Origin of the sequence: Aerosakkonema sp. BLCC-F183, assembly GCF_041929145.1 — a bacterium.
Taxonomy (GTDB): domain Bacteria; phylum Cyanobacteriota; class Cyanobacteriia; order Cyanobacteriales; family Aerosakkonemataceae; genus Aerosakkonema.
In genome coordinates this window covers 1-57,671 of sequence record NZ_JBHFNU010000041.1, presented here as the reverse complement: position 1 = coordinate 57,671, position 57,671 = coordinate 1, and the positions used below count along the sequence as shown (strand labels likewise).

Genomic DNA, 57,671 nt, shown 5'->3' with positions numbered 1-57,671 from the left:
GAAAGTTTCCTGATAGAGACTTTGCCAAAAACGATTGCTCATTTGCCGACTGATCTCAGTCGGATCTACCATTGGGTGAGGCACCATATCGCTAGCAGGATAAACATATAAGCGATGTTTTTTGCGTTCGCCTCCGATATCTTTAAAAAATTGTTGGTTAGTCTCAATATCAGCCGCATCCTCATTTTCAGTGAGAACCAAAAAAGTGGGAACAGACTGTAAAGTTTGCGCCTTGCTGAGTACAAAACTGCCAAAGCAATCGACAGCAGTTAAACAACCTACAGGAAACTGCAACGCAGGGTCCCAGCCTGATTCGCTGATATCCAGTGGCCCAGCTAACATCACGTACTGGCGCTCTTGTACACCATAAATCTTGAGCAGAGGTGCGTAGGCGACAACTCCTTTAATGCGATCGGGTCGATCCGCAGCTAAGCCAAGGGCCACAGACCCACCCACCGACAATCCGATCGTATAGATTGGCCCAGGCATTGCTTCCAATTCCGCCAGACGATCGCGAGCATTTTGGAGATAATTCATATGGGAAGAAATGAAATAGCGATCGAAATCCGGGTCTTCATTCAACTCGATCGCCTTCACAATATTTAATAGCCGAGGTTCTAATTTCACCAACCTCGCCACCAAAGCCTTTTTTTCTAACTCGCCAAGGCGACCGTAATTGCTCGGATCTGCCATCATATTGGCAAAGAAGTTGAGCAAAACTGGGTCTTGTTGCACCTTTTCCCGTAGGGGGTTGGCAATTTCTGGCTTGAGATCCACTTGCGGCCAGTATTTATCCGGTATCCTAAAAGCATGACCCGCCAAAGTTGCCTGATAAACATTAAACCCATTGCGGAACAAGTAATCTGTCAAGCGCCACATCTGGTGAGGTTTGCTACTGAAGCCGTGGAACATCAGCACCGTACCCCGAATTGCTTCTCCCTCTGCGTGGAACTGGTGGTAAGGATAAGCACCAGAGCGATGTTCTGGATTAGCGTCAATGCTTTGAATATAAGCGTCAATCTTTTGTTTGGTTTGCGTAATTTGCTGAGCGCTGGGGGTAAAAGTTGTATCCATGAGCTTAATTTTAAGCAACTGTAGTGTTAGTTTTGAGCTTGACTCATCAGTAACCTCTTTCAGGATAAAACTAAGATGCTCAGGATGTCTGGTGAATTTAGCTGCAAATCTCAGTCACCCGATGCAAGGATTTTGGATTGGCTGGGCCTTGAAAGGGCGGTGCTTGAAATTTGGAAAAAATTAGATATGCCTGCGTCTTTGCAAACCACGAAGCGAAGTGTATTTGGATACCGTCAATGAGATGAGAGCGATCGCTTTTCCGTTATCGGGGAACTTTTCTGACTCGAAATTCGCCTGATTATTTGTCAAGTATTCACTGAAATAACTTATCAAAGCACGATCGTGAAAAGTAAATTTATCTTTCAAAAGGGTGTAGTTTGTGCAATCTCTATTAGTTTAGCAGTATCCGGCTTACTGGGATTACTTTTTATAAAAGAACATCAGCCTGTCATGGCTGATGTTACTAATACCAGTTTTACTAAACAAGCTAGAAGTATGAATAACAAGCTAGTTACGGCTAACACAAACTTTGGCTTCAAACTGTTTGGGCAAATTTTCCGCCAGAATAGCAGAGAAAATATTTTTGTCTCTCCTACCAGTGTGGCGATCGCGCTCTCCATGACCTACAATGGCGCTAGCGGTACAACCCAGCAAGCAATGGCGCAAACTCTCCAATTGCAAGGAATGAGTTTGAATGAAATTAACCAATCTCAATTAGCATTGATTAACATTTTGCAAAATCCCGACACCAAAGTGCAACTCAGCATTGCTAATTCTCTTTGGGCTAAAAAAGATGTGACTTTCAAGCCTGACTTCCTGCAAAAAAGCAAGGAATTTTACAAAGCACAAGTCACCAATTTAGACTTTGCCAATCCCAATTCTCCATCAATTATCAATGGTTGGGTTAACCAAAACACAAATGGAAAAATTCCGAAAATAATCGATCGCATTAATCCAGACGACATTTTATTTTTAATCAACGCCATCTACTTCAAGGGAAGTTGGACAAAAGAATTTCCCAAAAATGCTACCCAACAGCGCCCCTTTACCTTGCTCAACGGTACGCGCAAACAGCACCCGCTCATGTCTCAAACGGGTAGATTTGGCTACTACGAAAATCAATCGTTTCAAGCCATTAGTTTGCCTTACGGAACGAGACGTTTGAGTATGTATGTGTTTCTGCCAAAACAAAACGTCAACCAGCAATCTTTCTACAACAACTTAACTGCTGAAAATTGGGAACAATGGATGAATCAGTTTGTTTCCAGACAAGGTACAATTGTTTTGCCCAGGTTTAAGTTAGAGTATGAAGTCACTTTAAATCAAGCGCTGCAAGCTTTGGGTATGGGGATAGCTTTTCAAGACAGAGCTAATTTTTCTGCGATGACTGCTGTACCTGCAAAAATTAATCAAGTCAAGCATAAAACTTTTGTAGAAGTGAACGAAGAAGGAACTGAAGCCGCAGCAGTTACTTCTGTGGGAGTCACGGCAACATCTGTGCAAATACCGCAACAAGAACCGTTTAGAATGGTTGTCGATCGCCCGTTTTTCTGCGCCATCCGCGATAATCAAACAGGCACTATTTTGTTTATGGGGTCGATTGTGGAACCAAAATGAGTCAAAAGTCAAAAGTCAAAAGTTAAAAGTCAAAAGTCAAAAAAAAGAATGCGCTGAGGGAACTGCTTGACAACTGACAACTGACAACTGACAACTGACAACTGACAACTAACAACTGACAACTAACTGAAAAGAAGGAGCCTCTACAATATTCAATGCCCAGCCAATCCAAAATCCAAAATCCAAAATCCAAAATCCAAAATCGGGTGGCTAAGTTTCGCCAAATCGATAACCTTTTCCGTAGACGGTGTGAATTAACTGAGATTCGCCAGTAGCTTCAATTTTACGACGCAGGAGGCGAATTAAAGCTGCTAACACATTGCTGCTGGGTTGTTCGTCTTCACTCCAGAGATGTTGATGTATTTGGGTGTGGGTTAATAATTGACCGGGGTGGCGCATAAAATATGCGAGTAATTGACTTTCTTTTTCCGATAAATCGATCGTGCGTCCGTGACGATAAGCGACTTGGTTATCGCCATCAAGTTCCAAATCGCCTACTCGCAGACGTTGGATTGTTGAGGCTGATTCTAGGGTAGCCGATCGCCGCAGCAAAGCGCGAACCCGTGCGAGCAATTCTCGCAATTCAAAAGGTTTGACCAGATAGTCATCAGCACCAGCGTCCAATCCCTGCACGCGATCGTCTAAAGTGTCTTTGGCAGTAAGAAATAATACTGGTGTGGCAATACCTTGCGATCGCAATTGCTGACAAATTTCCAGTCCGCTCATTTGCGGTAACATCCAATCGAGAATCAGCAAATCGTAATTGCCAATAGCCGCTAACTGACTTCCAGAAACACCATCATAAGCTATATCGACGCTGTAACCTTCGCGGGTTAACACAGCTTTCAGGGGGTCGGCGAGCTCAACTTCATCATCAACCAAAAGAATTCGCATAAGCAGGGCATTGGAGATTGGGCATTGGGCTACAGTAAGCGTCAGAACTCAAATTATACTGGGCTTAGCAAGTGCAACAATAGGAAGGGAAAGGGAAGAGGAGGAATTTTGACTTTTGACTTTCCCTCTCTCCCCCCCGCTCCCCCGTTCTTTCCCCTAGACCCTATGCTTACCGTTGCATTACCTAAAGGCGCACTTCTCAGCGACAGCATCCGTCTGTTACAAGCAGTTGGACTGGATTTTAGTGCTTTTCTCGATCCCAAAATGCGTCAACTCCAGATTCACAACCCCACCGGGACGGCGAAAGCTTTGCTCGTCAGGGCGCAGGATGTGCCAGTTTATGTGGAATACGGACAAGCGCAACTGGGAATCGTCGGTTACGATGTGCTGCGAGAAAAACAACCGCAAGTAGCGCACTTAGCTGATTTGGAATTCGGTCGCTGTCGGATGTCGGTGGCGGTAAAATCTTCCAGTCCTTATCAGTCTGCATTGGAATTGCCTCCTCACGGTCGAGTTGCTTCCAAGTTCGTCCGTTGTGCCCGCGAATACTTTGACAATCTGGATTTACCCGTAGAGATCGTGCCTCTGTACGGTTCGGTGGAACTGGGGCCAATTACAGGAATGTCGGAAGCGATCGTGGACTTAGTATCGACTGGGCGCACCCTCAAAGAAAATGGCTTAGTGGAGATAGAAGTTCTGTTTGAAAGTACGGCGCGACTGATTGCCCATCCCCTCAGTTACCGGCTCAACACCGATAACCTTTACCATTGGGTAGAAGGACTAAGAGAAAAAACTCTATCTTTGGTTTGATTTTTACCAGAATTCTTGCCAACCTCGTGGAAGAAATAAAAGTATGGAGGTGAGTTTCCCATCTACAAACTTTACACGGGCAACCTAAAAGATTATGTACAAATGGAATGCTGAAGATTACCACAGAAATTCTTCCGAACAGCAAAGGTTGGCAAGGGAGTTTATCGCTAAAATCGCCCTCAAAGGGAATGAAAATATTCTCGATATTGGTTGCGGGGATGGTAAAATTACGGCAGAACTTGCTACCCTTGTCAAGGATGGTTCGGTTACGGGAATAGATGGTTCTGAAGAAATGATCGACTTCGCTCGGCAAAAATTTCCTCAGAGCCATTTTCCAAATCTTAGATTTGAGTATAAGAATGCAACAAACCTAAATTTGGAGAATCAATTTGACCTGATCGTTTCGTTTAATTGTCTGCATTGGATTAATGACCATATCCCAGTTCTGGAAGGGATCGAAAAAAGTTTGAAGCCGCATGGAAAGATACAGCTTTTGTTAGCTGGGAAAACGGATGACACCTGTATGCGAATGGTGGTAGATAAAGTAATCTGCCAAGGCAAATGGAAAAACTATTTCCAGGAACTAATTTCACCATTTGGTTTGTACAAAGCTCATGAATACAAGGAAATGCTGGAAAAGGTGGGCTTAAAATCAAATAGGGTAGAAGCAATAACGACAAATATGATTTTTGATGGCACAGAAGGATTTAAAGGATTGTTGCGGACAACATGGCTACCCCTGACGGAAAAGTTACCGGAAGATTTACGTGCAGACATTATTGATGAGCTAGCGGAGGCATACATTCAGTTCAACCCACCGAATGGGGATGGTTTTGTCTATATGCCTATGGTCAAATTAGAAGTGGAAGCAACAAAAGTAGAGACATCTATCTCATGACAAGCTCATCGCCGCTGAGAGAGGATTTGGCAAATAAGCGATCGCGTCCGAAAGAAAGTGACTGGAGATTGTTCCTGCGTCTAGTCCCCTATGCCCGCCAAAGCAGCCGTTTGCTGGCGCTGGCGATCGCATTATTGATACCGGTATCGATTTCTGGTGCTGTGCAACCGATTGTAATCGGACAAGCGATATCTTTAATCCGCCAAGAAAACACAACGTTTGCATTTTTGCAAAATCGCCCCTTTGCAGAGGCGTTTAATATCTTGGTCGTTTTATTGTTAGTAACTGTAACTGTCCGCATACTACTTGTCAGCACTCAATCCTATACTGTACAAAAAGTAGGTCAGCAAATCACCGCCGCCATTCGCAAAGATTTGTTCGAGCGCGTCACCTCTCTAGCACTGCGATTTTTCGATCGCACACCCGTAGGAAAATTGATCACACGCCTCACCAGCGATGTGGAAGCGCTGGGAGATGTTTTTTCCACAGGTGCGATCGGCATTGTCAGCGACTTGTTTTCGATTGTGGTAATTGCGGTTGCCATGTTTTTATTGCAATGGCAACTGGCTTTGATGCTAGTGTTAATGCTAGTGCCGGTATCGTTTGCGATCGTCTATTTCCAGCACCAATACCGCACAGCCAATTACAAAGCGAGGGAAGAACTTTCCGCCCTTAACGCCACCCTGCAAGAAAATATCCTTGGCATTAATATAGTCCAGTTATTCCGGCGGGAAAAGTTTAATGCCGAACTATTTCGGACTATCAACAAGCGGTATGTCACGGAAGTAGACAAAACCATCTTTCACGACTCCGCTATTTCTGCCACGCTGGAGTGGATTTCTCTAGTTGCGATCGCAGGCGTACTGGGGCTGGGCGGCTGGTTTGTCATGCAAAATAACTTTAGTTTTGGCATCTTATCCACCTTTATTTTGTACGCCCAGCGCCTCTTCGATCCCTTGCGCCAATTAGCCGAAAAATTCACCTCAATTCAAGCAGGTTTTACCGCCGTCGAACGCATCACCGACATCCTCAATGAACCTATCGAAATTCGCGATCCGGAACATCCCAAATCTTTACCGCCAGCACGGGGAGTAGAAGGGGGAGAAATTCGGTTTGAACACGTATTTTTTGGCTACAAAACTGATGAATACGTTCTCAAAGATTTAGATTTCACCATCCATCCGGGCGAAAAAGTTGCGCTAGTTGGCCCCACAGGTGCCGGTAAAAGTTCGATCATTCGTCTTTTGTGCCGTCTCTACGAAACGACACAGGGTCGCATCCTTCTCGATGGAGTAGATATCAGAGACTTACCTCAAATCGAACTGCGCCGTCACATGGGTGTTATCCTCCAAGATGGATTTCTGTTTGCCGGTGATGTGAAAAGCAACATCACGCTGGGAGAAACTTACTCCTTCGAGGCAATTCGCGCCGCCGCAGCACAAACTAACGTTGCCCAATTTATCGAACAGTTACCTCAAGGATACGACACCGAATTGCGGGAACGAGGTACAAATCTTTCTGGCGGTCAAAAACAACTCCTAGCCTTTGCCCGCGCTGCTATCCGCAATCCTCGCATCTTAGTGTTGGATGAAGCAACTGCCAGCTTGGATGTGGGGACAGAAGCATTAATTCAAGAAGCTTTGGAACATTTGCTGGTGGGACGTACTGCGATTATTATCGCGCACCGACTTTCTACTATTCGCAATGTCGATCGCATTTTGGTACTCAAGCGGGGACAACTTGTAGAATCCGGCAGTCATGAGGAATTACTGCGCCAAGGAGGACTTTATGCCAGTTTGTACAACTTGCAGATGTTAGGAACTTAATCAATTTTAGATTTTAGATTTTGGATTTTGGATTTGATATCAATCTGCAATCTGAAATCTAAAATTTTCAATTTTTCCCTACCCCAGTAGAGATTAACTTTGTAGGTTGGGTTGAGTGAAACGAAACCCAACGCAAAAGTTGGGTTTCGCTGCACATCACCTAAATACAAAATTTAACTTTAGTTTAATCTAATCTGGAAATAGCCGCTTCCAACTGAGTAGTATGATGGGTTTATTCCTAAAAGCGATACAGCCATGACTACTTACAAAATTGAGCTAGAAGGCGATGTACTAAAAATCGGCTTTGCAGACCCAGCCCAAAACGACCAAATTGTGCGCGATGCAGCGGCGCGGTTGGATGAAATGACAGCTTCCGGAGAACTAAAAGGGGGTGTGTTGCTGAAAATTAATGGCCCAGCTTCATTACCCGTTGCTTGCGTATTAACGCACAAGGTAGCGCATTTGTATGGTGCGATCGGCGTTTTCGATCCCAAGTTGGGCAAATACGTAATTTGTATTACCCATAACCCAGCTTACAAGTTAGGAGATTTGATTGATTGAACGGAAATAACAATAAGTTGCTTGACCAATTTTCCCTTATGTAGTATATTTTTTCTTCAAAAGTTAGAACAGCTACTTTTGGCGCAGGTTACTTATACGCAAGTGCAAGGAAAAATTAGTAACAGTTAATTCTCAAGAAATGAGAAACTTCAGTCATAATTTTCGATCGCAGTTAAATGCACGATCGCACAACAGCATTAGACAGATTTTTGTCGAATCGGAATTTCAATTACAAACTCCGTACCCTGTCCTGGCGCGGAAATACAATATATGTTTCCGAGATGTTTTTCTACCACAATTTGATAGCTAATCGATAATCCCAGACCAGTGCCTTTCCCGACAGGTTTGGTGGTAAAAAATGGGTCGAATAATTTACGATGTACTTCCTCTGTCATGCCGGGGCCATTATCTTTAATACGGATAGCTACCCGATCTTTATTGAATACTTCTGTGCGAATGTGAATGCAACTGGGATGTTGCTTAATTTCCTCTGGCGATCGCTTCTTATTCCACTCGTCCAAAGCATCGATCGCATTCGTAATGATATTCATAAATACCTGATTGAGTTGTCCCGCATAGCAATCAATATTAGGTAGATTGCCATATTCTTTAATAACTTGAATGCCTGCGTGTGTTCCTATCTCTTTAAAACGATTTTGCAAAATCAGGAGCGTACTATCTATACCTTCGTGAATATTGACATCCTTCATTTCCGCTTCATCAAGACGCGAGAAGTTCCGTAAACTAAGGACTATCTCGCGAATGCGGTCAGCCCCCATCTTCATAGATGCCAAGAGCTTCGGTAAGTCTTCCAGCAAAAAGTCAAGCTCAATTTCTTCAACAAGTTCTTGAATTTCTTCTACCGGATTGGGATAGTAATGCTTATACAGTTTTAGCAGTCGCAGTATATCTTCCACATATTCTGATGCTGGAGTAATATTGCCGTAAATAAAGCTGACGGGGTTGTTAATTTCATGAGCGACACCAGCAACTAACTGACCCAAACTCGACATTTTTTCAGTTTGGATAAGTTGAGCTTGAGTTTGTTGTAATTCGCGCAAAATTTGCTCTAAATCCTGAGTTCTTTGGCGCAATTCATCTGACGATCGTCGCAAAGCTTCTTCCGATTGTTTGCGCTCTGTAATATCGCGACTGATCGTTGCCAAAGCCTGCGGTTGTCCTGTGTGTGGGTTTTTCAGCACAAACAGATTGTAATCGACGGGAATCGATTCGCCAGTTTGAAAATGCTTGAATCTGTACTCTCCCTGCCAATAGCCTTTTTCCAGAACAGTTGGTATAATCCGCTGCTCAATTTCATTAATATCTTCCGGCATAAAGGTGTCAGTTATATTCATATTTGCCAATTCTGCAAAATTTGGCAATCCCAGCAACTTTAGGCCAGCTTGATTTATAAAAATAGGCTTTCCTTCCAGAGAAGCAATGCCAATTAAATCGCTGCTGTTTTCGATCAAAGTTATTAATTTTTGACGTTCTGAATCTGCTTGTTTGCGCTCCGTGATGTCGCGACCTTCCGGAATCAAAAGTACTACTTTTCCTGTCTCGTCAAACACAGGCTTGATCGAGAAGTCAACAATCATCACTTGATTTTCAGCATTCTGCGCCTCGGTTTCGTAACGCACGAATTTACCTTGTGCAGCTTCGCTAATAGCTGTTTGCAAACGGTTACGAATTTCTGGATTTTCAGGCCACCAGGGGGTTTCCCAGAACAAGCGATCGATAACATCTTTGGGCTCAGCTTTAATCACATCCAATGCTGTTTGATTTGCTTTTATGAGAGTGCCATCTGGTGTCATCAATCCCATCAACTGAAAAGCGCTATCGAAAATCACCTGCAATATTCTTTCATTCGATCGCAATGCTTCCTCAGTTTGTTTGCGTTCCGTTATATCTCTAGCAACTGCATACATTTTTTGCTGTTCGGTAAATGGCACAGCTTGCCACAAAAGCCACTTGTAGGAGCCATCTTTGCAAAGCCAACGGTTCTCCAACGAAAGAGTGTTAATACCAAGCGCAATTTTCTCGGCTTCGCGGATAGTTCCTTCCCGATCTTCTGGATGCACAAATTCAATGTAAGGTTTAGCCAGCAGTTCCTCGGTTGAGTAACCAACGCTTTTTTCCCATGCCGGGTTAAGTTGCTTTAAATAACCATCAAAACCGGCGGTGCAAATCATATCCAGCGATAGATTAAAATAGCGATCGCGTTCTTCTTCAACTCTTTTAGGATCGCTGATATCTGTCAGCGTCCCAACATAGCTCATTACTCCTTCGGCTCCCATTTCCGGGACTGATTGACCCAATACCCAAGTTACCAAACCATCGGGACGCACAAAGCGATACTCGGATTTAAAAGGTGAATTGGTTTTTGCAGATTCGTACCATTCTTGATAAACGCGCTCCCGATCGTCCTCATGGATCGCTTGCGCCCAACCTTCTCCCTGTGCTACTTCTAGACTCAACCCCGTGATGTCGCTCCAGCGATCGTTGACATACAAACAATTACCTTGCGGATTGGTGCGGAATATCCCAACCGGTAAAGCTTTTACCAAGCTCAAAAATCGCTCCTCACTTTCGCGGAGTAGCTGTTCGACTTGTTTGCGATCGGTGATATCTCTAGCTATGGCAAGGATATACCGATCTCCACCCCACTCAACCTTACTCAATCGCACCTCAACTGGGAAAGTTGTGCCGTCTTTGCGTCGATAAATCCCATTCACGGTATGAGTTCCACCCAGAACTATTTGCTGCCAGATTTCTTTCATTTCCTCCAGCTGGACACTCACCTCAAAGTCGGATACTGACAAGTTAAATAACTCAACGCGGGTATATCCCAAACTATCGCAAGCTTGCTGGTTAACATCAATAATTTTGCCTTCCCCATCCTGTACGAAAAAAGCATCTCCGGCTTGATCGACAATAGAGCGAAAGCGTTTCTCACTCTGCCGCAATGCTTCTTCGACTCGTCGGCGTTCCTTAATCTCTTCTTTTAATAGTGAGATCGTATGGTTTAATTGAGTCGTTCTCTCTTTGACTTTGATTTCCAATACTTCGTTTGCGGATTTCAGCGCTGCTTCCGAGAGCTTGCGATCGGTAATATCGATTGCAGAGCCGATATAACCGGCAAAGCTGCCGTCTGGGTAATACCTTGGCACGCCTGTATTCAAAATCCAGCGGTACTTTCCATCTGCACGTCGCAGCCGATATTCCATCTCGAATTTTTGACGGGCATCAAAAGCCTTAACATAGGTATCCAAACACTGCTGGCGATCTTTCGGATAAACTCCTTCCCACCAACCGTAACCCTGCTCCTGTTCTACATGGCGTCCGGTAAATTCCAACCAGACTTGGTTAAAATAATTACAAAGCTTGTCTGCCCCAGACGTCCAAATCATTACAGGAGCCGTGTCAGCCATAAGGCGAAATCGGTTTTCGCTCTCGTCTAGCAATGCCAAAAGTCTTTGGCACTCCTTCTTGCTATTTTCCTGTTCTTGGGTAGCCATTATTTATTACTTAGCTATTAATCTTTGGCAGATAAAGACAGGCTTGTCCATTAGCGAAAAAAGTCTTTTCTCTAGTAATATATCTATCTTCAACAGTTCTTATGTGATTTCTGTCACAGATGAAGCCTATTAATTATAAGGATATATTTAAATTTTGATGATTACGTTAGTTTCCCAGACGAGCCCACCCATGACCAACAAGGCCCTGTTAAATTTTGTTTAAACTAAAAAATAATCTTACGTATTACTCTCACTTGTAATTAGCCGATAATTCAATCTGGCAAATGACTTTAAGTATCATTCTAAACATGAATTTCCAAAATAATCGCAAAGATATTCAAGTAAATTTGCAGTTAAATTAAAGCTCTAGAAAACGGCGTAACTTTGAACTAAAATTATATGTTTATGACTAATACCCCATTATCCGTATCCAAAAACACCACCGATGGAGCGACGGCAACCGAGTCGTCCCTTAGCTGGGCTAGCTTGCTGCAACAGCTGCTCGATCGACAATCCCTATCTATTGAACAAGCATCCCATTTAATGCAAGGATGGCTGAACGAGGCGATCGAACCCGTCTTATCCGGAGCGATTTTAGCCGCCATTCAAGCTAAAGGCGTTTCCACTGAAGAATTAGCTGGCATGGCCCAGGTACTGCAAACTCAGTCCCTCACCGGGGAAGGTTCCCAATCCCCAATTCCCATCATCGATACCTGCGGTACAGGCGGAGATGGCGCATCAACATTTAATATTTCCACTGCCGTGGCGTTTGTGGCAGCAGCAGCCGGGGTGCGGGTTGCCAAACACGGCAATCGTTCGGCTTCTAGCCGAGTGGGTTCTGCTGATGTGTTGGAAGCCTTGGGCGTCAACTTGAATGCTACAAGCGATCGCGTACAGGCGGCATTATCCGAAGTCGGCATTACCTTTTTATTTGCACCCGGTTGGCACCCAGCCCTCAAAGTCGTTGCCCCCCTGCGGCGAACCTTAAAAGTGCGAACAATATTTAATTTATTAGGCCCACTCGTCAACCCCTTACGACCCACAGGTCAGGTAATTGGCGTTTGCGAACCAAACTTGTTAGCAACTATCGCTCACGCCTTGCTTAGTTTGGGTACGCAAAAAGCCATTGTCGTACACGGACGAGAAAAACTAGATGAAGCCGGTCTGGGAGATTTGACCGATCTGGCAGTACTCTCCGAAGGTGAAGTGCAAATATCTTCCCTAAATCCCGAAGAACTCGGTTTGACACCAGCCCCCATAGGCGAGTTACGCGGCGGCGATGTGCCCGAAAATGCCGAGATTTTGCGATCGGTTTTGCAAGGAAAGGGAACTCAAGCGCAATATGAAGTAGTCGCTTTGAATGCTGCCTTAGCACTCCAAGTTGGCGAGTCAATCCCGATGGGAGACCATACCAAAGGTATTTCTATTGCTAAAGATATTTTGCGTAGCGGTGCTGCGTGGTCGAAATTAGAACAATTAGTTCAGTTCCTCCGTAATTAGGGCGAGGGGCTAGGGGCTAGGGAAAGTCACTCATTCAAAAGTCAAAAGTCAAAAAAGGGCGTCGGGGTTAGGGGTTAGGGGTTAGGGAAGAGGAAGAGGGAAAAGTCACTCATTCAAAAGTCAAAAGTCAAAAAGAAAAGGGAAAATATTAATTCTTTCGCTCCCCTGCTCCCCTGCTCCCCCGCTCCCCCGCTCCCCCACGACCCCTCAACGTTGGCGAAATTCCACCACGTTATTTCTAATGGTGATATCGTAGCCGCCGAAGAAGTCTTGCCCCAGCAATCCGATATCTAGCGCCGAGCCGATCGCTACTGCTATATTCCTAACTGAAGCACCCCCCACTTCCATAGAATCGATACAACCGACGCCAAACACTACCCCCTGACCGCTGGCAGTATTAGCTTTGGCGAAGCCGATGGGTTTTACCCTCAATGCCGATGCCATTACAGGAGTAATCACAGTACCGCTAGCCCCCGTATCCAAAATCATTTCGTGGGTTTGTTTGAGCCCCAAGCTGAAAAAGTTAACATCAACTACCACCGTGCCACCTTCTCGGCGTTTGATGGGAACTCGAAACACAGTGCCGGCTGCTATTGTGGAGCTTTTTTGTGGCTTGCCAGTACATTTGGAAATGGCAGACACTGGCTTAGAACCGGGATTTGCCCGCGATTGTGCGTAGTCGAGATACTGCTGGTATTCTTTTAACTTTGTTTTGGCGATCGCATACTTAGGACTGGCAGGGGGTACAGCTTTGAGTAATTCGATCGCCTGCTGCCATTTGTTGCTGACAATCTGCCAGTCATCTTGAGAACTGGCAGATTGGCTGATGCTGGTGGCGCTGGCAGCTTTGACAAGCGCTTGTTCGTAAAAAGTATCCGCTTGAGGTGTAGCGCTAGTAGTTGTCTTCGCTGCCAAAGATATCGGTTTGGCAACGGGAGTTGTTGACGCTGGAGTGGCAGCAGGGGTTACAGTTGGTTGGGCGTTGCTGCTAGGACTGGTAATAGAGTCATTATTGTTACAAGCAACGCTAATAAGTGCGATCGTGCCAGAAAGCAATATCGGTAATGCAGTCGGGCGAGATAATTTTGCCATATTAGTATTTAATTTATTTTGCCTGAACAACTTTTTCCTTGCACCGCCGCTTCCACTTTAACCTTATATAGAGAAGGGGTTTTGGAAACTGAGGTTCGGTCTTGCGAAAATCGGAAATGCGATCGCATCTCAACACAATCAGCATCTAAAACCCACACCCTACGGAAAGGTCGTGCAATAATAGCATCGCTCCTAGTCTGTGTCTAAAAAACTATGCCCCTTTTTGATGCTCAACCGGCTTTGCTCGTGCTGGCAGATGGCACCGTTTATCGCGGTTGGTCTTTCGGTGCGCTTGGAACAACGATAGGGGAAGTGGTGTTTAATACCGGCATAACTGGCTATCAGGAAGTGCTGACCGATCCCAGCTATTGCGGTCAGATTGTGGCTTTTACTTATCCAGAATTGGGAAATACCGGCGTTAATCCAGAGGACGAAGAATCCGATCGGCCTCAAGTGCGGGGTGCGATCGCTCGCAACATCACGACCCGACCCAGCAACTGGCGCTCTACTCAATCTTTACCCGACTACCTCAAACAGTACAATATTCCAGGTATTTACGGCATCGATACCCGCGCCCTTACCCGCAAGATTCGGCAATTTGGCGCTATGAACGGTGGAATTTCCACAGAAATTCTCGATCCAGCCGAATTATTGGCAGAGGTACAGGCAGCCCCCGACATGAACGGGTTAAATTTGGTGCGAGAAGTAACTACTCGCCAGATCTATGAATGGTCAGATCCCACTACTTCTGTTTGGGAATTTAACCCAGCTACCCAATCGACTGAAGCGGAACGCCTCACCGTTGTAGCGCTTGATTTTGGCGTCAAGCGGAATATTCTGCGGCGTTTGGCCAGTTTCGGTTGCCGAGTCATCGTCGTTCCCGCAGATACACCTTCGGAAGAAATTCTCAAATATAACCCAGATGGTATTTTTCTCTCCAACGGCCCGGGCGACCCGGCAGCTGTCACAGAAGGGATCGAAACTACCAAGACGCTGGTGAACAGCCAAAAACCGGTATTCGGTATTTGTATGGGACACCAAATTCTCGGTCTATCCTTGGGTGCGGAAACTTTCAAGCTCAAATTCGGACATCGCGGCTTAAATCAGCCAGCAGGTCTGCGCCAAAAGGTGGAAATTACGAGTCAAAACCACAGTTTTGCGATCGACCCCGATACTTTGCCCGATGGGGAAGTGGAAATTACGCACCTCAACTTGAACGATCGTACAGTCGCCGGATTGCGTCACAAAAACCTACCTCTGTTTTCGGTGCAGTACCACCCAGAAGCTAGTCCTGGCCCCCACGATGCCGATTATCTGTTTGAACAATTTGTCCAACAGATGCGGGAGTCGCGTAAAGCAGGCGCTAGGGCTTAGAGCGTCGGGGAGCGGGGGAGCAGGGTCGCGGGGTCGCGGGGGAGCGGAAGAATTAATATTTTCCCTCTTCCCTCTTCCCTCTTCCCGACGCCCTAGCCCCTAACCTCTAGCCCCTAACCTCTAGTCCCTAGCGCCAGCCAGTAGACAATTACCCAGAAAATATCTATACTGGAGCCTCGACTTAAGGACTATTTTCTAGCTAGGAGGCGGTTATTCCTGAACAATTAAACTTGACCGTTAGCCTAAGAGGCTCGCGAGAAATCAAGGATAAATACCAGCTATTTCGCCTGACCGGCTTATTAGACGCCTTTTCAGAGCCGACTTTCCGGAAGGTAATCGGCAAGTGTATCGATGAAGGGCCGAAAAATATTATTTTGGATCTTTCTCAAATCGATTTTGTCGATAGCTCTGGATTGGGCGCTTTAGTGCAACTAGCCAAGCAAGCTCAAAATGCTGAGGGTTCTTTGCAAATTGTTACCAATCCCCGCGTAACTCAGACTGTCAAGTTGGTGCGGTTGGAAAAGTTTCTGTCTTTGCAATCTTCAGTTGATGCTGCTGTAGAAAAATTGCAATAAGTTGGGTAAGCGATCGCACCCGCTATCCGTAAGGCTTTCTGGATAGCTTTTTTTTAGATGGCAATACGCCCAGGCGATCGAGATGAACCGAGACAGTCAAAAATTGACCTTTCTGGTATAATAAGGTGAAATGTTTCCACCCCTGCTCTCCGGCTCACGCTCGTTAACAGAAGTCCAGCAACTTTCACCAGCTGCTTTGGCGTATCTAGGAGATGCGGTCTATGAACTATATATCCGCAACCGTTATCTCCTGCCTCCCAAACGAATCGAACGTTATCATCGACAAGTGGTAGCCCAGGTGCGAGCAGAAAGTCAGGCACGACATCTGCGATCGCTCCAAGCCCTCCTCACCGATGGAGAGTTAGAAATTTTGCGACGAGGACGCAATGCGGCTTCAGGAGGCCCGAAGCGCCTACCGCCAGAAATATATCAACAGGCAACAAGTTTAGAAACTTTATTAGGCTATTTGTACCTCACCAATCCGGAAAGATTGACTCAGCTGTTAGCGCAATTAGAACTTGACCCCATCCCAGAGGAATAATTAGTAATTGTTCTTTAGATAGCTTTTTCGATCGCCCTGTTTTTTGTAAATTGAAACCATAAGGCTGAAGAGCTGAAACAAAAAAAATATGGCTCCTAAAAATCGTAATTCAGAAGCTCAAAACCAGCCAAATCGCGGTAGACCTTTAAAACCGAGGGTCAAGCCGAATGTTGTTAAGAAGATTCGGATTGGGAAACCTGGTGCTGGCGCACCTAATATCGCTGGCGCATCTAAGATCGCTGGCGCACGTCATCTCGGCGAACCAAAAAATGTCGAGCCCCAAAGTAGCGAAGACTCCGACCTGATCTACGGTCGCCAAAGTGTGCTGGCGGCTTTAGAAAATCAGCGTTCTCTCAATCGGATTTGGATACTACCGCAGTTGCGTTACGATCCCCGCTTTCACACTTTATTGCTGCAAGCAAAGACTAACGGCGCGGTAATAGATGAAGTCGAAGCCAAACGTTTAGACCAAATTACTAATCGCGGCAATCATCAGGGTGTAGCCGCACAAGTAACAGCTTATGCCTATATAGAACTCGCGGATCTGATTGCGAAAGCGAAGTCAGTTTCCGATCGACCTGTGCTGTTGGTAATCGATAGTATTACCGATCCCCAAAACCTTGGCTCGATTATTCGCACCGCAGAGGCGATGGGAGCGCAAGGTTTGGTAATTCCCCAAAGACGAGCTGTGGGGATCACCTCAACGGTGATCAAAGTAGCATCAGGCGCACTGGAAAATTTTCCAGTGGCGAGGGTGGTCAATCTCAGCCGAGCTTTGGAAGAATTGAAAGAAGCTGGTTTCTGGATCTACGGTACGGCAGCTGATGCGCCTGTGTCGTTACATACGATCGAGAAGTTCGATAAACCGACAGTTTTAGCGATCGGTTCTGAAGGTGAAGGTCTTAGCCTGATAATACAGCGCCACTGCGATTTTTTGGTATCTATTCCCCTGCTAGGAAAAACCGCAAGCTTGAACGCATCTGTAGCGGCGGGAATGGCTTTGTATGAGATTTTCCGACGCCGTTGGCCAAATTCACGACCCCTAGAGACTGTGAAAAAGGGGCAAGCAACTTAGGCTGGAACAGTTCGATCGGCAAATCACCAAGGGAGATGACTTCTGCTCTCCCTCTATTCCCCTCTTAAATAGCTAGACAGAAAAAAAATTTTTCAAAAAAGAAATGTTAAACAATATAAAGAAATGTAAATAAAAAGCCGTTACAAAGGGCGTCCACTCCCATAAAAAAGGTAAAGGCTATGAAAGAGATTCTGATTAGCATTCTCAATTTATTCGGTTTGGCTTGGTGGATAGAGATCCAGACACAGAGCCCCCGTTGTACCTACTACTTTGGCCCATTTTTGAGTGCTAAGGATGCAGAGGCAGAAATAGGCGGCTACCAAGAAGACTTGAAAGCAGAAGGCGCTCAAGTCAGTGCTGTTTTGGTAAAACGCTGTAAGCCAGCTAAGCTGACTGTGGAATACGAAACGAGCGAAAGATCGAACCGCAAAGGATCGTCAGCTTATCGGGATCGATCGAGCGTAGCCAGCTTTAAGGCGTAATACGTTTAGCGATCGCTTTTTTGAGAAGGTGTCGCAAACACATCCGGATGACTTTCCATCCAGCGATCGATATCTCCCAGCACCTGTGAGGGAATTTCCCAAGGAAACAGATGGGCGGTGTTGGGGTAGCAGTACCACTCGCAGTTTTTGAGGTGACGAGCTGTTTCCAAACTCGACTCGGCGGTGATGTGGCGATCGGCTGCCCCAGCTAACATCAAACAAGGACATTCAATCTGGGATAGGTGTTCGAGTCGGTTGTACCCAGATTTTAGGGCTGTCATAAGCGATCGCGTAGCCGCACCTGAAGTACCCAGATATGCTGAAACGGCATCGCCAGCAATGTATCGATAAGCACTGTGGGTATGTTGCTGAATAAGATAGCGGAAAAGCGATCGCTTGCCAAAAGTTTCGATATTCCATTGCCAGCCAGGTTGCAGTCCATTCAAAATTGCAGCTAATCCCGTGTATAAATTATCTTCCCAACTGATGGGGGGATGGCTACCGCGAGGACGAGCTGCTGTCGCAATTAAAATTAAACCGCTGACTCGTTCCGGACATCTGAGTGCCAATTCCATCGCCAGAATGCCTCCCAGCGACCATCCCAATACTAAACAGCGATCGATCTCCAAGGAGTCTAGAAGGGCTTCCAAGTCGGTCAAATGGTCGTGCATATCAAAATCGCCCTTAACGCGACTTCTACCGTATCCCCGCAAATCGGGGGCGATAGTTTGGCATCGCTGGGAAAGGTGCTGGGTAAACACGGACATACTGCTACCCGAACCGGGATGTCCGTGAAGGCAAAGTATCGGAAAACCTTTGCCGTGGATGTGGACGTGGAGCATAGGGGAGGGGGGGACTGGGGGAGTGGGGGAGTGGGTGAGTGGGGGAGCGGGTGAGTGGGGGAGTGGGGTGAGTGGGGGAGTGGGGTGCGTCAGATATTCAAGTTTTGTCGATCGTTTTCAGATGTCTGTCTGACGCACCCTACATTTAAACAGATTAATTAACGAACGCGAGCCAAAATATTCTCCATATCGGATAACTGAATAGCACCAGAGAATGCTTGACCGTTCATCACAAAAAATGGAGTGCCGGTAATTCCCAATTTTTCAGCGAGGAGCATATCTTGAACAATTGCATTATCGGCAATATTGCGATCGTGCTGAAACTTTTCTATATCTAGATTGAGGTTTTGGGCTATCTCCAAATACAGCGCTTCTCCTAATTTATCTTGCTGAGAAAAGAGGGCGTTTTGGTATTCCCAGAATTTGCCTTGTTGAGCAGCTGCCCAAGCAGCTTTGGCAGCTGGCATTGCTTCGGTATGAATCGAAGTCAAGGGGAAATGCTTGTAAACTAAAGTCACTTCATCCTGATGATTTGCCATGAACTGTTTGATAGTTTCCTGAGCCTTCGCGCAATAGGGGCATTGAAAATCTGAAAACTCTACCAGCACAATCTTTAAATCCTTTGCTCCAGTGATAGGAGACTCAGCAATGACTGCTTTCGGGTTAGTTTTCAGGTCTTGCAAAAATGCCTGCTGTGCTTGATGTAATTTCTCTTTTTGTGCTTGCTGATAAGCTTGTAAAGATTCGAGAATTACTTCTGGGTTTTCACGGATAATTTGCAAAACCTGTTCTTGCAAGCGCGGGCTAATGCGGGTAGCTGCTTGCGCGGGAAATGACCAGCAAGCTATTATAAAACATAATATCAACGCTGCTGCTAATCGCAATCTTTTTTTCACAATGTTGGGGAAACTTGTGAGTGCGATCGCGCACAACTGAACTAGACGCATAAATAACCTCTCGATGTGCTTACACTATCCAGTATGCTTGTTTTTTGTTGCCAACAAAAGAGAGGCGATCGCACCTATTGGGAGCGATGCGGTTGTGAGATCGATCGCCTAAAATTTTATCTCCTAAACCTATCTAACAATTCATCTTTGGATAATTGCAGCAGCAATCTGCTAAATTCTTCTGGTGGTAATTGTAGTAATGGTTCGATAATTACCCGCAGTTCCTCATCCAAGTTACCAAAACGAACTCTCAATAGATTTTCTACAACAAGACGTTCTCCTTGCTGAATTCCTCGTTGTACACCTTGTTGAATTCCTTGTTGTGTCGCCTCATCTAAGCGTTCTAAATAAAGTGGTGATAATTCCATAATTAACTCCCTGTCTTCTGGCTCTAAATTTTGATTTGTTTCTAGGATGACGCGCAGGTTATACAATAACTCTAGCGCATTTACTCGCAATGGGTTATCTTCTGGAAGTGCTGTCAATTCGTTAATAGCTTGTTTTTGTACTGTTCCCTTACCCAGGATTCTCAACCAGAGTGTTTCTGGGGTGCGGGGTAATTGGTGGATGGCTACAATTGCTGTTTTGAGATACTCTGGGAGCAAATAAACCCCTGGTAGCCAGTTTTCTAGATCCGGAATTGCGCCAAAGCCCTCTAATAACAGCGGCGATGCTGTGGGAGAAAGAATCCACAATTTTGGTAAGTCAGCTTCGTTAAGGCGAACATTTTCTTTTTTCATCTGACGTTCTTTGTCGGAGTGAACATCAAATAATTTGCCCATACAACTGCGAACTTGACTGGCGGTTACTGCATTGCGGAATGGTTCAAAAATAGCGGGTTTAGTAGCAAATCGTCCCAGTAATCCCAAGGTTTGAGCTTCGCTGCTTGGTGTTGATGATGGGGTAAACCAAACATCAATTTCGCGCACTTCTCCAGCTACGTTGCGGTTGGTTTCTACTTGTCCTAATGGGGTTAATAATTCTTTCAAGTAGTCTTTGGCAAATTGGTCGTGGGGGAAACGAGTCATTATTGAGTTTGATAGATGCTATAATAATTATATTCTATATTTCGCTACACAAGGCGATGCAATTATATTAAAATCATAAGTTAATTTCGGTTATGCTTAAAATAAAATAATCTTAATAACAAGTTTGTCGCTCTTTTTAGCATCAGCACAAAAAAGAGCGATATACCTCCGGCACGCTGAGCGATAATGTTCCGCATCGCGATCCCACATTACATAATTGCTTGTTAATTGCGATGGCTGCTATTGAAAATAGTTCGATCGCATTCATAATATTGGCTGCAATTCCACTGTTATTTTACATATCACGATATCGATTATGCCAAAGAAACCCGGTTTTTCTAAAAAACCGGGTTTCTGAGAGAGTTGGCGATCGCACTTTTTCCGATCATCACAAAAAAGAGCGATCGCACCTTACATAATTGGTTACTAATTGCGATCGCTAATATTGAAAATAGTTCGATCGCATTCAGAATATTGGCTGCAATTCCACTGTTATTTCACATATCAAGGTATCGCTGATGCCAAAGAAACCCGGTTTTTCTAAAAAACCGGGTTTGTGAAGGAGTAGGCGATCGCAACCACATTGTATTTTTTCAACTAAATCTTAGCAAAGAAAAAGCAAAAATTAAAATGTAATTAAACCGTGAAATATGTATCTGTTTATTTTTATTACTTTTTCTGTTATTCATTTGCCTGCCAAATTCTAATTTTACCATCCTTACTCCCACTAGCCAGAGTCCAATTATCTGGGCTGAACTTGACTGAAAGAACCCGCTCTGCATCAGAAATAACAGTAATTAATTCTCTTGTTTGAATATTTAATATCCTTATTGTTCGATCCTCGCTACCACTAGCAAGAATTTGCCCATCTGAACTAATGGCAATCGAATTAACGGTGTTTGAATGTCCCTCAAGAGTACGAATTAGTTCTCCAGTACGTATATTCCAAATCTGGATATTTGCACCTTTAGCAGTAAAGAGAGTTTGACCGTCAGGGCTTATAGAGGCGGTAGAAATAACATCTCCTCGGTTTGTACTTTCAATAGTGCGAATCAATTCTCCAGTACGTAAATTCCACAAGCTGACCTTAAACATACTAGCAGCCGCCAGAATAGTTCCATCTGAACTGATAGATATGTGTCCAGAAGATTCTACATTTCCAGGGAGCGCTTGCTGTAGATCTCCTGTTCGCAGATTCCAAAGCTTGACTTTATTATCCGACATCCCACTGACAAGAGTTTGACTATCAGGAGTTATACCAACCACACTACCCGCTCCAGAAAGACGGTATAATAAATTCCCTGTATTAAGATTCCAGACTTCAACTATTCCATCACAAGCACTAGCAAGAATTTGTCCATTAGAACTAATAGCTATAGTCCGAAAAAATCCTCCAATTCCAGAGAAACTGCGAACGAGTTGCCCCGTCTCCATATTCCAAAGTTTGATAGTTTTTTCATAGCCACTACTAATCAAACTTTGGCCATTGGAACTAATAGCAATGGATGTCACCCAATTATCTGAATGCGCGTTGATGCTGTGAACAAGTCTGGCATTTTGCCAAGCTTGAGGATTCAACTTTCCAGTTATATTTGAGGTCGCCGCTCTTTGAATTCTAGCAGAACTTTCACCACAAGATAAATAGCCTGAATTTACCCAACCTTCTAAACCATTAACTTGACTGTTTGGCCCCTCTAGTACGCGGACATAAACCCAAGGGGTAGAACCTCTCCTGAGTAAGGCGACGGTGTTGCCTTTATCAATTCCTGCTCTGGCGTTACCATTAGGAGTAAAACGGAGTGCAAGCTGGCCTGTTTGGATGTTGATAACAGTGCAAGTTGCTTGTTGAGCTATGAGGTGGGCTTTGGTCGTTAGGGAAACATTTAGACCCGCTACAGAAAGCGAAATGAGAGGAATAGCGACTAAATGATTGCTTAGGTTATTCATATTAATTTAATTCTGCTCGTCTTCAACGGGGGCCTGCTTCAATTGCTGAATTTGCTATTTGAATTAGTATTCTTTCTTCTCCATTCTTCATTGAGACTCGATACAAAACTTCCTGATATTGCCACTCAATTGACGCGGTGCAGTAAGCCCCACAGCCGTTGGTAAAAATTCCTCTGATTCCGCGAGCTAGTTGAACGTTTTTGAAGACGGCATTAGTGGAACCTGCCACTGAATCTGGCGTAGCAGGTTGTTCGCCTCTTTGAGCCGACAATTCTCCAATAGCGCAGGGGGTTGCATCGCAATTAGGCGTAGAACCTATACCAACGTTATACCCATTCGTTTCTGCATAACTATTAAAGTAAAGCCGTCCTGAAAACGGCAGTCTATTTGGCAGAAAGATTGGAATTTGTGTCTTACCTTTGATCTGCCGCAAGATACGACTCACAGGGAAAACCATGCCTGATTGACTTACTAAAGTTTTAGTAGAATGATCCGGCTGAGGTGAGTGCGACCCCTGCATCGAATTGTCTGTGCTTTTATTTATTAGTTGGACTGACGCTAATGCAGTGTTTTTTGGAACCACTGACCAAGTTAAAATAGCAACAGCGATCGAAAGTAGCAATAAATTTTTAGAGTAAATATTAATCATTTTTTCAGTTTTTCAAAACCGCTTCAAACTTAGTAGCTTTCAACAGATCTGGTATTCTTTGACAGTACATATTAATCGCATCTTAATAACTTCTTTAAACTCTGTCCATTGATGATATTACGTATATAAAATATTGTTATATTAAATGACGGGTGAATCACCGATCGATAATTGATTTACGTAAACACGCTCCCGCCGTCAGCAGTGACACTATTTTCAGATTATTTTGGCTCCGACAAAACTTATTTACTGAAAAATACCTTATAATATAAGGCCATAAAATTTTGCAGATTTGAAGTGCTTCTTAACAAATCTTTACTTAATGCTGAGTCGTAATTTATATTTTTGCGGTATAATAAAAGGTTGTTTTAATTTTAAGTAATTTTTCGGATGACTCAGTAAATGTACTTATTTAAACAAGTAGGGTGCGTCAGAAGGTGAAATTTTTAGCTTTTCACCTAAATTCTGGTAGGTGACTCACCCTACAGCCCACCGACCGCCGACGACTGACCACTAACGAAATCGCTTTGCTGTTAAGCAAAGAGGATGTCAAACTTAAGATCCAAGCTATAAGTGAAAACGAGGTCTTGAGGTAACTGCATGGCATCCATCCGCGAGTTGCACCAACAACTCATTAGCAAAGAACGCTCTGCTGTAGAAATTACGAAAGAAGCGTTAGAACGCATTGAGGCGCTAGAACCCAAGCTGCACAGTTTTTTGTGCGTAACCGCAGATAGAGCCATAGAACAGGCAATGGCGGTGGATGCCAAAATCGCCGCCGGAGAGGAAATAGGGCTGCTGGCGGGCATTCCGATCGCGATTAAGGACAATATGTGTACCAAGGGGATTCGCACTACTTGCGGTTCCCGGATTTTGGAAAATTTCGTGCCGCCTTACGAGTCCACCGTTACCCAAAAACTAATGGATGCGGGTGCGGTAATGGTGGGCAAAACGAATATGGATGAGTTCGCGATGGGCAGTTCTACGGAAACTTCTGCCTATCAACTCACGGCTAACCCGTGGGATTTGGAACGAGTACCGGGTGGCTCTTCTGGGGGTTCGGCGGCGGCGGTGGCGGGGGGAGAATGTCTTGTTTCTCTCGGTTCGGATACGGGGGGTTCGATTCGGCAACCGGCGTCTTTCTGCGGTGTGGTAGGATTGAAACCGACTTACGGGCTGGTTTCGCGTTTCGGTTTGGTAGCTTACGCTTCTTCGCTGGATCAAATTGGGCCGTTTGGTACTACGGTGGAGGATACAGCGATTTTGTTGGGTGCGATCGCAGGTTACGACCCCAAAGATTCTACTAGCCTCAACGTGCAAATTCCCGACTATGCCAAAAATCTCAAACCCAATCTCAAAACTAGAGGTGTTCTCAGAGTTGGTGTGATTTCGGAAACTTTCGGTCAAGGTTTAGATCCCGCAGTGGAAAAAGCCGTGACGAAAGCGATCGAAGTTCTCCAAGAATTAGGGGCGGAAATTCACGTTATTTCTTGTCCGCGATTCCGCTACGGTTTGCCTACTTACTATATTATTGCTCCCTCGGAAGCATCTGCTAATTTGGCTCGTTACGATGGAGTGAAGTACGGTTTGCGGACAACAGATGCCGATAATTTGCTAAATATGTATACCCAGACTCGCGCTGCTGGTTTTGGGACGGAAGTTAAGCGTCGGATCATGTTGGGAACTTATGCTTTATCGGCTGGATATTACGATGCTTATTATCTGAAGGCGCAAAAAGTTCGCACTCTGATTAAACAAGATTTTGAGAGTGCTTTTGAAAAAGTTGATGTTTTGGTTTGTCCGACTGCTCCCACGACGGCGTTTAAAGCTGGTGAAAAAACTGAAGATCCGTTGAGTATGTATTTATCGGATTTGATGACAATCCCGGTGAATTTGGCTGGGTTGCCCGGATTAAATGTACCGTGCGGTTTTGATGAAAAGGGACTGCCGATCGGTTTGCAATTGATTGGTAATCTGTTGCGTGAAGATCAGTTGTTTCATGTGGCTTATGCCTACGAGCAATCTACTTCTTGGCATCGTCGAAAACCTCAGTTGCTTTAACTCAGATCTTGCACCAGGCTAAGAAACCGGGTTTCTTGTTAATAGGAAAACTAGAAAGCTTAGATTTTTGCTGAAGAAACCCGGTTTCTCTGGTCTTTTAGTAGGGTGGGCAATGCCCACCTTACCTACTAATTAATCTGTATGTCAAAAATGCCAATTACATTTCTATTGAAGTTAGTACAATTTTGCGGTGGATTGGTTGCGATCGCATATTTGTCTGCCTGTATATATCTTGTTTTTTGGCAGAATCGCTTTATCTTTTTCCCATCTTCTATAATCGAAATAACACCAACAGGTTTGGCGAGTTTCGAGGATGTTTGGTTGCCAGTATTAGGTAATTCTGGCAAAGTGGAACGCATCCACGGTTGGTGGATTCCCGGAGAAGGGAAACAAACTGTATTATATTTACATGGGAATGGCATTAATATCGGAGCGAATGTTAACCATGCGATGCGGTTTCACAAACTCGGTTTTTCGGTATTGCTAATAGATTATCGCGGTTACGGACGCAGCGAAGGTGACTTTCCTACGGAAGCAAGCGTTTATAAAGATGCGGAAACGGCTTGGCATTATTTAACTGGAGAAAGGCAGATTTCGGCAAAGGATATTTTTATTTACGGTCATTCTCTGGGAGGTGCGATCGCAATCGATTTAGCAGCTAAACATCCAGAGGCGGCGGGTTTAATTGTGGAAAGTTCGTTCACCTCAATGCGGAATATGGTCAACGAAAGACCTGTTTTTCAATTGTTTCCGGCAGATCTCATTTTACACCAGCGGTTTGACTCTATTAGTAAGGTGCGATCGCTGAAAATGCCAGTCCTCTTTATTCATGGTATGCTAGATACCGAGATTCCCTATGGCATGAGTAAAATGCTGTTTGCCGCCGCCCCATCACCCAAACGTCTTTTCCTCGTTCCCGATGCGGGACATAATAATGTCGCCAGTATTGCTGGCGTTGCATATCTCCAAAATGTACAAAATTTCGTTGAATTAGCCACACATTCAATTAATAAATAAAAAATCCTATGTCTTTTGTTGGTTTGCACACTCACAGCGATTATAGCCTACTGGATGGAGCGAGTCAGCTAAACGATCTGGTAGAACGAGCCATGCAGTTAAATATGCCTGCGATCGCACTTACAGATCACGGAGTTATGTATGGTGCGGTTGAGCTAATTAAACTTTGTCGCGGGAAAACAATTAAGCCAATTGTTGGCAATGAAATGTATGTGGTCGATGGCGATATTGAAAAAAACGAACGGGGTAGAAAAAAATATCACCAAATTGTTTTGGCTAAAAATACTCAAGGTTACAAAAACTTAGTAAAATTAACCACAATTTCTCATCTCAAAGGTATGCAAGGGAAAGGTATATTTGCCCGTCCTTGTATTAATAAACAACTCCTCGCCCAATACCGCGAGGGTTTGATTGTCACCAGCGGATGCCGTGCCGGTGAAGTACCCCAAATGATTTTGCAAAACAAGCTGGAAGAAGCACGCGATTGCGCCAAATGGTACAAACAAACTTTTGGCGATGATTATTATTTAGAAATTCAAGACCACGGTTATATAGAAGACCGTATGGTTAATGTCGAACTGGTCAAAATTGGTAAACAACTTGATATTAAAATTGTCGCGACAAACGATTCCCACTTTACATCTTGCTCGGATGTAGAAGCGCACGACGCACTGTTATGTATTAATACTGGCGATCTTTTTGCCGATGAAAACCGCAAGCTGCGGTATAGCGGTACGGAATATCTCAAATCAGCAGATGAGATGAAACATCTGTTTCGAGATCATTTGCCGGATGATGTAATTGCAGATGCGATCGCCAATACATTAGAAGTAGCAGAAAAAGTCGATTTTTACAATATTATGGGGGAACCGCGCCTTCCCCATTATCGGGTTCCCAAAGACCACACAGCAGACACCTACGTACAGGAAAAAGCTTGGGAAGGACTGGTAGAACGCCTCCAAGTTAAAGCTCGCAGCGATGTCAAGCCCGTATACGCAGAACGATTGGTGTACGAGCTGAAAATGATTGAAACGATGGGATTTTCTACCTACTTTTTAGTTGTTTGGGATTACATCAATTTTGCTAGAAGCAAAGGTATTCCAGTTGGGCCAGGAAGAGGAAGCGCCGCCGGTTCTCTGGTTGCTTATGCTTTGCGAATTACTAATATTGATCCGGTGCATCACGGCTTATTATTCGAGCGCTTCTTAAATCCAGAACGAAAATCGATGCCTGATATCGATACGGATTTTTGTGTGGAAAGACGAGATGAAGTAATTGAATATGTTACCGAGACATATGGCAAAGATAAGGTAGCGCAAATTATCACTTTTAACCGCATGACTTCTAAGGCTGTTTTGAAAGATGTCGCCAGAGTTTTGAATATTGATTATGGCGAATCTGACAAAATGGCTAAGTTAATTCCCGTATCGCGAGGTAAACCGGAAAAACTGGCGGTGATGATTTCCGATAAAACGCCGGAACCGAGTTTTAAAGCAGCTTATGAAAATGATGAAATTAAGCCGAAAGACCGGAATGGCAATGTCAGCGAATTCACTTTCCGCCAGTGGGTGGATATGGCAATTCGCATTGAAGGTACAAACAAAACTTTTGGTGTCCATGCGGCGGGAATTGTCATTTCAGCCGAACCTCTAGATGAAGTTGTCCCGCTACAACTGAATAACGATGGTGCTGTGATTACCCAGTATTCTATGGAAGAGTTAGAATCGCTGGGTTTGTTAAAAATGGATTTCTTGGGTTTGAAGAACCTGACTACAATCCAAAAGACTTTGGAATTAATTAAGAAAAACCGCAAAATTAAAATCGATCCCGATGATATCACGCTTGATGAGAGAAAAAATCAAGAAATTTTATCAAAGGGCGAGGTTAAGAAGCCTGGTAGCGAGTTTAAAACTACTTATCAGGTTTTGGAGAGAGGGGATTTAGAAGGAATATTTCAGTTGGAATCTTCCGGGATGCGTCAGGTAGTTAAAGACTTGAAGCCATCGAGTATAGAAGATATTTCTTCAATTCTAGCTCTCTATCGACCTGGGCCATTGGATGCGGGGCTGATTCCCAAATTTATCGATCGCAAACACGGTCGAGAAGCGATTGTTTACGAACATCCGCTATTAGAACCTATTCTTGAAGAAACTTATGGTGTGCTTGTTTATCAAGAGCAAATCATGAAAGTAGCTCAAGATTTGGCAGGCTATTCTTTGGGACAAGCCGATATATTGCGCCGTTGTTTAAGTGGAGCAACAAAAATAATTGATGCTGCGACTGGCGATTTGATTACTTTAAGTGAGATAGCTGCAAAACCTGAGTATTGGTTAGGACGAAAAGTCTTTTCTCTTGATTTGACAACTCAGAAGATTACTCAGCAACCAATTATTGAAATTCATGATAACGGCGTGCGGGATGTCTGGGAGATTACAACTAAAACTAACCGCCAAATAAAAGCGACAGACGATCACCTTTTCTATACGCTTTTGGGATGGAAACCTCTCAAGAATTTCCAAGTAGGCGATCGCATTGGTTTGACAAAGACAATTCCCATCACTCACACCTCTGAAATTTCAGACTCTCAAATCAAGCTGACTGCGTATTTAATTGGTGATGGACATCTCTCTACTAGACAAGCTTATAATAGCTATTTCTGCAATAGCGATCCGGAATTGATTGCTGATTTTAATAATTGTGCGTCAGAACTATTTGGCTCACCTGCACCACTGGATACTCAATTGCATTTAGGTCGCAAGTCTGTAACTTACGCTCGGATTGGTTTGGTTCCGGCTTTTAAACACTGGGTAGACAACCACATAAAACGCGCTCATTCAAGAGATAAAGAAATTCCTGGCTGGGTTTTTTCTTTATCCAAGAGTCAGTTACAGCTTTTTTTGGGAACTTTGTGGTCAACTGACGGCAGCTTTGATACTGCGATAGGACATACAGATTATACATCAACATCAAAAATTTTAGTCAGACAAATTCAGCACTTATTACTGCGGTTGGGTATTGTTGCTTTGTTTGATGTGAAAACCATCACCTATCAAGGTAAGCCTCACGTTTCTTATCGAGCGCAAATTACAGGACGTGAGGATATGCTTAAGTTTTGTGAATTAATTCAACCCTATTTAAGTAGCTATAAACGCCAAAAAGCAGAAGCTTGTTATGCGATCGTAAAAGATAAGCTAACCAATCAATCTAAGCATACAATTCCAGCCGAAGTTATTACGCTAATTGCCAACGCTAAAAAAGCTAGTGGGATGACTTGGGAGGAAATTGACTGTGCTGTGGGAGCAACAAAAGGAGCGATGTCTTCTGGTTTGAATTTCCAGAAAACTCCGACTAGAAGTTTATCTCGTCATCGAGTTCGCAATTTTGCGATCGCTTTCCAGCACTCGGAGTTGAGAGCGATCGCAGATTCGGAAGTATTTTGGGATGAAATTGTTTCTATTCAATACGTCGGCAAAGAAGAAGTCTTCGATATAACTATTCCGAAAACTCATAATTTCATCGCCAATGATTTTATCGCCCATAACTGCATGGGTAAAAAGAAAGCTGATGAAATGCAGAAGCAAAGAGAGACTTTTATTGAGGGTGCGACAAAGAATGGAATTAAAAGGCAACTAGCCGAATCGCTATTCGATCAAATGGTTTTGTTCGCTGAATATTGCTTAAGTTATGATAGTGAAATACTGACGGTTGAATATGGGCCAATGCCGATCGGTAAAATTGTTGAAGAGGAGATTGAATGTACTGTATACAGCGTCGATAGCAATGGTTATATATATACACAACCTATTGCCCAATGGCATCATCGCGGAGAGCGAGAAGTTTTTGAATATTCTTTGGAAGATGGTTCGGTTATCCGAGCAACTCAAGATCATAAGTTTATGACTGGGGATGGTCAGATGTTACCGATTGAAGAAATATTTGCCAGAGGATTAGATTTAAAGCAAGTAAAATTGTGAGAGGGAATGTGATAAAGTTGGTTCCATATAACCAGTTAACTACTCAACAAAAACAAGAAATTATTGAGGCATTTAATGCTGGTCGTCAATGCAGAGACATTCCCAACCAAATTGGCGTAAGCGGTAGAGCTGTTGCGAGAGTGCTAAATGAAACTGGCATCAATACTAAACGCAGAAACCGCTATACTTTAAATGAGAGCTACTTTGATGTAATTGACTCTCATGTTAAAGCCTACTTGTTAGGACTGATAGCGGCAGATGGCTGCGTTACTAAAACTAACTATGTGGCTTTTGAGTCTATTGATAAGGAATTGACAGACCTGCTCAAAACAGAACTGCAATACTCCGGTAAAATTAGAATAATTAAGCCTAAAGACTACGCGCCTCACTACCGAATTAATTTTTCTTCGCAAAGAATCGCTAGTTCTTTGTCTAGCTACAGTATCGTAACGGGACGAACTTTTTCTGGTGCTTATTATTTTCCAGGTTCAGAATATTTGTCTTCCTATGTTTTAGGTTACTTTGATGGGGATGGTTGCGCCTATGCGAACGAAGGTAGAAGTGGAGGATTAGTCTGTATTGTCGGCTCTTTGGAATTTACGTATGAATTAGCAAAGCGTTTAAAAATGGGTTCTGTAGAACAACATACACTAAAAAAAGTTTATTATTGGAGAATACACAGTCGCGAAAATATAGAAACATTCTATAATTTAATGTATCAGCATGAAAATATAGGTCTGCAACGTAAGAAAAGAAAGATTGAGCAAATTTTAGGGAGTTACAGACGTGGTAAAAATTATTAGCCGCAAATCATTAGGTACTCAAACTGTCTATGATATCGGGGTTGAGCGCGACCATAACTTCATTCTAGCAAATGGCTTGGTTGGTTCTAATTGCTTCAATAAATCCCATTCTACTGCCTATGCCTACGTCACTTATCAAACTGCTTATTTAAAGGCAAATTTCAAAGCGGAATATATGGCGGCGTTGCTGACGCATAACAGCGATGACCAAGATAAGGTGAAAAAATATATCGCTAATTCTCAGGAGTTGGGAATTACGGTAGAAGGGCCGGATGTTAATCGGTCTGATGTGACTTTTACGCCGTCTCATGGTAAAATATTATTTGGTTTGTCGGCGGTGAAAAATGTGGGGGCGAATGCGATCGCAAACATTTTGGCAGCGCGAGAAGAAGGCGGCGAGTTTAAGGATTTGGCAGATTTGTGCGATCGCATCAACTTGCACACCGTCAACAGTCGCGCTTTGGAATCCCTGATCAGGTGCGGTGCATTGGATAAGCTAAATCCCAATCGCCAACAATTAATCGCGCATCTACCTTTAGTGGTAAGTTGGGCCCAGAAAAGCAAAGATACCGACCAACAACCTACACTTTTCGATCTGGAGTCGGTGAGAAGTCCCGCACCGAGAGCGCCGCAGATAAACGATTTCCCAGTGAAGGAAAAGTTGCAATACGAAAAAGAATTGCTGGGTTTTTATGTTTCCGACCATCCGCTAAAATATGTGGAAAGATTTGCGAAACAGCAGGGAATCGAATTGATTTATCTCAGTCAAGTAGAGGATTGGCGATCGAGAAAACCCATCAGTGCAATTGTCATGCTGACAGACGTTAAACAGCTATTAACTAAAAAAAGCGGCGAACGGATGGCAATTTTACAACTGGAAGACCTCACCGGGAAAGGGGAAGCTGTTGTTTTTCCCAAAACTTATGAAGTTGTTCACTCATCCCTTGTCACAGATACGCCAGTCATTCTGCGCTGTAAAATAGAAAAGCGAGAAGATCAGGATCGCAATCAAATCATTGTCGAAGAAGTCACCCCAATTGAAGCCGAACAGCTAGCAGTTTCAGAACAAATCCTACCGATAGAAAACGATCCAGAACCTGTGGTGATACTAGAACTAACTTTACAACAAATGAGCGACGAACAAAAACTCAAACATTTGAAAATGATTTTCCAAGAATACTCTAATAACACAGAGGCAGAAAAAATTCCCGTTATCGCTATTCTGGCGGGAGAACATAGCCGTCAGCTAATTAGATTCGGAGAAAAATATCGCTTACAAGATCCCGAAGGAGTTGTCTCTCGCCTCAACAACGATGGATTTTCTGCCTGTACCAAACAATTAAAAATTAATTTTTAACCCACCCTTTGCCAAATTTTGATTGTGTTATCCCAACTGCCGCTGGCCATAATCAGTCCATCAAAACTGATTGCCAAAGAGTTAACCGGGTTGGTATGCTCTTCTATAGTATCGAGCATTTCTCCGGTGGCTAAATTCCAAATTTTGATCGTTTTATCGCTACTACCGCTAATGATGTATTGTCCATCAGGAGTAACGATAACAGAATTAACAGCCCCTGAATGATCGGCAAGAGTGCGAATGATTTGTCCTTTCGCCACATTCCACAGCTTGATTGTTTTGTCCTTACTGGCGCTGACCAAGGTTTTCGCATCCGGGGTAAAAGCAACGGAATGTACTGAATTTAAATGTCCGTTGAGAGTGCGGAGGAATTCTCCCGTGGCATAATTCCACAGCTTGATTTGATTGTCAAGGCCACCTGTGGCTACTATAGGCGTATTGGGAGCGATCGCGAGCGACTGAATCATCCCGGCTGGTCCCAAGAGAGTGCGGACTGGTGCGCCTGTTTGCAGTTTCCAAACTTTGACCGTCCTGTCTTCGCTACCGCTAATGAGAGTTTGTCCGTCCGGACTGATGGCGATCGAAGTTACATCCCGATTATGTTCCGTTAAGGTGTGTAGCTGTTTGCCAGTTTGAATATCCCAAATCTTCACTCTGTCGTCATCGCTGCAACTGACGAGAGTTTTGCCATCCGGATCGATGGCGAGAGCATTAACTCCCTTGCTATGTCCGGTGAGTGTTTGTCGCAATTCACCAGTTTGCAGATTCCAAATTTTAATTGTATCGTCTAAACTACCGCTCGCCACAAGTTGCTTAAAAGGACCGATCGCCACGCACATCACCCAGGATGAATGTCCCACAAGAGTTTTTACGCATCGCCAATACTTACTGGAAGACTTAGAAACAGACAATCCCGACGCCGGAGTAGCCGCAGTAAAACGTTTAGAAATGGGCGGTTGCGAAAGGGGTGGGCGCGAGGTAGTATAATTAGGAGCAATCGGTCTGGAAGTAGGTTGTTTGGAAGTTGGCGGTGGTGTAACTTTTGCCGGTTGTTTGGAGATCCCAGGCGATACAGAAGCTTGGGAGGTTGCAGAATTAAGGTCTTTGAGCACTTCATCCGCCGATTGGTAGCGTTGGCTGACCAAATCTTGCAGCATTTTATCCAAAACCTGACTCAAGCGATCGCTTACTACCCTTCCTTTTTTGAGCAAATGTTCTCTCCATATCCAGCGACCGTCCAAAGGATTGTAGAGATTGTCCGGTTTAGTTTGGGTCATCAGAAATATGCAGGTTGCGGCCAAACTGTATATGTCGCTGGCGGGATAGACTTGACCGTTTCGCAGCTGTTCTAGGGGTGCGTATCCTTCCGTACCGATTCTCGTTCCCGGTTGAGGTGTTTCGGTTTCCGTCATTTGCTTGGCGATGCCGAAATCGATCAGCACTAATTTACCATCGATGTTGCGGCGAATGATATTCGTGGGTGTGATATCCCGGTGAATTACTTGACGAGAGTGGATAAACTTGAGAATTGGCAGGATATCCAGCAATATTTCCCGAATCTTATCTTCCCCAAACGCTCCTTGTCCTTGCAATTCTTGAAATAAATTTTTGCCTTCGATAAATTGCTGTACCAGATACAGCCTTTTCTCATGCTCGAAGTAGGCTAGCAGGGTGGGAATTTGGGGATGTTCTCCCAGTTGGTGCAGTCGCACTGCTTCTTGATTGAAAAGTGCGATCGCTTTTTCTAACGATTTCGTTCCTTGCGCTTGCGGCGAAAATTGTTTAATCACGCAGCTCGTTTGCAGCCTATCTTCATCTACCGCTAGATAGGTTTTGCCAAATCCTCCCTGACCGATCGGTCGGACGACGCGGTAGCGATTTCGCAACAGAGGCTCTATTTTTGCCCCGCAACTTTGGCAGAATTTAGTACCTTTAGGATTTAGGGGCTGCTGGCAGCTGGGATTTAAACAACAATTCATAATTAGTTACGGATTAATTGGGGAGAGGCACGCTTCACTTTTATTTTCTTCCTCAATCGCGAGTCTTGCCTGTCGCGTCGCGTTCGCTGGGAGGGTTAGGATGAAATTGTGCGGCTCTCGTCGGTTAAATTTGATAAACTAAAATCTCACGTAAGGTGCAGGTGATGCGCGATCGCAAACTGCATTCTCTGTTGTTGTTGATTTGATTTTCAGGGAAGCCATATTTTGCCAGAGCGCAGTACGGCAGTTCCCCAGGCAGCTAAATTTTCTGTTTGGGCGATCGCTTGCTCTCGATTACCGCCTGTCTGAAGCCTAGCACAACCAGAATATTTGAGAGCGTCAAGAAAAATTCTGCGCCCCCGTGCAGCCAATCCACATTGGCTAAAGACTTTTCATATGCTATTTTGGCGTAAATCCCAGCGGGTATGGTGACGCCCACAAATACCAACGTCATATAAAAACCGATCAAGGCTAAACGCGGCATTTGTCCGGAACGGGTGATAAACCACAAGAAACCCAAGTAAGGAAACAGAGATAGGGCAAACAGGGCATCTTTGGAAATGTGAAATGTAAACCATGAAGGAGATATCACGATTGCGCCTTCCCTTTTGCAGAACGCCAAATCCACCAACCCGCCGCTAAAAGGGTAAAGTTACCCACCACTGTCATGGTAGCTTGCAGGGTGACGAGCCACTCAAACGATGGCGGGTTATCGAAAAAGTGCCAAGTGCAGGCACACATAGCGCTGATTAACGCTGGCAGCATGGCGATGGACAAAGCCCACCACGCTCGGTTACCGCTAACTTCACCGTAAGTCCAAATTAACCAGATAGCCGCTATCCACTCGATAACGCTCGAAATATGTATAATCCAGGTCGGTATTGAAAGCGCGTACACAACGATCTTATAAAACAGACATTCTCAATCATATAACGCTTGTGGCTTTATCTTTTTACCTGTGAAGCCGATGTCTGCCAAGACAATATCGCCAGTCGCGATCGCGACTAACTTTCCATCCCATTTTCCGATCGCGCTACCAAAACAATTTTTTCATATTGGTAGCGCTCAATCCTGACAAATAGTTAATTCTACTGGATCGGATAATTTAATTTGGGCATAAATTTCTCCTACGCCCTCCTGTTTCAAGTCTTCTATGTAACCTGACTGTTCTTCTTGAGCTTCTTTTAAACTATCGAAAGGCCCAAAATAGTAGATACAGTATGGATCTTTGGTAATAATCTCCAGCCACCAAAACATTTACTACCTTCCCTTTTTTAAATCGACATTATGCAATCTTTTTGATTTTTCGTCAAAACCTGGGGCTGATTTAAACTTCTATATTTGGCGCTTATAACAAATTAGCGAAAACACCTTCTAACTCTGCAATTTACCCATTTTTCTACTTCTGCGACTTTGCTAGCTATGAGAAAAACTGATAGTTTTTTGCAGAATGATTAGAAAAATATGATATTATCTCCACAATTATGCCTCAACTAGAAACGAAAAACTGATAACGAGAATACATTTGAGTAAAAAATTATGGGAAAGATGCGGGCGGTTTTGTGCGGCTACTACGGTAAAGGCAACGGCGGCGATGAAGCCTTGTTAGCCTCGCTGCTGCAAATGTTGCCTTCTCATGTAACGCCCGTGGTACTTTCTGGCAACCCAAAACAGACACGGAATCGCTATAAGGTGGAAAGCTGCGATCGCATGGCACCTGTCCAAATTTGGCAAGCTTTGCGCCGAGCGGATGTGCTGATTTGGGGCGGAGGCAGTCTCATGCAAGATGCGACCAGCGCCGCCAGCCCACTTTATTACGGTGGCTTGATGGGATTAGCCCAGCAGCTGGGCTTGAAAACAGTTGCCTGGGCGCAAGGGGTCGGGCCTTTGCAACGCAATCTGACCCGTGCGATCGCCCAGCGCGTGTTTGCGGGTTGCTCGGCAGTGAGCGTGCGCGATCGAGCTTCAGCCGCCTTACTTTTAAATTGGCAAATTCCCTGTTGGCTGGCTCCCGATCCAGTATGGGCGCTGGATGCTATACCCGTGAAGAATCTTTGGGATTTACCTGCACCCAGAGTGGCGGTGACGTTGCGATCGCATTCTCAGCTAACTCCTGCCCGACTCGATAACTTAACTCGTGCTTTGGTTAACTTTCAAAAGGCAACTCAAACTTGTATTTTGTTAGTGCCGTTTCAGAAATCTCAAGATTTGGCGATCGCGCAATCAATTCAATCGCAAATGTCTGATGTCAGTCATATTATCAGTTTGGAAGATCCCAGGCAATTGAAAGGCTTGTTTCGGGGAGTGGAAATGGCGATCGGGATGCGCTTGCACAGTTTAATTATGGCAGCAGCAGAAGAATGCCGTTGTTTTGCGCTCAGCTACGACCCTAAAGTTAATCAATTGATGGCCGAATTGGAAATGCCAGGTTGGGATTTAGATCGCATCCCGGATGACCCAAATTTTATTTGTCAAACTTGGTTGGAATGTTACGCTAATGGTGATGCTTTATCGCCCGCTCGCATTCAATCTTTGGTAGACCGATCGCTGATTCATCGCGATTTGTTACATCAAGCTTTAAGTTAGGAGTTAGGGGTTAGGGGTTAGGGGTTAGGGGTTAGGGGAAGATAAAAGTCAAAAGTTGAAAGTCAAAAGTTGAAAGTTGAAAGTCAAAAGTTGAAAGTCAAAAGTTGAAAGTTGAAAGCGTCGGTTGACCTTTTTGATAAGAAAATCCTATTGTTTTTTGGTTTTTAGATTTGTAGTTTAAATTTCTGTCGCGATCGTTCAGAGCAAAGCCAAGCAAATAATTGCGAAAAATTATCATTTATTCGACGAAATTGCGCCACTTGACAGATTGGGCAAAAATTTGCTAAAAAAATAACTAATGATATATTGCCCAGATTGTAAGCATACGCACAAAAAAGCGATCGAGCGAGAAGCGCAGTTTTGGTAGAAAGGCTAGGAATATTGGGCAATATAACCAAAAGAGATTTTTCGGGTGCAGACGAATAAGCAGTAAATCTCGAACGCTGGGGGCAGAGTCAAAGCACGAGTTTTTTTCACTCAGACAAGCTACCTAGAAAAGAGATATTTACAAAAATGTCTAATTATGTTAAAGAAGATTGGTTGCCCAGCACAAGGCTGCACAGCGGTAGAGACATAAAACATCAAAACAAAAACTGCCGATATGAGGTAGGCTAATGAGAACGAGGCGACCAGTGCGCGAATTAGCATCCCCAACTCTCAGCAAGCAACAGCGATGAGTGAAGCCCAAAACGATAACGGCAAAGCCATATCCGATTCCACCGAAGCCCTCAACGGCCCAGAAGAAACGATCGTCGATTTGGCAGATTTGGCCGATGAAACAGAATCGGACGATCGGCCAGAAAAATTGCAAACAGAATCCACGTGGCCAACTCCTGAGTTAGAACCAGAAGATATCAGGACGGTTTTGGAAGATATCGTGGATAGCGATGACGAAATATCCGAAGCGCTGGCTTGGCAATCGGATGCAGATGTGCTGGAACTGGTCGCCTTAAGCGAAGCGCTGCGCGAGCAAAATACCGAGCTGATCGAACATACAGAAGAACTGGAAAATCTACTGGACGAGTGCCACAATGCTTTGCAGGCGCAGATCGAACGCACGCAAGTCGCAGAAACCAAACTTGTAGAACAAACCAACCAGATCAAAGTAACGCAAGAACAATTAACGCGCCTGTTTCGGGAGTTGGAGAGTTCGCATCAAGTTGCCCAACGTCAGCAGATATTGATCGAAACGCTCAACGACCAGCTGCAAAGTTCTCAAGAACGGGTGGCACAATTAGAACGCCAATGCGCTCTCACGCAGCAACGCTACAACGAACAGTCGCAACTGCTGATGCAAAGCGAAACAGCTTGTCGGGAATTGCAAGACCGTCTGCAAAGGCAACAACGCTATACCCTGCAATTCAAAGCGGCGTTGGATAAGTGTCTCGATATGCCTGGGATTAAGGAATTTTCTGGCAGCACGAGTAGCCCCGCTCTGCCTGCTGTGGCGGAAAGCAATCACGAAAATACTTTGGAAGTGCAGCGACTGGTGCTAAAACCACAACCGATCCAACCTTGGTCAGCAGAATTGGAATCGGACGATCGCGATATCGCTGCTGAAGATACGGAACTCGGATATCTAACAACCCACCCAGGCGCGAGGGTAGAGTTACCCAGCGCGGATATATCGTCGATCGCAGATGAAGAAGAAATAGATATAGATAAAGAGGAAGAAACTATAATCAACCCCTTCTTTAGTGCTGCCGAATCGAATCTGAGTTTGGCATCGAATGTACCGACATCACCTGCAAGCGATTCTACCCTCGATATCAACAAAACGGAAGTAGAACTTTGGCAAGAGTTGGAAAGGCTCACTCAAGATACGGTGTTGCCGGAAAATGTTGCCTTAGCAGGCGATCGAGTGGCACTGGAAGCATACGGTAATTATATCCCGCCGTTGCACGATGCGATCGCTACTGGGTCGGAAACTGGAGAAGATGCTGCGAAACACGAAGAAGAATCGATCGCCAAACCTGCAACATCCGATTCCTCTATTGTACCTGCCCTTGCTGGTAATGAATCGATCGCGCAGACTCCTAACTGGCCTTCTCCGGTAGTTTACCCGCAACGCCATCCTAAGAAAATTAAATCATTAGCGGCGATCGATCTTCCCAGTTTTCCGAGAATTAAGAAGGCGTAGACCCCACCCCCAACTCCTCCCCGTCTAAGGCAGGGCTAATTCGTTGTCGTCAAAGAAAATTGATGGGCAGGGGAGCGGGGGAGCAGGGGAGTGGGGGAGTGGGGGAGCGGGGTCGCGGGGGAGCGAAAGAATTAATTTTTGACTTTTGACTTTTGACTTTTGACTTTTGACTTTTGACTTTTGACTTTTCTAGCCCCTCTCTTTCTTACTGCCAATCGTCACCAGTCAATCTTTTTTGTCGAATAGGTGCAAATAAACCAAGGGCAAAACCCAAAGCAGTCGCTACTGCAAAACGATTTTCAGGTAGGAGGAAAAGCCCCACCAATCCCAACAGTGCTGCCACGAAGGACGCTCTTTTAATCCGTTCAATTAACTGACTGTACTTAGGTACTGGTTTTTCCTCCAGCGCTTTTAAAGTAATTTCAGCGCTATCGAGTTCGGCGATAATTGTCTGAATTTGCTTACCCGTCTCCCGTTCGATGCGTGCGATCGCTTCCCGATCTGCTTTGATGGGAGAAACTGACAACCGCAACAGAGATTCTTTTAAAGGGATGCTGGATATAATTTCGCGACTATCTTTGCCATTCATTTGTGCTAAAATTGGGAACGAGGAAAAAGAACAAAACAGATTTCTTGCTTAATTTTTCATTGTTAATTGCTCACCTCGTCGCGAATTTTGATATCCTAAAATATGAAAACTGCGCGGTTTCGCTCGCCCCATACCAGCAGTAAAGGCGTAACTTTGGCTAAGCAACCACAACCATAAGCTAGGAAAGCTTTTTTCTAACCAAGGCTGTTGCTGCGCCAACCAATTTGCAAACCAACCGCCCAGCAACCAACCGCATAAAGCGCCCAGGGTAAAGTCGAGGTAGCTTCCCAACCAACGCAACATATCTTTGACACCGGCTAGTTCCCATATCCACACCAGCAAAGCTGGATTTATCCTAGCGGCTTTGAGTGCCAGCCGATTAAAAGTCATCCAGTCTGTTTTATCTTTAATAAATGTCTCCGCCACATCTCTAGGTTCCCCTGCCAAAATACCAAAAAAGGTATTGAGCATAGCATTAATTCGCTCTGGTGGCAAGTGCCGCCCGGTAGGAACCATCATACCTTTAGAAAATAACCAAGTGACGGAAATATTGCTTTGGTAAGCGCGAATTTGGTTCAAATGGTTTGCAGTTAAAAGGTCGTGTTTGAGAGCTGTATCCAAAAGATGAGTTAAGCGCCCCAGATTGCGAACTAGGGAACCAAAACCGGTGAAGACGAGTGGAGATTGGAGAGAGGCGGCGTCACCGATCGCAATTAATCGATCGAACGCGACAGTGCGATCGCGACTTCCCACGCTAAAATGTCCTGGTATATAACCGAACGTCGGCTTTTTCCAAACCAACTTATCCATATCGCAGCGGCGATACTCCGGCAATATGGTGAAAAAGTCTTCGTACATCTCCAGCAACGAACCGGGATTTTTGGCATTCACCTCATGATAGTGAAACAAATAAATGGTGAGATCGTCGCCTTCCGCTGGAAATAACTCCCAAATTAACTGACGCCCTCGCGAAATATCTCCGTGACTGTAAAGCACATCGCCATACTGTGCATCCCACACACCCGGCTCAAATCCGCTCAATACAGCTCCTACCGTAGGACAAACACTGTCAAAAGCGCGACCGCCGTTGAGCTGCCAAGCTATGGGTGAAGCCGTTCCCATCGCATCCACCAGCAGACGTCCGCTGGCTTGTCTCTCTGTCCCTGTCGGTAAGTGTTTCACAGACACAACAACTTGTTTCTCTGATATATCCGCCCTGATAAACTCGCTTTCATCCCAAATTTCACCCCCAGCCGCTCTTAACTTTTCTCCGCACACACGCAGCAGTTTTTCCGCATCCAAACCGACATTTAATACTGTTGGCGTATGCAATACGGGCGCTTTTAAGTGTTGGGGATTGTTAGCGTCGAAGAATTTGCTGAAACCATCAACATACTCCCGCGCAATTAAATTTTCAAACTCCGCTTGCGTAAATAAACCCAAATCGATCGCAGTTTGGAACTCATTGCGCGAAATATTCCATTCCCGATTCATCCGTCCAAAAGGCAACCGTTCCACCAGCAGCACCCGGTAGCCCAATTGCGCCATCACCGCCGCATGAATAACTCCCAAAGCTCCACCCACATAAATTAGGTCGTAAGTTGGTGAGGAAGAAGCATTCCCCCCCTCTCCCGCTCTCTCCTTCTCCCCTCCCCGTTTCGCGGGGAGGGGTTGGGGGTGGGGTTGCTCCCCTCCCTGTTTCGCGGGGAGGGGTTGGGGGTGGGGTTGCCCCTCTCCCGCTCTCCCGATCTGCGAAAACACAACTTGCTTTGGCTGCTGCGGATTGCGAACGCCTTCGCGCCAACGTTGCTCCCACCAGTAAACGCGGTTAAGATCGTATTCCCCGTTAGGCATTTTTTGGAAATAGCGAACTGTTTGGGGGTAATAGGGGGCTAGGGCATCAAAAATCGATCGCTCAGACAGATCGATCGCTGGTGGTTCTGGATATTTGTGCGGAAACTTGATTTCGATCTGTGTAATTAGCCGTTGCAAGATTTGCTTTTCTCTGGGGATTGGCTTATCTGACCACCGGAAGACCTTTAAATACGTCGTTCGCTGCACCGACCAGACGAAAGCGCAAAGCTCTGGGGTTTCTGGAATTGTTGTAACATAGCTTGTAGTATTTGGAAATCTGAGGCGAAAACCATCGGGGGCGATCGCTTTTTCGCCCCAGCCTGGGTCAAATACGTCTTGTAACCAAGCACGGACGGCTGTCGTATCCGGGGTGGGAACTTCCAAGTATAGAATTTCTTTCATTTTGGAGATAAGTGTGCTGCTTAAGTACTTAAAAAGATGGAGTTGACAAAGGCTGAAAATACGGTAAACTTCCGGATACTCAACAATGTCTTAAAAAACTTTACAATTTTCTCATTTTTTTGAAGCTAGTATATACCTCTGTAAATTCGCCATGAATTATTCCATTCCAGCCAGCCCTCAAGAAGTGGTGGCTTTAAAGCAAAAACCTGTAGATGAAGAAATTGTCGCAGCAGCGATCGCGGGTGTGATTAAGATTTCCCGCTCCCAAGGCAAATCCTTAGACGAGTTAACTGCTGAAGTGCTGGCGGATGACAGGCTTCTGGATCTGTCGCAACGGCGTTGGCTGAGCGATGTTGTTGCCCAAGCCTGGGAAAAGTTATCTTAAACCTAAAAAATCCGATTTAATCATGCCGATTAACTTTCTGCGCGACCTGGCTAAACGAATCATCCCAACTTGGCGGCAGTATGTAACTCCCAAGCTGCTGCCACTCATCTCTACCATACCGATTGGAGGGCTGATGGTGGCGGCTTTGTCGCTGTGGGGATTTGCGGCGATCGCAGACGAAGTTTTGGAGAAGGAAACGGACAAACTAGACACATCGATTTTGCTGACTATCAGGGAGCTGCATACGCCCGTGCTAGATCGAATTATGCTGGGAATCACGTTCCTGGGCGAGCCGGAAGTTTTGCTCATGTTATGTATTTTAGCGATTATTGCGCTGCTGATTCTCAATCGCACAGCCCAAACAACAATGCTGGCGATCGCAGGTTTCGGTGCGATCGCTTTAAATTATTTGCTCAAAGACTTATTTGCTCGTACCAGACCGGCTTTGTGGGAACGCACCCTGGATGTCACCTCCTACAGCTTCCCCAGCGGACACGCCATGATTTCCCTAGTAGTTTACGGCGCGATCGGCTATTTGCTCGCCAGTCAATTCAAAGCCCATTCGCGATTGATTTTTAGCTTGACAATTTTCATAATAAGTGCTATAGGTTTTAGCCGTCTTTATTTGGGAGTTCACTGGCCTACAGATGTGGTGGCTGGATATGCGGCGGGGATAGTATGGTTGCTGGCGTGTATGCTCAGTCTAGAAGTGTGGCAACGAAGGAAGTCAGTCAGCGTTTCCGCTTCACAAAAGTAGGGCGCTTGACTAAACGTGAGGCTCGAATTTCTTTAAAATTTTCAGAATCAACCAAGATAAGGCAGCGCCAATTAAGCTCAGCTGCCACAGTCCGCAACCGGCAGCAATTCCCAGCGCCGCCGTCACCCAAATAGCCGCAGCCGAAGTAAGTCCGCGAATTTCAGCCAAACCTGAGTCCGGCTCTCGACCCCGTAAGATTTCTCCACCACCCAAAAAACCAATACCCGTAGCAACTCCTTGAATCACCCGAGCGATCGAATCAGCTTCGTTTTGCGCTGTACTGAGTTGGATAGGTATCAAAACAAATAGAGCAGCACCGAAACTTACTAACATATGCGTTCTCAAGCCAGCTGGTTTGTGGCGCTGTTGGCGTTCCCAACCGATAATAGCCCCAACAAGCAGAGAGAGACTTAGCCTCAAGATGAGACTAAGCCAACGATCTGGAGGAAGAGAGAGATAGTTTGTCACTCGATGCAAGGATTTTGGATGAGAGGATTAGCTCCGCAACGATAGGACGGAGCTTGAAATTAAGAAAAATTTTTTTTGATGATTACCCTTAGAATGAGAGCCTTGAAAGACTTTTTCGGCCATGCCATTTCCGATCGATCGCGTATGGCAACGAGGTAAAGGCAAAAGGCAAAAGTAAAAAGAAAATATTATTTTTTTTGACTTTTGACTTTTGACTTTTGACTACTTATCCTCCAACGGATAAAACTCTCTCGTGTCTGCTGAGTATTCCCAGGCAATTCCTTCCGGATCTCTGCTGCGACTCCACTCGGAAAAGTCCGGATCGTCTCTGCGTTTGAAAACCGTGCTGGAATGAACGTCGAGTCGTCTGGCAAGTTCGGATTGGATCAGAGATTGCAGAATTCTGTGTTTTTTGGGAATCGGTTCTGTCGATTTGCCCTCGTAAGGCAGTTCGGGCTCTTCTGGGGGTTTGAGCGGTGCTGCTGGTGGTTCCGGCGCAGGGGCTGGAGAGGGCTCTTCTGACAGGTTGAGCGGTGCTGGTGGTTCCGGCGCAGGGGCTGGAGAGGGCTCCTCTGGCAGGTTGAGCGGTGCTGGTGGTTCCGGCGCAGGGGCTGGAGAGGGCTCCTCTGGCAGGTTGAGCGGTGCTGCTGGCGCTTCCTCCTGCTCTTCTATTGGTGGTTTTTCTGGTTCCTCCTGCTGTTCTATTGGTGGTGACTGGGGTATTTCCTTCACCTCAGTGACTGGCGTCGGCTCATAAAGAAACTCTGCTAGCAGTGGCAAAGATTCTCGAACATCATCGGTAGATGATTCATTCTCCAGTTGAGGGCTGGGGGTGCTGTCGTCAAATATACCCCCCAGAGTTTTGGCGGTAATAAAGAAATACGCCGTGCCCTTATCTTCTATATCTCGAATCTGGGCACCGAATTCCTCAGCTTTAAAATCTAAATACCGCTTGGCTGAAGCCCCAGAGAGGTTGGCCTTGATTGACAAGTCCAGTGGGGTAAGGCACCCTCGATTTTCTTGAATGAGCTCGTGAAAGAGCGGGTCAAGTTGCTGGCTCCATTTTTGCCATTGATAGCGCTGCCAAACACTGTAAGTTCCGCCCAAGGCTACCAGCGCTAGCAGCACTGGCCAAGCTTTGAACAAAATCACAATTGCCAGCGCTATGGGAAGGATGAGGATGAGAACGCCTCTGGCGCTGTTATCTATTGCTTTTCCAGCCATGTCTATTGTTGCAAATTCACTTCATGGCAATATCGATCTTAATCTTTGCAAAAATTGGGATCGATTATTTGCCCAGTTTAAAATTGCGACTTGCGATCGCCCCAAACCGGATGGCGGTAAGCTAGCTTCATATAGAGACAAAGCAGGGGCGAGGGGGAGAGGGGCAAAAAGAGAGCTACTTGTAACGCCGCTTTGCCAGGAGTACTGGGGAAAGCCGATGAGGTAAGCACCCAGTCCAGATGCGATCGCAGTAGTAATTCGCACCGGCACAATACTGAAACTTTTGACAGCATTAGCCAGTTCCCCTGTCAGCGCCAGTTTGATTTCCCAAAGGAAAATCGCGACATTGAAACCGATCGGCAAGTAATTGACGATCGGCTTGCAGCGACTGGGAATGTTATCGCCAAGGGGAATCATTCGATCGCTAGGGGCTATAATAAGGTGTTTTAGGAATTAACAACGCCCTCATCGCCAAGGCGGCTGCTATAATTCCAGTGGCATCGCAGTTGATATCATCTAGTCAGATTTATAGTTTTTTTATTTAACATCGGCATACTCCAAATTGCTCGCGCTAGGTTCGAGCGCCATTAAATCGTTCATATCTCGTTGAATTAAGTTGCATATATCGTCTAAAGGGATATCGTTTCTATCCTTACCGAACGGATCTTCTATTTCTATTCCTATTTCTTCAATACCAAACAATGTATAACTTATCAACATCACACAGGGGGCAGTTAACCAGCCAAAATCGGTAACCATTTTAAATGGTAAAGCCAAACAATATATTAACAACAATTGTTTGAGGTGAATTCCATACGCTAGTGGCAGGGGTGTTGTCAGAATACGATTGCAGCCGATTACAGATTCTATCATAGTGTTCATCAAAAAATTGATGGCATTTAACTGAGATATTTCCAGACAGTTTTTCAGAAAAAGTTTTTGTAAATCGTCCCCCATCCAATAAGCAATCTGCAAGGCGCTATTATTTACATTTTTGAGATTTTCGTATCTTTCATTTGACATCAATGGTTCCAACTCGCTGTTTATACTCTCTTGACGCAAGTGCAATTTTGCAGCTACAGCAAAAGCAGCCAATAATTGCAATATCGACTTTTTTAAGTCTCGATCTTTTGGTTCTTTTTCTTCAATCAATACCCAAACTTGCCGCCCTATATTAAGAATTGTAGTTGCTATAGTTCCCCAGTATTTACGACCTTCCCAAAATCGCTCGTAAGCTGTATTTGTTCGGAAAACTAATACCAAACCTAAGACAACACTCGGAACAACAATGTCCAATTTTCTCCAATAGTTTGGTATATGTTCTTGAGGTAATAAAGAAATAATCAATGCAAAAATACCGCAGATGATTACCCGAGGTAAAATATTTGGTATTACCGACTTTTGAAAGTCTAAAGCTGTGCCAAACCAAGATTTTTTTAGCCCTGTACTAATCATAGACGCTCCTATTATTTGCAAATGAATTTATTGGGATGAATCTCCTGTACTGTCTCAGCCGATCGCGCCAATTTATTTATTGGCTGAAATGTTTATTGGCTCAACCATTTGTCTTTCCTATAACCCCCGATCGCTTGCCCAAAAAACAGGATTTTCCACCACAAGTATGCTAAATCTATGAATTTCAGCTTTTCCCATATTTTTCGGTAACTCTATCAACCTAAATATTGTTTATAAATAGCCAGTGACAATCAGCTATTTAGTTCATTGGAAGCGCTCGAACAAAGCAGCCAGAATAGTGTTAGAAAACAAGAATCCTTCCGGGTCAGTTAAATGTAAATGCCCGCAATTGGGTAAATCTTGGCGATCGTAAATATCAACTGTTTTGCCATCTATATCGACAAATTGTACCCAACCTTGCCGATGGTAAGGCTGCAAACACTTCCAGATTTCCTCCAAGGTTTTTTCACCAAACTGGCGAGTTAAGGCTGACAGGTTCAACCCTTCGGCTAAACGTAAGCCCAACATCAGAGTTTCTAACAGAATATCACCAGTTGAGGCTGGTTGACAATCGATCGCACATCCAGATTTTACCCATTCATAATATTCGCGTCTTGTGCGCCCTCTTGTAAACCGCTGTCCGCCTAGATAACTTGCCGCACCCATACCAAAACCGTAAAAAGGGCGATTTTCCCAGTAAACTCGATTGTGGCGACATTGATGTCCGGATCGGGCATAATTAGAAATTTCATAATGCCCATACCCAGCACTCGTCAGCGCTTTTTGAGCTAACTTGTACATTTGAACAGTCATATCGTCGCTAGGCAAAGGCTGGCAACCTGGTTTATACTGACGCGCAAAGGCAGTCCCCGACTCAACGATCAGATCGTAAACAGAGATATGTGTGGGAAAAATATCAATCGCCGTTGCTAAGGAATTTTGCCATTGCTCTAATGTTTGATGAGGTAGCCCGGAAATTAAATCTATACTGAATTCTGGAAAACCGACTTGTCCGATTAAGTCAACTGCTACAAAAATATCAGCAACGGTGTGCGATCTCCCCGCATATTTTAACAGTTCATCCTGAAAAGCTTGCACTCCCAAACTGAGCCGATTTACCCCAGCATGACCATATCCCTTTAAGTTTGTCAAATCAAAAGTGCCTGGGTCAACTTCCATTGAAATTTCCGCATTGGCAGCAATGCCAAATTGTTTTTCCAGTACTGCCAAAATGTGACCGAGTTGTTCTACAGATAGTAAAGAAGGTGTACCGCCACCAAAAAAAACTGTTTCTAGGGGTTTTCCCAATGCTGTTGAAATTTCTATTTCTCGACACAGCATTTCTACATATTCCACAATTGTGCCAGAGCGATCGCCACGTCCTTTATCTCCAACTAGAGAAACTGGGAAATCGCAGTAATAGCAGCGCCGGCGACAAAAAGGAATGTGAATATATGCGGATGTGGGGATGTCGAAATCTGCGATTTGCCATTTTGTTAGAGATTCTAGCTCAGTACTCATGGTAGTTTTCATAGTATCTAATCGTGCCGTTAAAGCAGGTCTGATTTTTTTCAGTTTAGATCTTTGTTTGCGATCGAGTTTGGGGGACACCTTCTCGGCCAACCCAGGTTTGGGGTTTGGGGACTGGTAATTCCTTATGTAGCAAGCATTTGGATAATTAATAAGTTTAACTTATAACCAGAACCGGAGTACATCTGAATTGGCAAAGCTGAGGCATGGCCTTAACTCCTCGATCTCATAATTTAATCCCAAATTTGCAGTAAAACGCACCCATAGGGGTGTAATCCTTAACTACTTCATTAAAAGTTGTAAATTAAATCAATTAAATTTGTAAAAATAACGCGGAAAAGTTGAGACTATAGGCTTTTTGGAAAACAAATAGGGAAGAGAGACAGGCAGAACATAAAAGATATAATAGAACGGTACAAATCTCAACTGCTGAACTTGATTTTAATCGTTCTTTAACCCCCAAGGGGATGAAGACTCGCATCCTACTCAGCTTAAAACAATGCTAGACGCAATCATTATTCTTTCATTCATTGCAGCGGGGGCTGGGATCGGCTTCTATTTCATTGACTTGTTACCAGACTGGGCGCTGGCGCAAGTGACCAATCTGCAAGGTTTGCGATCGGTTACTGCCGGATTTGGCGCTGTCGGTGGCATAGCAGTGGGACTATTCGTTCAGACTGCTTATCGGCGCTTAGAACGAAAAGTCCGGGAAATGCCGGTAGAAGTCCTTCTGACTCGTGCCGTTGGCTTAGTGCTGGGGCTGCTAATCGCCAACTTGATGCTGGCACCGATTTTTTTACTGCCCATTCCTACGGATTTTTCGTTTATTAAACCATTAGCTGCCGTTTTGGGGAGCGTGATGTTTGCCTTTTCTGGCATAACGCTTGCGGATACTCACGGACGAGCTTTCTTGCGGCTGATCAATCCTCACACGGTCGAAACGCTGTTGGTAGCAGAAGGCACTCTCAAGCCAGCGGCTACCAAGATTTTAGATACCAGTTGCATTATTGACGGTCGCATTGAAGAACTGTTGGGCACGGGTTTTATCGAAGGTCAAATTCTAGTGCCTCAGTTTGTGTTGCGGGAATTACAGCAAGTCGCCGATGCTTCCAACGATCAAAAGCGAGTGCGGGGGCGTCGAGGCTTAGAGATCCTGAACCGTATGAAGACCAGTCACTCAGAGCGGATTGTGATTCACTCTGCCGACTACGAGGATATTCCCACGGTGGATGCCAAGTTAGTGCGTTTGGCGCAAGAAATTAATGGCACTCTACTGAGTAACGATTACAACCTCAGTAAAGTGGCCAGCTTGCAGAAAGTACCGGTATTGAATATCAATGACATAGCGCAAGCGATTCGTCCCTCTTATCTGCCCGGTGACAACCTAGACATCAAAATTCTCAAGGAGGGCAAGGAACCCAGTCAAGGTGTTGGCTACCTGGATGACGGCACCTTGGTTGTGGTGGAAGAAGGCAGCAGATATGTGGGCAGCGAATTGCGGGTGATTGTCACTTCTGCTTTGCAAACTTCTGCTGGTAGGATGATTTTTGCCCGCCCCCAGGCCGTTGATGTCATTAGTCATTAGTCATCAGTCATTAGTCATTAGTTAGCGGTGAGTAGCGATCGACCGAGACGAATGACAGATGACTGATGCACGATGAACAATGGCTGAGAAATTAGGAGTCGCTCTGCAAAATGGTTTTGGAGACGATGCGGGTTTTCTTGCGATCGGCTTCCGAAAGTTGTTCTCCCGATTGCAGACGGGTGGCATTGGTTTGCAGCACGGTGGCGGCACTTTTGTCTCCCATTTGCAGTGCGGTTTTGGCAGCAGTTTGCAGCATGGTGGCGGCACCAGAGCGATCGCCTTGTTGCAATTTTGTCTCTGCAATTTGAGTTTGTCGATACTTCGCCAATGCCAAAATCGATTTTTGCACTTTTGGGTTGAAATTCGGTTGGTAAACGCCCAGGAAATTGGCATCCACTGACACAATCTCAGACAGTAAAGCTTCCTTACCCTGTCCCGGATCGTCATAGCGAACTTGCAAGTTCACTACAGTTTGCCGTCCCTCTGGCATTTGACCGATGTAGAGGTTGGCCAGGATAATCCGTTCTTGTTGCTTCATCAAGTCACCCAAACGGACGACAAATCTGTCCCCTTCCTGTTGTACGGGCAATTCGATCGTATCCGGAGCAACTTGAGCTACGGGTTTGAGTTCTGCAAACCGCACCTTGGGCATGAGTTGGAACAGCAGATAAGCATTAGTCAATCCCACAGATTGAATGCGGTTGAATAGGCGACCGAACTCTTCCACCACTCGATCGGCTCGTTCTATATAAGATAAGCTGCCACCACCGGCATCGGCAATTTGTTCTAAAATATCTTGGTTCCAGTGAACGCCGAATCCCAAAGTGTTGACTGTCAGTTTGTAACCGGCAGCTAGTTCGGCCAATTTCAGGCATTTTTCGTTGTTGCCGTGTTCGTTTTCGCCGTCAGTCAAGAGAAATGCTTGAGAAATCGTATCCCTTTTGCCTTTAGCCATTTCTTCAATGCCCAAGCGCAGTCCTTCATCAATGGCAGTACCGCCGTCAGCTTTGAGTTGGTTAATTTGTCGTTTGATGGCGGCTGGGTCTTCGATCGCTTGATTGGGGATGAGAACTTTGGCGCGGTGATCGAAGGCGATTACAGAAAGGCGATCGCCCTCTTTGAGTCGATCGACCAAGCGGGAGGCTGCTTGTTTGACTGTTTCCAGGGGACGCCCGCTCATCGAACCGCTACGATCCAAAATCAGACACAAGTTTAGGGGTATATTCTCTACTGTTTCGCCTGGGTTAGCAAAAACGGAAATTTCTAACTGACGCTGACTCGTCGGTTGAGCGGCGTCTATGTTGCCATCATTCAATATAGGTTGCAAAGCAACTTTCATCATCCCAAGCTCCTATATAAGCAGTAATATTATTTATCTCACGCCAAAACTATGACGTTATGTACCGATCACCAGGATATCCGATCCTGGGTAATCGCATTTATAGCAACAGCCAAGGCGGTTAAGGCATTCTGAATTACTGAAACCCTTGATTCTAAACACTTCTTCCCCTATTCCCCAGCCCCTAACCCCTAGTCCCTAGCTATAAACAAGGACTTGACAAAATGTCCTAAATGCAATTCATCTAAAGTCCGGTATCTGTCATTCAACTTGCCCGCTCGACAAGTCCAGAGATGCTTCCATTTGCGATTGACAAACCCCCCGATCGGGTGTTGGTATTACTACTGGCCGTGCCGCAACGACGTACCCAGAGCGCGTTACCATGAAAAAACACTCTTCCTTATTTGGGCGATCGCACGACCTATGGACTCACCTATCAAGGCTGTTCAAGCTCCGTACTATGGAGATGCCTTTTACAGAACACCTCCTCCAGATTTACCTTCCTTAATGTTAAAGGAACGAATTGTCTATCTGGGACTGCCCCTATTTTCTTCAGACGAGATCAAAGCTCAAGTAGGTGTAGACGTAACCGAGTTAATTATTGCCCAACTGCTGTTTTTGCAGTACGATGACCCGGAAAAGCCGATCTCGATCTACATCAATTCTACGGGTACTGCTTGGTATGGCGGCGATGCTATAGGCTTTGAAACCGAAGCTTTTGCGATCTGCGATACCCTCAATTACATTAAACCTCCAGTTCATACCATCTGTATCGGTCAAGCGATGGGTACGGCGGCAATGATTTTATCCGCAGGTACGAAAGGGTACAGGGCCAGTCTGCCTAACGCGACGATCGTACTGCACCAAGCTCGCACTCGCGCTAGAGGTCAAGCCACAGATATTCAAATTCAGGCAAAGGAAGTTTTGGCGAATAAGACGGCGATCGTTGATATTTTCTCTCGCAATACGGGTCAACCGCCAGAGAAGATCTCTAAAGATATGGATCGGATGTTCTACATGACTCCTCAACAAGCCAAAGAATACGGTTTGATCGATCGGGTTTTGGAAAGTCCTAAAGATCTTCCTCAACCAGTGCCCGCTCTTCGCGGTTAAAGTTCTATTATTCACTACAAGGAAGAAACTTTTATGCCGATTGGTATCCCCAGAGTACCCTACCGATTCCCTGGCGAACCTTTTACCCAGTGGATTAATATCTACGAACGCCTTGCTTTGGAAAGGATTGTTTTCTTAAGTGGAGAAGTCAGTGATGGGATGGCTAATGCCATTATCGCCAGACTGCTCTATATGGATTCTGACGACCAAAGTAAGGATATTTATATCTACATCAATTCTCCTGGTGGTTCGGTGACGGCGGGTTTGGCTATCTACGATACCATGCAGCACGTCAAATCGCCGATCGTCACTATTTGCGTGGGTTTGGCAGCTTCGATGGGGTCTTTCTTACTCGCTGCTGGGACGAAGGGGAAACGCTTGGCTCTACCCCACTCCCGGATTATGATCCACCAACCGTCTGGCGGTACGCGGGGTCAAGCTACCGATATTGAGATCGAGGCCAGAGAAATTCTGCGGATTCGCCGTCAGTTGAATGATATCTACGCTCAGAAGACGGGTCAGCCTCTGCAAAAGATCGAGAAAGATATGGATCGCGACTTTTTTATGTCTGCTCAGGAAGCCAAGGAATATGGCTTGATTGATAAAGTAATTGAGGAGCGATCGGCTGAAACTAGAACCCCGGTAGTTGCATAATTTTAAGGGAGAGGGATAGGGAAAGGGTTAAAAAAATTTGTGGAATTTGCCCTTTTCCTCGATCTTTCTCCCATGAAGCTGGAGGTTGGCTTTGCTATCATCGGGATTAAGTTTAATGCCTAATTAGATGAACCGGGCGGATTGCTATCGATTACTGGGGTTGGAGTCTGGAGCCTCAATGGTTGAAATTAAGGCGTCTTACCGTCGTTTGGCACGCCGCTATCATCCGGATGTCAACCCGACGGATAAGCAAGCTAAGGATAAGTTTATTGCGATTACTGAAGCTTACCAATTTCTCCTCAGTGTTGTGAAGGAGACGGGAATTTCAGAAGCATCGAGTCAACTCCAGACGCCACCAACTGCTTCTGAGTCGGCGAATGTGTCGTCGTCACCACCAAAGTCGTCACCACCAAAAACGAAGGTAACTCGTAAGGAAAAGCCTCAAGAACCTGAACCTCAGCTATCGGAAATGGAAAAGCAGCTGAAGTGGCAATCTTACGATCAGTTGGAGCTGCTGTTGAAGGCGCAAAGGTTTCCGCGTGCGATCGCGTTGGTCGAAGGTTTGGCCCAACGCTTGCCGCAAGATCCGGAAGTGCGTCAGTGGCAGGCAATTACTTATCAACGCTGGGGTCGTCATTTAGTTACTCAGGGAGAATTGGATAAAGCGAGAATTTATTTAAAAAAAGCTTTACGCACAGACCCCCACAATCGTTCTCTTTGGTCGGAAGTGGAACGAGATTTTCGGCGGATCGAGCAGGTTTATTAATAGCTCAGAAACCGGGTTTCTTGAAGAAACCCGGTTTCTCTATAATCTCAAAAAGGCTTTATTTTTTCTCTGGAAAGTGCGCCCAGGTAGTGTCGGGGCCGGTATAGCTTTTGGACTTGAGCAGATTGTAGGAGTAATGCAGGTTTTCTCCTGTCATATCTGTTCTGTAGCCAGAAGCAAAGTACTCGCCGTAGGGATCGTTAACAAAGAAACCGGTTTCGTCATAACCGCGTAGAACAATTATATGTCCTGCGCCTGTCAATCGACCTGAGTAAATGACGGGATTTCCGTTGGCTAGGTGAGCCTTGACTTCATTCCAAGTTGCTTCTGTTTTGAAGACGTCGTACATCTCGTATTCCAGGAAAACTTTCACTAGATTATCGTGAACGTGACGATCCCATCCATTACGTTTAATCAGTTCAAACAATTCGTCTTCTAGCTGCTTATTCCGACGGGCTGGTCTAATACCATAGTAGTACAAACACATGGCCACGCTGGTGACATTGCAAGTTCCCGCTGGTGAGTATCTGTTATTGAGTTGACTGAAGTAAGGAACGGCTAAACGTACTTCTTGGGGCAGTTTGTCATTGGGGCTGAATTTACCGATGCGTTTAATACCATCGTCGCCAATAATTTCTATGTGTTCTTGGTAAGCTACCCAAGTGTTTCTAGCTTTAAGAAAAGTGTTTTCTAAAGAGAATCGCACATGACTTCCTATGTCTTTATAGGCGCTGATGTCGAATACTCTACCGGCATCAACATTTACTTTTTGATCTTCGGGTAGTTCGAGCGCCTGTACGGGGGATTGCTTGAATACAGTATCTTTAATAACTTTAAGTTTCATGAGCTTCTAGCCAAATCAGCTATTTACCGATCCCAAAGTTTGGCTAGTCCATCAGGAAAAATGCGAAATTTTAGTGTAAATTCTCAGTCAAACACTAACCGCGCCAAGTCAAAAGTTTCCAGGTGGTTATGATGGCGGTCTAAATTTTGTCTTTCGCTGAATTAACTTTTGTTTTAAATCCGATCGCCAGCTTTTTTTGGGATAAGCGTGACTGTATAAATACCTTGTTTAGGTATGATTGCATCCGTAAAATTACGGCGATTTAACTGGAAATTAAATAAGTATATGCGGGAGTAATTGCAATTAAATGTAACGGCTTTTCCGGATGGGGAATGGAAAGTGCGATCGCCAAATCGTAGGGTGAGCATTGCCCACCCCAGTCGCTCACAGTTTTGAGCTAGTTAGAGAGGCCATTTGGCGAGCTTCTACTACTTTTGGACTGATTTCTGGCAACGGTGGACGCAGGCAAAGATAGAGTAGTGGCCCAAATAAGGGAAATAAGGCTACTGCCCAATAAATTCGCCGATCGTCAATACCCCGACGCGCCATATCGTCATCAAATAATGTTGCGATCGGAAATACCAGACACATCAGGCAGAAATCGATACTGATGAGGTGAACGAAGTGCTGAGTTTGAAACTGCTGAATGTAATCTACCCAATCGCCAGCAATTATGGCGTAAGCAAATAAGGCAATGGTACTTAATAGGAGCGCAACGCCTGTCGATCGCTTATCTAAAATTCTCAACAATTTATCTTTTTTACCGGAAAATTCCTGATGGCGATCGCGCAAGAATAAATAAGGTAAAAGGCAAATTACTCCCGTTCCGTTTGCACCGACAAAATAAGGCCATGCCCGAAAATTTTGCATTCTGCCATCAAAGAACATCAGGCAAGCAAAAATCATCGGCCAAACACCCATCAGGCTGAATATGACTGCTATAATGGCGTTAACTTTACCCCACTGGAGTGTTAAGAGCTTTTGAACTAAAGGCCATGTGTCCGGTCGATCGAGAGGAGCCAGCCACATGGTATAGTTTACAAATAGCAGCCAGATCGAAAACAATGCAATTCTTCTGCTCATAATCTTCACCAATGAGTTGACTTTACTCATACCAAATTGGTTGGGTTTAGTTCGCTGAACCCAAATGTTATTTGTTGGGTTTGACTGTCGTTCAACCCAACCTACGGCTGTAGGGTGGCGGAGGTAGCTGAACCCAAATGTTATTTGTTGGGTTTGACTGTCGTTCAACCCAACCTACGGCTAATTAACATTAAGTTAGACACAGAATGGGTTACGTCTATCTTTGGTCAAGTTATGGTTTGGTGTTCCAGACTGAGATAACCAGTGACAAGAGCTTTTTGCACAACTTCACGAATAGAACCACGATTAAATTAACCTTCGGTAAAATAATTATAATTTGAGTATTATTGCATTAAAATTGATTCCCAAATCCGATCGCTGACTTACTGGCGCTCGACCGAGCGATCGCATTTTGACTTGTGAGTAGAATCGATGCGAAATTCACATCCCTACAAAATCGTTAAATAAGTTTCGGTTGGACTGATGGGTAACGGCTTTAAAGTTTGATTTTTCAAATCGATTTCTAACCCCAAAGCTTCTAGAGGAATCACTCCCAAAAGCGGATCTCCTCCTCCTGGTAGTTCCAAACACTCGAACGTTCCTTCGCGATCGAACATAGATATGGTGGCATCTCGGAAAATTCGCGCTTTACCAATCCCCATTGCTGTGGCTACGTCTACTTCTTTGAGTAGCTTTAGTCCCAGTTTGGCGATCGCTTCCGGCGGTAAACACAAGGTAGTTGCTCCTGTATCTACCAATACATTTTTGAGCGTTATAGACCGAATTTGTTCTGGTGGTATCACCCCCGCTTCTGCCAAAATTTCGTCAGCACGATTAACGATTGTCAGAGTTGCAAAAACTTTTCCCATTTCGGTGTTGCTTTTAACTTGCATATTTGCCTCCTACTGAATATTCGGAGTTGTTACCTTCTTTAATTATACCATTTTTTGAACAATTAAACAATATTTTTATTCTGGCGATCGCACTTCGATTAATTCCTGGTAGGCGATCGCTTTTTCGCTAACTATCAACAGTTCGATCGCACTTCGATTAATCCCCAAAATCGATAATGCTACGCATCCCTGGCGCGATCGCACTTTTTCATTGAGGCGTTAGAAGGTTTAGATTCTGGAACGAAATATATATTGTGTAGGGGCGAAGCATTTGGGCGACAATTCATAACTCAAATTCAAGATCTTTCTGTCCAAATGCTTCGCCCTGCCAAGGTCTCTATCGGCATACATACCTGTGAAGATTGGCGAGTATTCCAACCTGATGGAATTAGAATTGTTGGGCCGCCGTCTGTGTTATCGCTTCTTAGTTGAGTTATTTGGGTATTGGTTTTTGAAAGTAGCGATCGCACTTTTTCTTTTATGCTCGATCGCTTCAAAGTAGAGTAGCGATCGCACTTTTTCTTTTATGCGCGATGATGGCAATGCGTACCGTAGATAATTGCATTCCTTTTTCATCGATCGCTTACTTTAAAAATTTTCTGTTGCTGTTTGCGTTTGGGCGAAATAGTCCACTAGAATAAATTGACAAAAACAACGAAATATGTATTTTGTAGGGGCGAAGCATTCGGGCGACAATCGATCGCCATCTCCAACAATTTTTATCTCCGAATGCTTCGCCCTGCCGACGACGGCGACAATCGATCGCCATCTGCAACAATTTTTATGTCCGAATGCTTCGCCCTGCCGACGACGGTGACAATCGATCGCCCATCTGCAACAATTTTTATATCCCAATACTTCGCCCTGCCGAGGTCTCTGAACGCGACGTGCTTGCTGCTGCTGACACGATAGTTCTTCCTTATCGACTCTAGCATAACAAAAAAAAATTAAGCTGTCAAGCGGTTGTTTCCATCTCTTTTTCCGACTATTTTTCCTTCCCTTCCCTCTAGAGCGCCAGTCCAGTAGAATAAATTGACAAATAAGAACGAAATATGTGTTATGTAGGGGCGAAGCATTTGGGCGACAATTTATTACACAAAACCCAAGATTTTCTGTCCAAATGCTTCGCCCTGCCGTGGTCTAAAGCCAAGTCTACATTATATTCCTTTTGTCAATCTCTTTTACTGGACTGACGCTCTAGTCGGTCTCGACAGTTCTGACTGATGCTATACCCGTTTGCGTTCGGCAAAATCTTATAGTAGCGCCACTACATTAAATCGATTAGCTGCGATAAACTGGTTAGCTACTTCTTCTATATAATTATCTCTCGATGACCATATCCCAGACAAAGGTAATTGACCGGATGAAGATTTCCTAGATATGATTTTCGGCAATTGGGGTAACATTTTACTTCCCCAAGCGGCGGGTTTTTTGGCTTTTGGTTGGGGTTTATATCTTTGACAGAAACCGCGATATTTTTTCGCGCATTCGTCTAAGGATTTACCCAAAGCGAGAAAAGCGGGATGCCATTGGGTGAGTCCGTCGGTGGTAAGTTGGTCGTAT

53 protein-coding genes (1 of these 53 running past the window's edge) are annotated in these 57,671 nt (G+C 44.8%); 25 read left to right on the top strand and 28 right to left on the bottom strand.

Annotated features, from left to right (window positions below; all coding sequences use genetic code 11):
• On the bottom strand, window positions 1-1,074 hold the 5' portion of the coding sequence (locus ACE1CD_RS10735) for an alpha/beta hydrolase (protein WP_374799439.1). Its footprint begins 87 nt before the window's first position; 1,074 of the gene's 1,161 nt are visible here — the first part of the coding sequence; the start codon lies at window positions 1,072-1,074; its stop codon lies beyond the left edge, outside the window.
• Between the two features lie 342 nt (window positions 1,075-1,416).
• Between ACE1CD_RS10735 and ACE1CD_RS10730 the strand changes: the two genes are divergently transcribed.
• A complete protein-coding gene (locus ACE1CD_RS10730) occupies window positions 1,417-2,691 on the top strand; it encodes a serpin family protein (RefSeq protein WP_374799437.1) in 1,275 nt (424 codons plus the stop codon).
• 210 nt (window positions 2,692-2,901) lie between these two features.
• Here the strand turns inward: ACE1CD_RS10730 and rppA are convergent, their stop codons facing one another.
• Window positions 2,902-3,585, bottom strand: coding sequence for a two-component system response regulator RppA (gene rppA / locus ACE1CD_RS10725; protein WP_374799435.1), 684 nt, complete (start codon window positions 3,583-3,585; stop codon window positions 2,902-2,904).
• 165 nt (window positions 3,586-3,750) lie between these two features.
• Between rppA and hisG the strand changes: the two genes are divergently transcribed.
• The 4 genes from hisG (at window position 3,751) to ACE1CD_RS10705 (ending at window position 7,680) form a co-directional block, all read left to right on the top strand.
• On the top strand, window positions 3,751-4,395 hold the full coding sequence (gene hisG / locus ACE1CD_RS10720; RefSeq protein WP_374799692.1) for an ATP phosphoribosyltransferase: 645 nt from the start codon (window positions 3,751-3,753) through the stop codon (window positions 4,393-4,395).
• A 94-nt stretch (window positions 4,396-4,489) separates the two neighbouring features.
• Complete coding sequence (locus ACE1CD_RS10715; protein WP_374799433.1) at window positions 4,490-5,293, top strand: methyltransferase domain-containing protein; 804 nt, start codon at window positions 4,490-4,492, stop codon at window positions 5,291-5,293.
• Window positions 5,290-7,119 (top strand): ABC transporter ATP-binding protein, encoded by a 1,830-nt coding sequence (locus tag ACE1CD_RS10710; RefSeq protein WP_374799431.1) that lies wholly within the window; start codon window positions 5,290-5,292, stop codon window positions 7,117-7,119. The genes ACE1CD_RS10715 and ACE1CD_RS10710 overlap by 4 nt, the downstream gene beginning before the upstream one ends.
• Before the next feature lie 255 nt (window positions 7,120-7,374).
• A complete protein-coding gene (locus ACE1CD_RS10705; RefSeq protein WP_374799429.1) occupies window positions 7,375-7,680 on the top strand; it encodes a CRISPR-associated protein Csx3 in 306 nt (101 codons plus the stop codon).
• A gap of 197 nt (window positions 7,681-7,877) precedes the next feature.
• Here ACE1CD_RS10705 and ACE1CD_RS10700 read toward each other — a convergent pair whose 3' ends face one another.
• Entirely contained in the window at window positions 7,878-11,198 is a 3,321-nt protein-coding gene (locus ACE1CD_RS10700) for a PAS domain S-box protein (RefSeq protein WP_374823812.1), read from the bottom strand.
• Between the two features lie 405 nt (window positions 11,199-11,603).
• On the opposite strand from ACE1CD_RS10700, the gene trpD reads away from it, so the two are divergent.
• Window positions 11,604-12,698 (top strand): anthranilate phosphoribosyltransferase, encoded by a 1,095-nt coding sequence (trpD, locus tag ACE1CD_RS10695; protein WP_374799425.1) that lies wholly within the window; start codon window positions 11,604-11,606, stop codon window positions 12,696-12,698.
• A gap of 207 nt (window positions 12,699-12,905) precedes the next feature.
• Here the strand turns inward: trpD and ACE1CD_RS10690 are convergent, their stop codons facing one another.
• Window positions 12,906-13,790, bottom strand: coding sequence for a TIGR02281 family clan AA aspartic protease (locus ACE1CD_RS10690; protein WP_374799423.1), 885 nt, complete (start codon window positions 13,788-13,790; stop codon window positions 12,906-12,908).
• 213 nt (window positions 13,791-14,003) lie between these two features.
• On the opposite strand from ACE1CD_RS10690, the gene carA reads away from it, so the two are divergent.
• From carA to ACE1CD_RS10665, 5 genes are all read left to right on the top strand, one after another.
• Window positions 14,004-15,164: a glutamine-hydrolyzing carbamoyl-phosphate synthase small subunit gene (gene carA, locus ACE1CD_RS10685; protein ID WP_374799421.1), complete on the top strand. Its 1,161-nt coding sequence runs from the start codon at window positions 14,004-14,006 to the stop codon at window positions 15,162-15,164.
• A gap of 230 nt (window positions 15,165-15,394) precedes the next feature.
• Window positions 15,395-15,739, top strand: coding sequence for an STAS domain-containing protein (locus tag ACE1CD_RS10680; protein ID WP_374799419.1), 345 nt, complete (start codon window positions 15,395-15,397; stop codon window positions 15,737-15,739).
• A 130-nt stretch (window positions 15,740-15,869) separates the two neighbouring features.
• Complete coding sequence (locus ACE1CD_RS10675; protein ID WP_374799417.1) at window positions 15,870-16,280, top strand: Mini-ribonuclease 3; 411 nt, start codon at window positions 15,870-15,872, stop codon at window positions 16,278-16,280.
• 88 nt (window positions 16,281-16,368) lie between these two features.
• The gene (gene rlmB, locus ACE1CD_RS10670; RefSeq protein ID WP_374799415.1) at window positions 16,369-17,355 is read left to right on the top strand and encodes a 23S rRNA (guanosine(2251)-2'-O)-methyltransferase RlmB; all 987 of its coding nucleotides are present in this window, start codon (window positions 16,369-16,371) and stop codon (window positions 17,353-17,355) included.
• 179 nt (window positions 17,356-17,534) lie between these two features.
• On the top strand, window positions 17,535-17,837 hold the full coding sequence (locus tag ACE1CD_RS10665) for a DUF1816 domain-containing protein (RefSeq protein WP_374799413.1): 303 nt from the start codon (window positions 17,535-17,537) through the stop codon (window positions 17,835-17,837).
• A 5-nt stretch (window positions 17,838-17,842) separates the two neighbouring features.
• On the opposite strand, the gene ACE1CD_RS10660 is transcribed toward ACE1CD_RS10665, so the two are convergent.
• From ACE1CD_RS10660 to ACE1CD_RS10640, 5 genes are all read right to left on the bottom strand, one after another.
• Window positions 17,843-18,679, bottom strand: a complete 837-nt coding sequence (locus ACE1CD_RS10660) for an alpha/beta fold hydrolase (protein ID WP_374823809.1) — start codon at window positions 18,677-18,679, stop codon at window positions 17,843-17,845.
• Window positions 18,680-18,837: 158 nt separating this feature from the next.
• Entirely contained in the window at window positions 18,838-19,626 is a 789-nt protein-coding gene (locus ACE1CD_RS10655; protein ID WP_374823806.1) for a DsbA family protein, read from the bottom strand.
• Between the two features lie 116 nt (window positions 19,627-19,742).
• Window positions 19,743-20,654 (bottom strand): hypothetical protein, encoded by a 912-nt coding sequence (locus ACE1CD_RS10650; protein WP_374799407.1) that lies wholly within the window; start codon window positions 20,652-20,654, stop codon window positions 19,743-19,745.
• A gap of 681 nt (window positions 20,655-21,335) precedes the next feature.
• Window positions 21,336-22,601, bottom strand: a complete 1,266-nt coding sequence (locus tag ACE1CD_RS10645) for a WD40 repeat domain-containing protein (protein WP_374823803.1) — start codon at window positions 22,599-22,601, stop codon at window positions 21,336-21,338.
• Window positions 22,602-22,623: 22 nt separating this feature from the next.
• Window positions 22,624-23,250: a hypothetical protein gene (locus ACE1CD_RS10640; protein WP_374823800.1), complete on the bottom strand. Its 627-nt coding sequence runs from the start codon at window positions 23,248-23,250 to the stop codon at window positions 22,624-22,626.
• A 600-nt stretch (window positions 23,251-23,850) separates the two neighbouring features.
• Here ACE1CD_RS10640 and gatA point away from each other — a divergent pair.
• The 5 genes from gatA to ACE1CD_RS10615 all read left to right on the top strand — a co-directional run bounded on the left by gatA (window position 23,851) and on the right by ACE1CD_RS10615 (window position 32,462).
• Entirely contained in the window at window positions 23,851-25,311 is a 1,461-nt protein-coding gene (gene gatA / locus ACE1CD_RS10635) for an Asp-tRNA(Asn)/Glu-tRNA(Gln) amidotransferase subunit GatA (protein WP_374823797.1), read from the top strand.
• Between the two features lie 150 nt (window positions 25,312-25,461).
• Window positions 25,462-26,328: an alpha/beta hydrolase gene (locus ACE1CD_RS10630; protein ID WP_374823794.1), complete on the top strand. Its 867-nt coding sequence runs from the start codon at window positions 25,462-25,464 to the stop codon at window positions 26,326-26,328.
• Between the two features lie 8 nt (window positions 26,329-26,336).
• Complete coding sequence (gene dnaE / locus ACE1CD_RS10625) at window positions 26,337-30,302, top strand: DNA polymerase III subunit alpha (RefSeq protein WP_374823791.1); 3,966 nt, start codon at window positions 26,337-26,339, stop codon at window positions 30,300-30,302.
• Window positions 30,303-30,310: 8 nt separating this feature from the next.
• Window positions 30,311-31,105, top strand: coding sequence for an LAGLIDADG family homing endonuclease (locus ACE1CD_RS10620; protein ID WP_374799386.1), 795 nt, complete (start codon window positions 30,311-30,313; stop codon window positions 31,103-31,105).
• Window positions 31,089-32,462 (top strand): OB-fold nucleic acid binding domain-containing protein, encoded by a 1,374-nt coding sequence (locus ACE1CD_RS10615; RefSeq protein ID WP_374799384.1) that lies wholly within the window; start codon window positions 31,089-31,091, stop codon window positions 32,460-32,462. Before ACE1CD_RS10620 ends, ACE1CD_RS10615 begins: the two co-directional genes overlap by 17 nt.
• Here ACE1CD_RS10615 and ACE1CD_RS10610 read toward each other — a convergent pair.
• The 4 genes from ACE1CD_RS10610 to ACE1CD_RS10595 all read right to left on the bottom strand — a co-directional run bounded on the left by ACE1CD_RS10610 (window position 32,459) and on the right by ACE1CD_RS10595 (window position 35,698).
• Complete coding sequence (locus ACE1CD_RS10610; protein ID WP_374799382.1) at window positions 32,459-34,441, bottom strand: protein kinase; 1,983 nt, start codon at window positions 34,439-34,441, stop codon at window positions 32,459-32,461. The genes ACE1CD_RS10615 and ACE1CD_RS10610 overlap by 4 nt on opposite strands.
• A 259-nt stretch (window positions 34,442-34,700) precedes the next feature.
• Window positions 34,701-35,033, bottom strand: coding sequence for a DUF3593 domain-containing protein (locus tag ACE1CD_RS10605; protein WP_374799380.1), 333 nt, complete (start codon window positions 35,031-35,033; stop codon window positions 34,701-34,703).
• Window positions 35,030-35,338 carry a DUF2499 domain-containing protein gene (locus ACE1CD_RS10600; protein WP_374799378.1) on the bottom strand — a complete coding sequence of 103 codons (309 nt, stop codon included), beginning with the start codon at window positions 35,336-35,338 and terminating at the stop codon, window positions 35,030-35,032. The genes ACE1CD_RS10605 and ACE1CD_RS10600 overlap by 4 nt, the downstream gene beginning before the upstream one ends.
• A gap of 168 nt (window positions 35,339-35,506) precedes the next feature.
• Complete coding sequence (locus ACE1CD_RS10595) at window positions 35,507-35,698, bottom strand: DUF1816 domain-containing protein (protein ID WP_374799376.1); 192 nt, start codon at window positions 35,696-35,698, stop codon at window positions 35,507-35,509.
• A gap of 282 nt (window positions 35,699-35,980) precedes the next feature.
• Between ACE1CD_RS10595 and csaB the strand changes: the two genes are divergently transcribed.
• Both csaB and ACE1CD_RS10585 read left to right on the top strand, forming a co-directional pair.
• Window positions 35,981-37,027: a polysaccharide pyruvyl transferase CsaB gene (csaB, locus tag ACE1CD_RS10590; protein ID WP_374799374.1), complete on the top strand. Its 1,047-nt coding sequence runs from the start codon at window positions 35,981-35,983 to the stop codon at window positions 37,025-37,027.
• A 673-nt stretch (window positions 37,028-37,700) separates the two neighbouring features.
• Complete coding sequence (locus ACE1CD_RS10585) at window positions 37,701-39,167, top strand: hypothetical protein (RefSeq protein ID WP_374823788.1); 1,467 nt, start codon at window positions 37,701-37,703, stop codon at window positions 39,165-39,167.
• Between the two features lie 205 nt (window positions 39,168-39,372).
• Here ACE1CD_RS10585 and ACE1CD_RS10580 read toward each other — a convergent pair whose 3' ends face one another.
• Together ACE1CD_RS10580 and ACE1CD_RS10575 are read right to left on the bottom strand one after the other, a co-directional pair.
• Window positions 39,373-39,756 (bottom strand): hypothetical protein, encoded by a 384-nt coding sequence (locus ACE1CD_RS10580; RefSeq protein WP_374799370.1) that lies wholly within the window; start codon window positions 39,754-39,756, stop codon window positions 39,373-39,375.
• 48 nt (window positions 39,757-39,804) lie between these two features.
• On the bottom strand, window positions 39,805-42,012 hold the full coding sequence (locus ACE1CD_RS10575) for a flavin-dependent dehydrogenase (protein ID WP_374823785.1): 2,208 nt from the start codon (window positions 42,010-42,012) through the stop codon (window positions 39,805-39,807).
• Between the two features lie 151 nt (window positions 42,013-42,163).
• Here ACE1CD_RS10575 and ACE1CD_RS10570 point away from each other — a divergent pair, with 151 nt between their 5' ends.
• Window positions 42,164-42,397: a hypothetical protein gene (locus ACE1CD_RS10570; RefSeq protein ID WP_374799366.1), complete on the top strand. Its 234-nt coding sequence runs from the start codon at window positions 42,164-42,166 to the stop codon at window positions 42,395-42,397.
• 22 nt (window positions 42,398-42,419) lie between these two features.
• A complete protein-coding gene (locus ACE1CD_RS10565) occupies window positions 42,420-43,154 on the top strand; it encodes a phosphatase PAP2 family protein (protein WP_374799364.1) in 735 nt (244 codons plus the stop codon).
• A gap of 9 nt (window positions 43,155-43,163) precedes the next feature.
• Here the strand turns inward: ACE1CD_RS10565 and ACE1CD_RS10560 are convergent, their stop codons facing one another.
• The 5 genes from ACE1CD_RS10560 to hemW all read right to left on the bottom strand — a co-directional run bounded on the left by ACE1CD_RS10560 (window position 43,164) and on the right by hemW (window position 47,822).
• Complete coding sequence (locus tag ACE1CD_RS10560) at window positions 43,164-43,622, bottom strand: MgtC/SapB family protein (RefSeq protein WP_374823782.1); 459 nt, start codon at window positions 43,620-43,622, stop codon at window positions 43,164-43,166.
• 222 nt (window positions 43,623-43,844) lie between these two features.
• Window positions 43,845-44,846 (bottom strand): hypothetical protein, encoded by a 1,002-nt coding sequence (locus ACE1CD_RS10555; protein ID WP_374823780.1) that lies wholly within the window; start codon window positions 44,844-44,846, stop codon window positions 43,845-43,847.
• A 21-nt stretch (window positions 44,847-44,867) separates the two neighbouring features.
• Window positions 44,868-45,263 (bottom strand): hypothetical protein, encoded by a 396-nt coding sequence (locus ACE1CD_RS10550; protein ID WP_374823777.1) that lies wholly within the window; start codon window positions 45,261-45,263, stop codon window positions 44,868-44,870.
• 120 nt (window positions 45,264-45,383) lie between these two features.
• Window positions 45,384-46,322 (bottom strand): bestrophin family protein, encoded by a 939-nt coding sequence (locus tag ACE1CD_RS10545; protein WP_374823774.1) that lies wholly within the window; start codon window positions 46,320-46,322, stop codon window positions 45,384-45,386.
• 243 nt (window positions 46,323-46,565) lie between these two features.
• Window positions 46,566-47,822, bottom strand: a complete 1,257-nt coding sequence (hemW, locus tag ACE1CD_RS10540; protein WP_374799354.1) for a radical SAM family heme chaperone HemW — start codon at window positions 47,820-47,822, stop codon at window positions 46,566-46,568.
• Window positions 47,823-48,330: 508 nt separating this feature from the next.
• Here hemW and ACE1CD_RS10535 point away from each other — a divergent pair.
• A complete protein-coding gene (locus ACE1CD_RS10535) occupies window positions 48,331-49,416 on the top strand; it encodes a PIN/TRAM domain-containing protein (RefSeq protein WP_374799352.1) in 1,086 nt (361 codons plus the stop codon).
• 91 nt (window positions 49,417-49,507) lie between these two features.
• On the opposite strand, the gene ACE1CD_RS10530 is transcribed toward ACE1CD_RS10535, so the two are convergent.
• A complete protein-coding gene (locus ACE1CD_RS10530; RefSeq protein ID WP_374799690.1) occupies window positions 49,508-50,755 on the bottom strand; it encodes a VWA domain-containing protein in 1,248 nt (415 codons plus the stop codon).
• A gap of 423 nt (window positions 50,756-51,178) precedes the next feature.
• Between ACE1CD_RS10530 and ACE1CD_RS10525 the strand changes: the two genes are divergently transcribed.
• The 3 genes from ACE1CD_RS10525 (at window position 51,179) to ACE1CD_RS10515 (ending at window position 53,288) form a co-directional block, all read left to right on the top strand.
• Window positions 51,179-51,868 carry an ATP-dependent Clp protease proteolytic subunit gene (locus ACE1CD_RS10525; RefSeq protein ID WP_190462227.1) on the top strand — a complete coding sequence of 230 codons (690 nt, stop codon included), beginning with the start codon at window positions 51,179-51,181 and terminating at the stop codon, window positions 51,866-51,868.
• 33 nt (window positions 51,869-51,901) lie between these two features.
• Window positions 51,902-52,522: an ATP-dependent Clp protease proteolytic subunit gene (locus ACE1CD_RS10520; RefSeq protein WP_374823771.1), complete on the top strand. Its 621-nt coding sequence runs from the start codon at window positions 51,902-51,904 to the stop codon at window positions 52,520-52,522.
• Window positions 52,523-52,649: 127 nt separating this feature from the next.
• Entirely contained in the window at window positions 52,650-53,288 is a 639-nt protein-coding gene (locus tag ACE1CD_RS10515) for a DnaJ domain-containing protein (RefSeq protein WP_374799348.1), read from the top strand.
• 58 nt (window positions 53,289-53,346) lie between these two features.
• Here the strand turns inward: ACE1CD_RS10515 and ACE1CD_RS10510 are convergent, their stop codons facing one another.
• From ACE1CD_RS10510 to ACE1CD_RS10485, 6 genes are all read right to left on the bottom strand, one after another.
• Window positions 53,347-54,132: a C39 family peptidase gene (locus ACE1CD_RS10510; RefSeq protein ID WP_374799346.1), complete on the bottom strand. Its 786-nt coding sequence runs from the start codon at window positions 54,130-54,132 to the stop codon at window positions 53,347-53,349.
• Between the two features lie 262 nt (window positions 54,133-54,394).
• Entirely contained in the window at window positions 54,395-54,520 is a 126-nt protein-coding gene (locus ACE1CD_RS10505) for a hypothetical protein (RefSeq protein ID WP_374823769.1), read from the bottom strand.
• Window positions 54,517-55,215 carry a DUF2834 domain-containing protein gene (locus tag ACE1CD_RS10500; protein ID WP_374823766.1) on the bottom strand — a complete coding sequence of 233 codons (699 nt, stop codon included), beginning with the start codon at window positions 55,213-55,215 and terminating at the stop codon, window positions 54,517-54,519. The genes ACE1CD_RS10505 and ACE1CD_RS10500 overlap by 4 nt, the downstream gene beginning before the upstream one ends.
• 449 nt (window positions 55,216-55,664) lie before the next feature.
• Window positions 55,665-56,108, bottom strand: a complete 444-nt coding sequence (locus tag ACE1CD_RS10495; RefSeq protein ID WP_374799340.1) for a retroviral-like aspartic protease family protein — start codon at window positions 56,106-56,108, stop codon at window positions 55,665-55,667.
• 75 nt (window positions 56,109-56,183) lie between these two features.
• The gene (locus ACE1CD_RS10490) at window positions 56,184-56,312 is read right to left on the bottom strand and encodes a hypothetical protein (RefSeq protein ID WP_374823762.1); all 129 of its coding nucleotides are present in this window, start codon (window positions 56,310-56,312) and stop codon (window positions 56,184-56,186) included.
• A 210-nt stretch (window positions 56,313-56,522) separates the two neighbouring features.
• Window positions 56,523-56,684, bottom strand: a complete 162-nt coding sequence (locus tag ACE1CD_RS10485; RefSeq protein ID WP_374799332.1) for a hypothetical protein — start codon at window positions 56,682-56,684, stop codon at window positions 56,523-56,525.
• Between the two features lie 66 nt (window positions 56,685-56,750).
• Here ACE1CD_RS10485 and ACE1CD_RS10480 point away from each other — a divergent pair, with 66 nt between their 5' ends.
• Window positions 56,751-57,020 carry a hypothetical protein gene (locus tag ACE1CD_RS10480; protein WP_374823759.1) on the top strand — a complete coding sequence of 90 codons (270 nt, stop codon included), beginning with the start codon at window positions 56,751-56,753 and terminating at the stop codon, window positions 57,018-57,020.
• 341 nt (window positions 57,021-57,361) lie between these two features.
• Here ACE1CD_RS10480 and ACE1CD_RS10475 read toward each other — a convergent pair.
• A partial coding sequence (locus tag ACE1CD_RS10475) for a hypothetical protein (protein ID WP_374823755.1) occupies window positions 57,362-57,671 on the bottom strand: 310 nt, incomplete at its 5' end.

Excerpts from the sequence above, each read along its gene's own strand:
- rppA (WP_374799435.1), bottom strand. The coding sequence starts at position 3,585 with ATGCGAATTCTTTTGGTTGATGATGAAGTTGAGCTCGCCGACCCCCTG.
- ACE1CD_RS10485 (WP_374799332.1), bottom strand. The coding sequence starts at position 56,684 with ATGAAAAAGGAATGCAATTATCTACGGTACGCATTGCCATCATCGCGC.
- ACE1CD_RS10655 (WP_374823806.1), bottom strand. The coding sequence starts at position 19,626 with ATGCGTCTAGTTCAGTTGTGCGCGATCGCACTCACAAGTTTCCCCAAC.
- ACE1CD_RS10550 (WP_374823777.1), bottom strand. The coding sequence starts at position 45,263 with ATGATTCCCCTTGGCGATAACATTCCCAGTCGCTGCAAGCCGATCGTC.
- hisG (WP_374799692.1), top strand. The coding sequence starts at position 3,751 with ATGCTTACCGTTGCATTACCTAAAGGCGCACTTCTCAGCGACAGCATC.
- ACE1CD_RS10570 (WP_374799366.1), top strand. The coding sequence starts at position 42,164 with ATGAATTATTCCATTCCAGCCAGCCCTCAAGAAGTGGTGGCTTTAAAG.
- ACE1CD_RS10690 (WP_374799423.1), bottom strand. The coding sequence starts at position 13,790 with ATGGCAAAATTATCTCGCCCGACTGCATTACCGATATTGCTTTCTGGC.
- ACE1CD_RS10585 (WP_374823788.1), top strand. The coding sequence starts at position 37,701 with ATGAGTGAAGCCCAAAACGATAACGGCAAAGCCATATCCGATTCCACC.
- ACE1CD_RS10595 (WP_374799376.1), bottom strand. The coding sequence starts at position 35,698 with ATGTTTTGGTGGCTGGAGATTATTACCAAAGATCCATACTGTATCTAC.
- ACE1CD_RS10500 (WP_374823766.1), bottom strand. The coding sequence starts at position 55,215 with ATGAGCAGAAGAATTGCATTGTTTTCGATCTGGCTGCTATTTGTAAAC.
- ACE1CD_RS10715 (WP_374799433.1), top strand. The coding sequence starts at position 4,490 with ATGTACAAATGGAATGCTGAAGATTACCACAGAAATTCTTCCGAACAG.
- ACE1CD_RS10705 (WP_374799429.1), top strand. The coding sequence starts at position 7,375 with ATGACTACTTACAAAATTGAGCTAGAAGGCGATGTACTAAAAATCGGC.
- carA (WP_374799421.1), top strand. The coding sequence starts at position 14,004 with ATGCCCCTTTTTGATGCTCAACCGGCTTTGCTCGTGCTGGCAGATGGC.
- ACE1CD_RS10665 (WP_374799413.1), top strand. The coding sequence starts at position 17,535 with ATGAAAGAGATTCTGATTAGCATTCTCAATTTATTCGGTTTGGCTTGG.
- ACE1CD_RS10530 (WP_374799690.1), bottom strand. The coding sequence starts at position 50,755 with ATGAAAGTTGCTTTGCAACCTATATTGAATGATGGCAACATAGACGCC.
- ACE1CD_RS10575 (WP_374823785.1), bottom strand. The coding sequence starts at position 42,012 with ATGAAAGAAATTCTATACTTGGAAGTTCCCACCCCGGATACGACAGCC.
- ACE1CD_RS10660 (WP_374823809.1), bottom strand. The coding sequence starts at position 18,679 with ATGCTCCACGTCCACATCCACGGCAAAGGTTTTCCGATACTTTGCCTT.
- ACE1CD_RS10640 (WP_374823800.1), bottom strand. The coding sequence starts at position 23,250 with ATGATTAATATTTACTCTAAAAATTTATTGCTACTTTCGATCGCTGTT.
- ACE1CD_RS10515 (WP_374799348.1), top strand. The coding sequence starts at position 52,650 with ATGAACCGGGCGGATTGCTATCGATTACTGGGGTTGGAGTCTGGAGCC.
- trpD (WP_374799425.1), top strand. The coding sequence starts at position 11,604 with ATGACTAATACCCCATTATCCGTATCCAAAAACACCACCGATGGAGCG.
- ACE1CD_RS10630 (WP_374823794.1), top strand. The coding sequence starts at position 25,462 with ATGCCAATTACATTTCTATTGAAGTTAGTACAATTTTGCGGTGGATTG.
- ACE1CD_RS10535 (WP_374799352.1), top strand. The coding sequence starts at position 48,331 with ATGCTAGACGCAATCATTATTCTTTCATTCATTGCAGCGGGGGCTGGG.
- hemW (WP_374799354.1), bottom strand. The coding sequence starts at position 47,822 with ATGAGTACTGAGCTAGAATCTCTAACAAAATGGCAAATCGCAGATTTC.
- ACE1CD_RS10675 (WP_374799417.1), top strand. The coding sequence starts at position 15,870 with ATGTTTCCACCCCTGCTCTCCGGCTCACGCTCGTTAACAGAAGTCCAG.
- ACE1CD_RS10580 (WP_374799370.1), bottom strand. The coding sequence starts at position 39,756 with ATGAATGGCAAAGATAGTCGCGAAATTATATCCAGCATCCCTTTAAAA.
- ACE1CD_RS10495 (WP_374799340.1), bottom strand. The coding sequence starts at position 56,108 with ATGCAAGTTAAAAGCAACACCGAAATGGGAAAAGTTTTTGCAACTCTG.
- ACE1CD_RS10710 (WP_374799431.1), top strand. The coding sequence starts at position 5,290 with ATGACAAGCTCATCGCCGCTGAGAGAGGATTTGGCAAATAAGCGATCG.
- ACE1CD_RS10525 (WP_190462227.1), top strand. The coding sequence starts at position 51,179 with ATGGACTCACCTATCAAGGCTGTTCAAGCTCCGTACTATGGAGATGCC.
- ACE1CD_RS10565 (WP_374799364.1), top strand. The coding sequence starts at position 42,420 with ATGCCGATTAACTTTCTGCGCGACCTGGCTAAACGAATCATCCCAACT.
- rlmB (WP_374799415.1), top strand. The coding sequence starts at position 16,369 with ATGGCTCCTAAAAATCGTAATTCAGAAGCTCAAAACCAGCCAAATCGC.
- ACE1CD_RS10650 (WP_374799407.1), bottom strand. The coding sequence starts at position 20,654 with ATGACTCGTTTCCCCCACGACCAATTTGCCAAAGACTACTTGAAAGAA.
- dnaE (WP_374823791.1), top strand. The coding sequence starts at position 26,337 with ATGTCTTTTGTTGGTTTGCACACTCACAGCGATTATAGCCTACTGGAT.
- ACE1CD_RS10520 (WP_374823771.1), top strand. The coding sequence starts at position 51,902 with ATGCCGATTGGTATCCCCAGAGTACCCTACCGATTCCCTGGCGAACCT.
- ACE1CD_RS10610 (WP_374799382.1), bottom strand. The coding sequence starts at position 34,441 with ATGAATTGTTGTTTAAATCCCAGCTGCCAGCAGCCCCTAAATCCTAAA.
- ACE1CD_RS10700 (WP_374823812.1), bottom strand. The coding sequence starts at position 11,198 with ATGGCTACCCAAGAACAGGAAAATAGCAAGAAGGAGTGCCAAAGACTT.
- ACE1CD_RS10510 (WP_374799346.1), bottom strand. The coding sequence starts at position 54,132 with ATGAAACTTAAAGTTATTAAAGATACTGTATTCAAGCAATCCCCCGTA.
- ACE1CD_RS10645 (WP_374823803.1), bottom strand. The coding sequence starts at position 22,601 with ATGAATAACCTAAGCAATCATTTAGTCGCTATTCCTCTCATTTCGCTT.
- gatA (WP_374823797.1), top strand. The coding sequence starts at position 23,851 with ATGGCATCCATCCGCGAGTTGCACCAACAACTCATTAGCAAAGAACGC.
- csaB (WP_374799374.1), top strand. The coding sequence starts at position 35,981 with ATGGGAAAGATGCGGGCGGTTTTGTGCGGCTACTACGGTAAAGGCAAC.
- ACE1CD_RS10555 (WP_374823780.1), bottom strand. The coding sequence starts at position 44,846 with ATGGCTGGAAAAGCAATAGATAACAGCGCCAGAGGCGTTCTCATCCTC.